The sequence below is a fragment of the Moellerella wisconsensis ATCC 35017 genome, assembly GCF_001294465.1.
GTDB classification, from domain to species: Bacteria; Pseudomonadota; Gammaproteobacteria; order Enterobacterales; family Enterobacteriaceae; genus Moellerella; species Moellerella wisconsensis.
On record NZ_LGAA01000026.1, the window covers coordinates 171,263 to 228,933 of the forward strand.

General features: G+C 39.6%; 49 protein-coding genes, 1 pseudogene and 1 other annotated feature (1 of these 51 cut by a window edge). Of the genes and pseudogenes, 32 read left to right on the top strand and 18 right to left on the bottom strand.

The window, feature by feature from the left end:
• The 4 genes from cydD to infA form a co-directional block, all read left to right on the top strand.
• Positions 1–536, top strand: partial view of a heme ABC transporter permease/ATP-binding protein CydD gene (cydD, locus tag M992_RS12750; RefSeq protein WP_053908948.1) — the 3' end only. The gene continues 1,252 nt to the left of window position 1, outside the view; 536 of the gene's 1,788 nt are visible here — the last part of the coding sequence; its start codon lies off the left edge, out of view; it ends in the stop codon at positions 534–536.
• A gap of 2 nt (positions 537–538) precedes the next feature.
• Positions 539–2,275 carry a heme ABC transporter ATP-binding protein/permease CydC gene (gene cydC / locus M992_RS12755; protein ID WP_053908949.1) on the top strand — a complete coding sequence of 579 codons (1,737 nt, stop codon included), beginning with the start codon at positions 539–541 and terminating at the stop codon, positions 2,273–2,275.
• Positions 2,276–2,289: 14 nt separating this feature from the next.
• A complete protein-coding gene (gene aat / locus M992_RS12760) occupies positions 2,290–2,976 on the top strand; it encodes a leucyl/phenylalanyl-tRNA--protein transferase (RefSeq protein ID WP_053908950.1) in 687 nt (228 codons plus the stop codon).
• 154 nt (positions 2,977–3,130) lie between these two features.
• The gene (gene infA, locus M992_RS12765) at positions 3,131–3,349 is read left to right on the top strand and encodes a translation initiation factor IF-1 (protein WP_006813614.1); all 219 of its coding nucleotides are present in this window, start codon (positions 3,131–3,133) and stop codon (positions 3,347–3,349) included.
• Between the two features lie 115 nt (positions 3,350–3,464).
• On the opposite strand, the gene clpA is transcribed toward infA, so the two are convergent.
• Both clpA and clpS read right to left on the bottom strand, forming a co-directional pair.
• Positions 3,465–5,753 carry an ATP-dependent Clp protease ATP-binding subunit ClpA gene (gene clpA, locus M992_RS12770; protein ID WP_053908951.1) on the bottom strand — a complete coding sequence of 763 codons (2,289 nt, stop codon included), beginning with the start codon at positions 5,751–5,753 and terminating at the stop codon, positions 3,465–3,467.
• Between the two features lie 29 nt (positions 5,754–5,782).
• Positions 5,783–6,103, bottom strand: coding sequence for an ATP-dependent Clp protease adapter ClpS (clpS, locus tag M992_RS12775; protein WP_053908952.1), 321 nt, complete (start codon positions 6,101–6,103; stop codon positions 5,783–5,785).
• Positions 6,104–6,486: 383 nt separating this feature from the next.
• Here clpS and cspD point away from each other — a divergent pair, with 383 nt between their 5' ends.
• On the top strand, positions 6,487–6,732 hold the full coding sequence (cspD, locus tag M992_RS12780; protein ID WP_053908953.1) for a cold shock-like protein CspD: 246 nt from the start codon (positions 6,487–6,489) through the stop codon (positions 6,730–6,732).
• Positions 6,733–6,993: 261 nt separating this feature from the next.
• On the opposite strand, the gene macB is transcribed toward cspD, so the two are convergent.
• The 3 genes from macB to M992_RS12795 form a co-directional block, all read right to left on the bottom strand.
• Positions 6,994–8,937 carry a macrolide ABC transporter ATP-binding protein/permease MacB gene (gene macB, locus M992_RS12785; protein WP_053908954.1) on the bottom strand — a complete coding sequence of 648 codons (1,944 nt, stop codon included), beginning with the start codon at positions 8,935–8,937 and terminating at the stop codon, positions 6,994–6,996.
• A 2-nt stretch (positions 8,938–8,939) separates the two neighbouring features.
• Positions 8,940–10,043, bottom strand: a complete 1,104-nt coding sequence (macA, locus tag M992_RS12790) for a macrolide transporter subunit MacA (protein ID WP_053908955.1) — start codon at positions 10,041–10,043, stop codon at positions 8,940–8,942.
• 113 nt (positions 10,044–10,156) lie between these two features.
• On the bottom strand, positions 10,157–11,821 hold the full coding sequence (locus tag M992_RS12795) for an ATP-dependent nuclease (RefSeq protein WP_053908956.1): 1,665 nt from the start codon (positions 11,819–11,821) through the stop codon (positions 10,157–10,159).
• 453 nt (positions 11,822–12,274) lie between these two features.
• Here M992_RS12795 and M992_RS12800 point away from each other — a divergent pair, with 453 nt between their 5' ends.
• From M992_RS12800 to artM, 6 genes are all read left to right on the top strand, one after another.
• The gene (locus M992_RS12800) at positions 12,275–13,174 is read left to right on the top strand and encodes a LysO family transporter (protein WP_053908957.1); all 900 of its coding nucleotides are present in this window, start codon (positions 12,275–12,277) and stop codon (positions 13,172–13,174) included.
• 60 nt (positions 13,175–13,234) lie between these two features.
• The gene (locus M992_RS12805; protein ID WP_053908958.1) at positions 13,235–14,713 is read left to right on the top strand and encodes a DUF2867 domain-containing protein; all 1,479 of its coding nucleotides are present in this window, start codon (positions 13,235–13,237) and stop codon (positions 14,711–14,713) included.
• Between the two features lie 98 nt (positions 14,714–14,811).
• Positions 14,812–15,540 carry an arginine ABC transporter ATP-binding protein ArtP gene (gene artP / locus M992_RS12810; RefSeq protein WP_047256684.1) on the top strand — a complete coding sequence of 243 codons (729 nt, stop codon included), beginning with the start codon at positions 14,812–14,814 and terminating at the stop codon, positions 15,538–15,540.
• An 18-nt stretch (positions 15,541–15,558) separates the two neighbouring features.
• Positions 15,559–16,299, top strand: a complete 741-nt coding sequence (gene artJ, locus M992_RS12815; RefSeq protein WP_053908959.1) for an arginine ABC transporter substrate-binding protein — start codon at positions 15,559–15,561, stop codon at positions 16,297–16,299.
• A 15-nt stretch (positions 16,300–16,314) separates the two neighbouring features.
• Positions 16,315–17,055, top strand: coding sequence for an arginine ABC transporter permease ArtQ (gene artQ, locus M992_RS12820; RefSeq protein WP_053908960.1), 741 nt, complete (start codon positions 16,315–16,317; stop codon positions 17,053–17,055).
• Positions 17,052–17,720, top strand: coding sequence for an arginine ABC transporter permease ArtM (gene artM / locus M992_RS12825; RefSeq protein WP_053908961.1), 669 nt, complete (start codon positions 17,052–17,054; stop codon positions 17,718–17,720). The genes artQ and artM overlap by 4 nt, the downstream gene beginning before the upstream one ends.
• Before the next feature lie 1,089 nt (positions 17,721–18,809).
• Here artM and M992_RS12830 read toward each other — a convergent pair.
• Both M992_RS12830 and M992_RS12835 read right to left on the bottom strand, forming a co-directional pair.
• Positions 18,810–19,310 (bottom strand): YbjN domain-containing protein, encoded by a 501-nt coding sequence (locus M992_RS12830; protein WP_053908962.1) that lies wholly within the window; start codon positions 19,308–19,310, stop codon positions 18,810–18,812.
• A 140-nt stretch (positions 19,311–19,450) separates the two neighbouring features.
• The gene (locus M992_RS12835; protein WP_053908963.1) at positions 19,451–19,756 is read right to left on the bottom strand and encodes a YbjC family protein; all 306 of its coding nucleotides are present in this window, start codon (positions 19,754–19,756) and stop codon (positions 19,451–19,453) included.
• A gap of 341 nt (positions 19,757–20,097) precedes the next feature.
• Between M992_RS12835 and M992_RS12840 the strand changes: the two genes are divergently transcribed.
• Positions 20,098–20,361, top strand: coding sequence for a GrxA family glutaredoxin (locus M992_RS12840; protein ID WP_047256678.1), 264 nt, complete (start codon positions 20,098–20,100; stop codon positions 20,359–20,361).
• 432 nt (positions 20,362–20,793) lie between these two features.
• Here M992_RS12840 and M992_RS12845 read toward each other — a convergent pair whose 3' ends face one another.
• Positions 20,794–21,213 carry a secondary thiamine-phosphate synthase enzyme YjbQ gene (locus M992_RS12845; protein WP_053909094.1) on the bottom strand — a complete coding sequence of 140 codons (420 nt, stop codon included), beginning with the start codon at positions 21,211–21,213 and terminating at the stop codon, positions 20,794–20,796.
• Between the two features lie 199 nt (positions 21,214–21,412).
• Between M992_RS12845 and ybjG the strand changes: the two genes are divergently transcribed.
• The 3 genes from ybjG to M992_RS12860 all read left to right on the top strand — a co-directional run bounded on the left by ybjG (position 21,413) and on the right by M992_RS12860 (position 25,882).
• The gene (ybjG, locus tag M992_RS12850) at positions 21,413–22,021 is read left to right on the top strand and encodes an undecaprenyl-diphosphate phosphatase (protein WP_053908964.1); all 609 of its coding nucleotides are present in this window, start codon (positions 21,413–21,415) and stop codon (positions 22,019–22,021) included.
• An 898-nt stretch (positions 22,022–22,919) separates the two neighbouring features.
• Positions 22,920–24,221 carry an HAAAP family serine/threonine permease gene (locus tag M992_RS12855; RefSeq protein ID WP_053908965.1) on the top strand — a complete coding sequence of 434 codons (1,302 nt, stop codon included), beginning with the start codon at positions 22,920–22,922 and terminating at the stop codon, positions 24,219–24,221.
• Between the two features lie 293 nt (positions 24,222–24,514).
• Positions 24,515–25,882 (top strand): L-serine ammonia-lyase, encoded by a 1,368-nt coding sequence (locus M992_RS12860; protein ID WP_053908966.1) that lies wholly within the window; start codon positions 24,515–24,517, stop codon positions 25,880–25,882.
• Positions 25,883–25,977: 95 nt separating this feature from the next.
• On the opposite strand, the gene M992_RS12865 is transcribed toward M992_RS12860, so the two are convergent.
• Both M992_RS12865 and M992_RS12870 read right to left on the bottom strand, forming a co-directional pair.
• Positions 25,978–27,561, bottom strand: a complete 1,584-nt coding sequence (locus M992_RS12865; RefSeq protein ID WP_053908967.1) for a coiled-coil domain-containing protein — start codon at positions 27,559–27,561, stop codon at positions 25,978–25,980.
• Between the two features lie 301 nt (positions 27,562–27,862).
• Positions 27,863–29,068, bottom strand: coding sequence for a serine hydrolase (locus M992_RS12870; protein ID WP_053908968.1), 1,206 nt, complete (start codon positions 29,066–29,068; stop codon positions 27,863–27,865).
• A 300-nt stretch (positions 29,069–29,368) separates the two neighbouring features.
• Here M992_RS12870 and M992_RS12875 point away from each other — a divergent pair, with 300 nt between their 5' ends.
• Positions 29,369–29,992: a glutathione S-transferase family protein gene (locus M992_RS12875; protein WP_053908969.1), complete on the top strand. Its 624-nt coding sequence runs from the start codon at positions 29,369–29,371 to the stop codon at positions 29,990–29,992.
• A gap of 1 nt (position 29,993) precedes the next feature.
• On the opposite strand, the gene M992_RS12880 is transcribed toward M992_RS12875, so the two are convergent.
• Positions 29,994–30,818: an SDR family oxidoreductase gene (locus M992_RS12880; RefSeq protein WP_053908970.1), complete on the bottom strand. Its 825-nt coding sequence runs from the start codon at positions 30,816–30,818 to the stop codon at positions 29,994–29,996.
• Between the two features lie 304 nt (positions 30,819–31,122).
• Positions 31,123–31,246, top strand: a sequence feature (His leader region).
• Positions 31,247–31,286: 40 nt separating this feature from the next.
• Here M992_RS12880 and hisG point away from each other — a divergent pair.
• The 10 genes from hisG to M992_RS12930 all read left to right on the top strand — a co-directional run bounded on the left by hisG (position 31,287) and on the right by M992_RS12930 (position 39,486).
• Positions 31,287–32,186 carry an ATP phosphoribosyltransferase gene (gene hisG / locus M992_RS12885; RefSeq protein ID WP_047256842.1) on the top strand — a complete coding sequence of 300 codons (900 nt, stop codon included), beginning with the start codon at positions 31,287–31,289 and terminating at the stop codon, positions 32,184–32,186.
• Between the two features lie 4 nt (positions 32,187–32,190).
• The gene (hisD, locus tag M992_RS12890) at positions 32,191–33,504 is read left to right on the top strand and encodes a histidinol dehydrogenase (RefSeq protein WP_053908971.1); all 1,314 of its coding nucleotides are present in this window, start codon (positions 32,191–32,193) and stop codon (positions 33,502–33,504) included.
• A 3-nt stretch (positions 33,505–33,507) separates the two neighbouring features.
• Positions 33,508–34,605 (top strand): histidinol-phosphate transaminase, encoded by a 1,098-nt coding sequence (gene hisC / locus M992_RS12895; protein ID WP_053908972.1) that lies wholly within the window; start codon positions 33,508–33,510, stop codon positions 34,603–34,605.
• A complete protein-coding gene (hisB, locus tag M992_RS12900; protein WP_053908973.1) occupies positions 34,602–35,669 on the top strand; it encodes a bifunctional histidinol-phosphatase/imidazoleglycerol-phosphate dehydratase HisB in 1,068 nt (355 codons plus the stop codon). Before hisC ends, hisB begins: the two co-directional genes overlap by 4 nt.
• Complete coding sequence (gene hisH, locus M992_RS12905; protein ID WP_053908974.1) at positions 35,669–36,277, top strand: imidazole glycerol phosphate synthase subunit HisH; 609 nt, start codon at positions 35,669–35,671, stop codon at positions 36,275–36,277. Before hisB ends, hisH begins: the two co-directional genes overlap by 1 nt.
• 5 nt (positions 36,278–36,282) lie before the next feature.
• A complete protein-coding gene (gene hisA, locus M992_RS12910) occupies positions 36,283–37,020 on the top strand; it encodes a 1-(5-phosphoribosyl)-5-[(5-phosphoribosylamino)methylideneamino]imidazole-4-carboxamide isomerase (protein ID WP_053908975.1) in 738 nt (245 codons plus the stop codon).
• Entirely contained in the window at positions 37,002–37,778 is a 777-nt protein-coding gene (hisF, locus tag M992_RS12915; RefSeq protein WP_053908976.1) for an imidazole glycerol phosphate synthase subunit HisF, read from the top strand. Before hisA ends, hisF begins: the two co-directional genes overlap by 19 nt.
• Complete coding sequence (hisIE, locus tag M992_RS12920) at positions 37,772–38,380, top strand: bifunctional phosphoribosyl-AMP cyclohydrolase/phosphoribosyl-ATP diphosphatase HisIE (protein WP_053908977.1); 609 nt, start codon at positions 37,772–37,774, stop codon at positions 38,378–38,380. The genes hisF and hisIE overlap by 7 nt, the downstream gene beginning before the upstream one ends.
• Positions 38,381–38,541: 161 nt before the next feature.
• Positions 38,542–39,039: a YbaK/prolyl-tRNA synthetase associated domain-containing protein gene (locus M992_RS12925; RefSeq protein ID WP_053908978.1), complete on the top strand. Its 498-nt coding sequence runs from the start codon at positions 38,542–38,544 to the stop codon at positions 39,037–39,039.
• Positions 39,040–39,243: 204 nt separating this feature from the next.
• The gene (locus M992_RS12930) at positions 39,244–39,486 is read left to right on the top strand and encodes an ElaB/YgaM/YqjD family protein (protein WP_053908979.1); all 243 of its coding nucleotides are present in this window, start codon (positions 39,244–39,246) and stop codon (positions 39,484–39,486) included.
• Positions 39,487–39,716: 230 nt separating this feature from the next.
• Here M992_RS12930 and gndA read toward each other — a convergent pair whose 3' ends face one another.
• Complete coding sequence (gene gndA / locus M992_RS12935) at positions 39,717–41,123, bottom strand: NADP-dependent phosphogluconate dehydrogenase (RefSeq protein WP_053908980.1); 1,407 nt, start codon at positions 41,121–41,123, stop codon at positions 39,717–39,719.
• A 240-nt stretch (positions 41,124–41,363) separates the two neighbouring features.
• Between gndA and M992_RS12940 the strand changes: the two genes are divergently transcribed.
• Positions 41,364–42,944 carry a TerC family protein gene (locus M992_RS12940; protein WP_053908981.1) on the top strand — a complete coding sequence of 527 codons (1,581 nt, stop codon included), beginning with the start codon at positions 41,364–41,366 and terminating at the stop codon, positions 42,942–42,944.
• 223 nt (positions 42,945–43,167) lie between these two features.
• Here M992_RS12940 and asmA read toward each other — a convergent pair whose 3' ends face one another.
• From asmA to apbC, 6 genes are all read right to left on the bottom strand, one after another.
• A complete protein-coding gene (gene asmA / locus M992_RS12945; RefSeq protein ID WP_053908982.1) occupies positions 43,168–45,057 on the bottom strand; it encodes an outer membrane assembly protein AsmA in 1,890 nt (629 codons plus the stop codon).
• A gap of 441 nt (positions 45,058–45,498) precedes the next feature.
• Positions 45,499–46,080 (bottom strand): dCTP deaminase, encoded by a 582-nt coding sequence (gene dcd / locus M992_RS12950; protein ID WP_053908983.1) that lies wholly within the window; start codon positions 46,078–46,080, stop codon positions 45,499–45,501.
• 47 nt (positions 46,081–46,127) lie between these two features.
• Positions 46,128–46,769, bottom strand: a complete 642-nt coding sequence (udk, locus tag M992_RS12955; RefSeq protein WP_053908984.1) for a uridine kinase — start codon at positions 46,767–46,769, stop codon at positions 46,128–46,130.
• A 261-nt stretch (positions 46,770–47,030) separates the two neighbouring features.
• Positions 47,031–47,987 (bottom strand): zinc metalloprotease HtpX, encoded by a 957-nt coding sequence (gene htpX / locus M992_RS12960; protein ID WP_053908985.1) that lies wholly within the window; start codon positions 47,985–47,987, stop codon positions 47,031–47,033.
• Between the two features lie 25 nt (positions 47,988–48,012).
• Positions 48,013–48,576: a LemA family protein gene (locus M992_RS12965; RefSeq protein ID WP_053908986.1), complete on the bottom strand. Its 564-nt coding sequence runs from the start codon at positions 48,574–48,576 to the stop codon at positions 48,013–48,015.
• A gap of 289 nt (positions 48,577–48,865) precedes the next feature.
• Positions 48,866–49,978, bottom strand: coding sequence for an iron-sulfur cluster carrier protein ApbC (apbC, locus tag M992_RS12970; RefSeq protein ID WP_053908987.1), 1,113 nt, complete (start codon positions 49,976–49,978; stop codon positions 48,866–48,868).
• 222 nt (positions 49,979–50,200) lie between these two features.
• Between apbC and metG the strand changes: the two genes are divergently transcribed.
• From metG to M992_RS12995, 5 genes and pseudogenes are all read left to right on the top strand, one after another.
• A complete protein-coding gene (gene metG / locus M992_RS12975) occupies positions 50,201–52,228 on the top strand; it encodes a methionine--tRNA ligase (protein ID WP_053908988.1) in 2,028 nt (675 codons plus the stop codon).
• A gap of 222 nt (positions 52,229–52,450) precedes the next feature.
• Complete coding sequence (locus M992_RS12980) at positions 52,451–52,942, top strand: CidA/LrgA family protein (RefSeq protein WP_047256823.1); 492 nt, start codon at positions 52,451–52,453, stop codon at positions 52,940–52,942.
• Positions 52,936–53,631: a CidB/LrgB family autolysis modulator gene (locus tag M992_RS12985; RefSeq protein ID WP_053908989.1), complete on the top strand. Its 696-nt coding sequence runs from the start codon at positions 52,936–52,938 to the stop codon at positions 53,629–53,631. Before M992_RS12980 ends, M992_RS12985 begins: the two co-directional genes overlap by 7 nt.
• A gap of 209 nt (positions 53,632–53,840) precedes the next feature.
• Entirely contained in the window at positions 53,841–54,728 is an 888-nt protein-coding gene (gene cdd / locus M992_RS12990) for a cytidine deaminase (RefSeq protein WP_053908990.1), read from the top strand.
• A gap of 650 nt (positions 54,729–55,378) precedes the next feature.
• Positions 55,379–57,077: pseudogene (locus M992_RS12995) on the top strand (NAD-dependent malic enzyme).
• Positions 57,078–57,671 lie beyond the last annotated feature (594 nt).

The window sequence follows — 57,671 nt, forward strand, 5'->3', positions numbered from 1 at the left end:
CTGAACTGAGTTCGCTGGACCCGAGTGAATGGCGTAAACTCATCTGTTGGGTCGGGCAAAACCCGCATCTACCTGAACACACTATTCTCGAAAATATCCTTCTCGGTAAACCTGATGCCAGTGAAGATGAGGTTCAAACAGCGATAGATTTAGCTTATGTTTCAGAGTTTATTAACTTACTTCCCGATGGAATTCATACCCAGATTGGTGACTACGCAGCTCGACTTTCGGTCGGTCAAGCACAGCGAATCGCGGTTGCTCGCGCCCTGCTCTCACCCTCAAAATTATTATTGCTGGATGAACCTGCGGCCAGTTTAGATGCTCATAGTGAACAACGCGTAATGCAAGCGCTCAATCGCGCAGCTGAGCGCCAAACTACCTTGATGGTCACTCATTTGCTCGAAGAAACTCTCAATTATGATCAGATTTGGGTCATGTCACAGGGAAAAATCATTCAGCAAGGAAATTATTCTGAACTCAGTCAATCCGCGGGGCCATTTGCCCGTTTATTGGCACACCGCAGTGAGGAGCTTTAGTGATGCGTGTATTATTACCGTTTTTGGCATTATATCGCCGCCACTGGTTTTTAATAAGTTTAGGTATGGTCTTAGCCATCATTACCTTATTAGCAAGTATTGGTTTATTATCACTTTCTGGCTGGTTTTTGGCGGGCACAGCGATCGCTGGTTTTCCCGGAATTTACTTTTTTAACTATATGTTACCGGCGGCAGGTGTACGTGGCACCGCAATTTTCCGCACCGCTGGACGTTATGCTGAACGTCTTGTCAGTCATGACGCAACCTTTAAAGTTCTTTCTCATCTGCGTGTCTTCGCATTTAGTAAAGTCTTACCTTTATCTCCGGGCGGCATCGCGCGCTTCCGCCAAGGTGAGCTATTAAATCGATTAGTCGCCGATATTGAAACCTTAGATCATCTGTATTTACGCGTATTATCACCGCTGTTCTCTGCTTTTGTAGTGATTATCGTCCTCACTGTCGGCCTAAGTTTTATTGATTTACGACTCGCGTGGACTCTCGGCGGCATTATGATGGTGCTACTGTTTGCCCTGCCCTTTATTTTTTATCGCGCAGGCAAAAACATTGGTCAAGATTTAACCCAGTTACGGGGGCAATATCGCTCGCAGCTCACTCGCGCATTGCAAGGTCAAGCTGAATTAACTGTCTTTGGTGCATCGGAACGCTTTCGCCAAAATCTAGCAACAATAGAAACCGATTGGCAGCAACGCCAACAGCAGCAAGCTAATTTAACGGGCGTATCACAGGCCCTAATCTTGTTTTTTTCCGGCGTAACCGCAACGCTACTTTTATGGCTGGCAGCAGATAATATCGGCGGTGATCATCAGCCAGGCGCCTTAATTGCACTATTTGTGTTCTGCTCACTTGCTGCCTTTGAAGCATTAGGTCCTGTTGCAGTTGCCTTCCAGCATATGGGACAAGTAATTGCTTCGGCAACGCGAGTTTCACAATTGATCGATGCTAAGCCTGAAGTCACATTTGCCACGACAGGCCCCGCTTCAGAGGTATCAATAAGTATCAATATCGACAATATCAACTTTACCTATCCCGAACAGCCGTTACCGGTAATAAAAGGTGTTTCGTTATCTTTACAACCCGGTGAGCATGTTGCCCTATTAGGTAAAACAGGCTGCGGGAAATCCACCTTATTACAATTAATGACCCGAGCATGGGATGTCGATAGTGGTACTATTTCACTAAATAATCATGCCATCAGTGATTATGATGAACAAACACTGCGCGCAATGATGTCAATTGTTCCGCAACGTGTGCATGTGTTTAGTGATACACTGCGCAAAAATTTATTAATCGCCCAACAAAATGCTACTGATGAACAGCTAAAAGAGGTGTTACAAAAAACAGGGCTGGGAAATTTACTCGATAATAAACAAGGGTTAAATGCGTGGATGGGCGAAGGTGGCCGCCAATTATCCGGTGGGGAGCAACGTCGTTTAGGCATAGCACGCGCTTTACTGCATAACGCACCACTATTTCTACTCGATGAGCCTACCGAAGGCCTAGATGCAGGAACAGAACAGCAAATATTACAGCTACTCAAGCAAATTTGTGCCGATAAGAGTTTAATTATTATTACTCACCGACTGCATGGATTAGAGCATATGGACTGTATTTGTGTCATGGATGATGGCGAAATAATTGAACGAGGTTCGCATCAACAATTGCTGAGCCAACAAGGACGCTATTTTGAATTCCACCAGCGTTATGCTCAACACTCGTGAGTTTAAGGTAAGCCATGTTCAAGCTCGATGATGATAACGTGCAATTCCCCCCCATTGAGCTCGCGATGCGTGAGCCTAATGGCTTATTAGCTATGGGCGGAGATTTATCACCCGAGCGGCTAAAAGCCAGCTATTATCAAGGAATATTTCCGTGGTTCAGCCCTAATGAACTACCGTTATGGTGGTCACCAGACCCCCGAGCTGTATTATTGCCGAATGAGCTGCATATTAGCCGTTCGATGAAAAAATTAATTAAACAGCGACCGTTTACTATCAGCCTAAATAAAGCGTTCGATGAAGTGATAGATGCCTGTGCAATACGTACAGAGGGTACGTGGATTGTTCCTGAAGTTCGTGCAGGATATAAAGCCCTCCACCGGCAAGGAATTGCACATTCTGTCGAAGTTTGGCAACAGGATAAATTGGTTGGCGGGCTGTATGGGGTCAACGTTGGTAGCATATTCTGCGGCGAATCTATGTTTAGCCGTACGAGTAATGCATCTAAGTATGCATTTATCTCATTCTATTTTCATTTTTTAGGCTATAATGGACAGCTGTTTGATTGTCAGGTGCTAAATCACCATACGGCGTCTCTGGGCGCAAAAGAAATTTCACGAAAGAATTTCTCTCAGATGCTTTACCATTGGCGTGACAAACAAATAAATAGCGCCTGTTGGTCTCCACAATTAATTGATTTATAGTCAATATTTATAATTAAGGATATTGACTAAGGTAGAATGTTGCCATTTCAGCGGAATAAAAATCGCTTTAAAATGCGACATTCCTTTACATATTGAGGGTTTTTGGGCATTATCTTGCCCGTTGAAAATCATGGTTATACACTTAGAGGATTAGATGGCCAAAGAAGACAATATTGAAATGCAAGGCACTGTTTTAGATACACTGCCAAATACAATGTTCCGTGTTGAACTGGAAAATGGTCACGTTGTTACTGCCCACATTTCTGGTAAAATGCGTAAAAACTACATTCGCATCCTGACAGGTGACAAGGTTACCGTAGAATTAACCCCATATGACCTGACTAAAGGCCGTATCATCTTCCGTAGCCGCTGATTTTCTCCTTTTAGGCAATGCCTAATGATCACCACAGGTGAGGCATCTGCTATTCACCTGTGGTGTTGCCTAGAATTGTTGCCTAAAACAGTCGATTAACAGCGTAAGCTTTCGGCTAGAAAACAGCGCCTTCCGGATCCGATTTATATACACTACTGAAATGGTAAGTCAGTTTGCTGGTATCTTCGTCCAAATCAATACTGACCGATCCGCCATTAACCAATGAGCCAAACAGTAGCTCATTTGCTAGTGGTTTTTTCAGGCTATCTTGAATAACTCGCGCCATAGGGCGTGCTCCCATTGCTTTGTCATAGCCCTTAGCGCATAACCAGCGCTTAGCTGCTTGACTCACTTCCAGAGAAACGCCTTTCTCATCCAGCTGGGCTTGCAACTCGACAATAAATTTATCCACGACCTGAGAAATAATTTCCGTAGATAATGAATTAAACCAAATAATGCCATCCAGTCGGTTACGGAATTCTGGCGTGAACGTACGTTTAATTTCAGCCATCGCATCGGTAGAATTATCTTGATCGGCAAAACCAATAGCACGGCGATGGGTTTCTTGCACCCCTGCATTAGTGGTCATAGCGATAATTACATTACGAAAATCTGCTTTACGCCCGTTATTATCGGTTAATGTCCCATGATCCATCACTTGCAACAAGATGTTAAAGACATCGGGATGAGCTTTTTCAATCTCGTCCAGCAAGACAACCGAATGCGGGTGCTTAATTACAGCATCGGTCAATAATCCGCCTTGATCATAGCCTACATAGCCTGGTGGCGCCCCAATTAAGCGACTTACCGTATGTCTTTCCATATATTCAGACATATCAAAGCGTAATAGCTTAATATCCAAGGCTTTAGCTAGTTGAAGCGTTACTTCTGTTTTACCGACCCCTGTAGGACCTGCAAACAAGAATGATCCCACCGGCTTATTTTCTTGCCCTAACCCAGCACGACTCATTTTTATCGCTTCAGTCAATGCGTTAATCGCTTCATCTTGACCAAAAACCAGCATTTTTAAACGAGCGTCCAGTGTTTTTAATCGGTCTTTATCGCTCGAAGAGACTGTTTTCTCTGGAATACGAGCAATACGAGCAACCACAGATTCAATTTCAGGTACGCCAATAGTTTTTTTACGCCGACTTACTGGAATTAAACGAGTACGTGCTCCAGCTTCATCAATCACATCAATGGCTTTATCAGGCAGATGACGATCGGTGAGATATTTGACTGATAAATCAACCGCAGCTTTAATCGCTTTAGCGGTATAACGTACATCATGATGCTGTTCGTACTTAGTCCGTAATCCATTAATAATCTGTACGGTTTCTGCTACCGTTGGCTCAACAACATCAATCTTCTGGAAACGACGTGCAAGTGCTCTATCTTTCTCAAAAATACTACTAAATTCCTGATAAGTTGTAGAACCAATCACTCGAATACGCCCACTAGATAACAACGGCTTAATCAGATTTGCCGCATCAACTTGTCCACCTGATGCTGCACCGGCACCAATAATCGTGTGAATTTCATCGATAAATAGCACACTTTTGCTGTCTTTCTCTAGCATTTTTAATAATGCTTTAAAGCGCTTTTCAAAATCACCACGATATTTAGTTCCGGCCAATAGTGAACCGATATCTAGCGAATAAATCGTACAGCCTTTCATAACCTCAGGAACATCATCTTGTTCAATACGCCAAGCCAGTCCTTCAGCAATCGCTGTTTTACCCACGCCAGACTCGCCGACTAATAACGGATTATTTTTACGCCGCCGGCACAATACTTGAATCGTTCTTTCTAATTCAGCTTGACGACCAATTAGAGGGTCTATTTTCCCCTCCTGTGCTAACTGATTTAAGTTGGTGGTAAAATTCTCCATCCGATCATCAGCACTAGTTTGCTCTTCGTTAGGTGCCTGAGCACCGAAAATATCCTGGCCATCAGAACTATCGTCTTCATCACCTTTCACTGTACCGTGAGAAATGAAATTAACAATATCTAAACGACTCACATCATGTTTACGTAACAGATAAGCCGCCTGCGACTCCTGTTCGCTAAAGATAGCGACTAAGACATTCGCCCCTGTAACGTCCTCTTTACCAGAAGATTGAACATGAAACACGGCCCGCTGAAGTACGCGTTGAAAGCTGAGTGTTGGCTGAGTTTCACGATTATCATTTTCAGGCAATAAAGGCGTTGTTTGTGAAATAAAATGTTCCAGCTCTTGGCGGAGCACGGATAAATCAAGCTTACAAGCCTCTAACGCTTCACGCGCAGATGTATTGCTCAGTAACGCCAGCAAAAGGTGCTCCACAGTCATAAATTCATGTCTGTTATCTCTTGCTTTAGCAAAAGCGACGTTAAGACTAAGCTCTAATTCTTGATTGAGCATAAGCACCTCCAAAGGTAGTAGTATTCAGATTAGACCTTCTCTATTGTGCAAAGCAGCGGATATTCGTGTTCACGGGCATAGGTATTGACTTGTGCTACTTTGGTTTCTGCAACTTCAGCAGTAAAAATCCCACAAATGCCTTTTCCCTTAAAATGAATATCTAACATTATCTGTGTAGCGTGTTCTTCATCAAAAGAGAAGTATTTTTGTAATACCTCAACCACAAAATCCATCGGTGTATAGTCATCATTATTCAAGATAACTTTATACATTGAAGGTGGTTGTAAAACCTGTTCAGTCTCGTCTTTATAAATAATATCCGTTTTAAACGAATTCAAAAAATCATTCATTGCTATCTTGCTCAGTATTCAGTTTATCTGCTTAAGCATAGCCTTTCTTGTTGATGATTCCTATTAAAAGACAATCATAACGGCCAACATAACTGTGTATCATGGTTATTTAGCCTTCAGCTATAACTAGACTATATTATTTAGCATTTAATTTTATTTAAATCAATTAGTTACCATATGCATTTAACTCATAAAATGCTGAATATCGTTAGCTACATCAAAATTTAGTCATTTAAAGATAAAAGCGCTATTTCATCACTTGACGTCAGCACCAATTGCTCTACAGTATATTTTGTGAACAGATATGTGGGTAATTTCACTTATTCTTTGCATGATGTTTACGCTAAACGTTAATCAACAAATCTGATGACGAAGGACGATGTATGGAGACAGGTACAGTTAAATGGTTTAATAACGCAAAAGGTTTTGGTTTTATCTGCCCAACGGACGGCGGCGATGATATTTTTGCTCACTATTCCAGTATTCAAATGGATGGCTATCGTACCCTGAAAGCAGGTCAGCAAGTTAACTTCAGCGTAAACCAAGGGCCTAAAGGTAATCATGCCAGCCTTATTATTCCACTCGATAATGAGCCGTTAAAGACTAAAATGGACAATGATCAGAAATAGCTCGGTTCAGTGATAGTATAAAACTTAAAAAATACCCCAGAAAAAGCTACCTGGGGTATTTTTTAGCTTTAGGAATAAAACAGACTAATCTATAACCTTTGCTAATTTTTAAAAATATTCCTGTGTATGTGCTGTATATCCCGTACTTTACTATTTATGCCTTGCTGTACATGTTTTTACGCTGAGAGTACAGATTATATGAATACAGCTTACTTAATAATGCAGCTTAACTGTAAGCTCACAATATATAGATGCCCCAACTTATTCCCGCGCCAGCGCATCAATAGGGTTAAGTTTCGCTGCGTTACGTGCAGGCAGAAAACCAAAAATAATTCCAATTGCTGTAGAGCAAATAAAAGCCGTAATCAGCGCCATAGGATCAAATGTTAATTGCCAGCTTGGTAATGCTAATTGCGCCAATAATGCAATGCCATAAGAGAGCCCAATACCTAATACTCCGCCAATTAAGCAAACTAATACCGCTTCAATTAAGAATTGCTGCATAACATCACTGGCTCGTGCGCCGACCGCCATTCTAATACCAATTTCACGCGTACGCTCAGTAACTGACACCAGCATAATATTCATAACCCCAATACCACCAACAACTAATGAAATAACCGCCACCAGCGTTAAAAATAATTGCATCGTACGGGTGGTTTTTTCTGCGGTCTTAATAAAGGTATCAATGTTATAAGTGAAAATATCTTTTTTACCATGACGTAAGGTTAATATGCGTATCAATTGTTGCTCAGCACTTTTAACATCATAACCATCTTTTACTCTGACCACGATATTATCGATATAAGGACGATTAGTAATTCGGCTTCTGAATGTAGTGTCCGGCAACCAAACTTCTAATGAATTAGCAGCCCCAAATATGCTTTTCTTTTCTGCCAATACGCCAATAATTGTCGCCGGCATATTGCCAATTAATAAGGTTTCACCCACCACATTCTTTTGATGTGCAAAAAATCGGCGCTTAACATTAGCATCAATAATAACCACCTGAGCCTGTCTCTTCATCATATCTGGCGTAAAATTCATTCCTTCAGAGAACTTTTCTGCGTATACCGCAAAGAAATTACGGCTAATACCTTGAATTCGCCCAGATGCATCTAAATTACCGTGGCGTAATCTCGCTGCCCCCTCAGTAACACCAGAGACCGCTTGTACATAAGGCTGTTGTTCCAAAGCGAGTACATCTGCGGGCTTTAGCGCCTGTTTATTTTCAGGATCATCACTGCCAAAATCTTCCCCGGGGAAAACAGAAATAGTGTTAGTTCCTATGGCTTTTATATCGTTCAGCACCATCCCTTTGGCTGCATCACCAATCACCATAATCGAAACCACGGAGGCGATGCCAATAATAATTCCTAGCATGGTCAATAAGGAACGCATTTTATTAACCACCATGGCACGCCAAGCCATCAATAATGCTTCATTAAATCGGCCGAATATTTGGCTTATGGTCGTTTTATTTTGAATCGGGGTGGGTAAAATAACATGATGATCTGTTGGTGCATGTCCGGGATCATTAATGATTTCACCGTCTTTGATTTCAATAATCCGCTGAGTCTGCGCCGCGATTTTAGGATCATGGGTCACAATAATCACGGTATATCCCTGCGCGCAAAGATCTTTCAGTATTTTCATTACTTCTTCACCCGACTGGCTATCCAATGCCCCTGTCGGTTCATCTGCTAAAATGACTTGTCCACCGTTCATTAGCGCTCTAGCAATACTCACACGCTGCTGCTGTCCGCCAGATAATTGCCCCGGCCGATACGCAATTCGGCTTTCTAAACCTAATTTATTAAGCAGGCTAATCGCTCTCTGGCGACGTTGATCTTTGGCTGTACCGGCATAAATCGCGGGGATCTCAACATTCTGCTCAGCCGATAAATGACTGAGCAAATGATAACGCTGAAAAATAAAGCCAAAGTGTTCACGCCGTAATGCCGCTAATTGATCGCTATCTAATGCCGCGGTATTCTGTCCATTAACCCAATATTCCCCTATCGTTGGCTTATCGAGACAACCAAGAATATTCATTAACGTTGATTTACCCGAGCCTGATTGACCAATGATAGCAATCATTTCTCCGGCATTAATACTCAATGAAATATCTTTCAGTACCGTAATCGTTGAGTCACCCGCAGGATAACAACGGGTTATGCCTTTTAGCTCCAGTAACCCAGCCATAATTATCCCTCTACACCACTGCTAGTAATAACGTTATCCCCTTCATTTAAGCCAGAGGTAATTTCAATCACTACATCATTACGCGCACCGACAGTAACTTGTTGCTCAACCGCGTGCCCTTCTTTAAGAACATTTACCTTAAAAGTCTGCTCGTCAATTTGTTCACCTAAGGCAGATAATGGCAATAACAGCACATTATCACGGCTGTCTAAGGCTATTTTTACTTGCGCTGTCATTTGTAATTTTAATAGCTGTTGAGGATTGGGAACTTCAAACTGAGCATAGTAAAAAATAGCATCATTAATTTTTTCGGGAGTTGGCAAAATATCTTTTAATTGGCCAGTAAATATTTTTTCTGGCGCACCCAGAACAGTAAATGACACCTTTTGTCCCGGTTGTAAGTAAATCACATCAGCTTCAGAAACTTCGGCCTTGACCAGCATGGTATTTAAATCGGCTAAGGTTAAAATCGTTGGTGCTTCTTGAGCCGCAATTACCGTTTGTCCTTGTAACGTTTTAATATGCGTAACAATACCTTCGATTGGTGCAGTGATATTGGTATATTCCAGATTAGTTTTAGCCGTATTTAATGTCGCTTGGTAGCGTTTAATTTGAGCTAAATAAGTATCAACTCGTGCCTTTTTAACCTCAACATCCGTTTGAGCTTCATCAAGTTCTTGGCGAGAGACAGCCTGTGCTTGTGCTAAATTAAGTCGGCGCTGATAAGTGGTTTTCGCCAATTTGAGTTCAGCTTTAGCTAATGCCAAATTTGCTTCTAATTCATGGATATTTTCTTGCGCTTCCGTCACATCATTTTTAGCTTTTTGTGGATCAATAACCGCAAGCAATTGCCCTTGTTTAACTTTATCACCTTCTTTAACATACAACTTTTGTAATTGCCCACTTACCTGAGCACCCACATCCACTTTACTAACGGCATCTAACTTTCCAGTCGCCATCACTTGTTTATCAAGAGAACCTCGCGTTACCTCTACCGTTTGATAATGGATATCCGTTGATGTTTTTGACCAAAAATAATGGCCAGTAATGGCTAATACCAAAACAATTAAAACAATTATTGTTTTTTTATAGTAAAAGATTTTCATTAATACTCATTCCATTAATGGGGAAAAATAGAATCACCCACGGTGAAGTGACCCTTTAGAGATTTTAACGAGCGAGGATAATCGATATAGCCTATTGAGGCAGTAAATAATTCCTACGCTTTTCCTCGTGCCAACCATGCTACACGAGAAAACATATTTTTTAATACAACAGGAATTGAATCAGATCCTTTTTCAGCGGCTCGATTTACCACTGCAATCGCCAGATCAGGTTTAGACGCCCGCTGAATAGCTTTGATAATTACTCGACGAATAGATAATTTGGCATTATCCGGAATACCAGCAACATCATGATAAACTTGGCTGAAACCTTCTCGATATAAAAAATGCTCCATATCTGGCGCTGATAATTTAGTTAGCCTGTCCCGTTCTTGATCGCCCATTTTTTCAGCAAAACTTTTCACGGTAGCCGCATATTTTTTACCCGCCTCATCACCGTCGACCAACGTATGCCATTCGATCCCCATTTTAGTCGCAAATTTCAACAATGGATTCAAACCACTTTGAGCAAATTCAATAACTTTAATGCCTTCTGTATCAAAATAATAATTACATTGTTTAGCCAATTCATTCATTAACCAAATTTCGGTTTCACCTTCAACTAATAACCATGTCCGAGCAAACAAGGCTGAAGGGCGATTAAAGCGAATATGAAATGAAATACGCCGTAATTCAGTCGCCGTAAACTCATTGTCACGTAAACGATAGGCCGAAACTTTATTTGAATCTCTCACTAATCGACACAAGTTTTCAATGGGTACTTGCGATAATAACTCTCCAGAATTGGTTGTGGTTATCCGTTGTAATGAGAATAAATTTAGCAATCCCCAAGCTATCGACAACATAATAGGATGTAAGCGAGTTTCAGGATCTTCAACAATAATTAGTGGCCGCGCATGTTTATCTAACGTTATATTGCCTTTAGACTGCAACATAGAAGAGAACATCCCTAAGATAATCAGCCGAATATTACGTTGATTCGGTTTAGCAATAATCCGGTTAATATTGCTCAGTGCATTCCAACCTCGGCGCTTAGGTTCAATATGCTCAACCTGACGCAATTCCCGAGTAAAGATATAACTTCCCTGCTCTGCAAAATAGTGCCCCAATAGCTGCTGCATGGCATCTATCCCCTCATTAAGCTCATCATCAGATAAGTTTTGGGGATTATTAACCAACTCTTTGGTCAATTGCTGCATTTTTTCGTTATAGTTTTCGCGGCGTATTTCCGGACCTTTAGTAATGACGTCGGATTTTAAATCTGGTAAAAAACGCGCATCTCGTAAACGCAATACCGGATAAAGTCGAATAATTTCATTTATATATTTATTAGGATTATCGAGAGATAACTTATTCCCGCCACTGTTCAAAAAATTACGTTTAACGCTAATATTATTATCATCATCCAGCTCTGCACTGACCTGATAAAAAATACGTTTTAAATCATCACCATTATCCACCCAGACCGATGAAAGATTATGAAAACGATATGATTGATGACGACCAGGACGAGTTTCGCAGAATTTAAGGATAATGTGTAAATTACGAAAACGAGAAGCATCATCTCCAGCAGGATGATGAAAATCTGAGAGACTAAATTGATACGATTGTTTTTCTGGTGATAACAAAATAGTTAATGCATCCAATAAACTCGATTTACCCCACGCATTTTCACCAATCAGCACGGTATTATTATTTAATGACAAGGAGAGCCGGTTAATTCCTCGAAAACCATAGATTTCCACTCGTTCCAGATACATATATTCCCTCTTCTTATTTTTGTTTAGAATTGGCGTCTATCTGGCCTACATGATCACAATACTAAAAAGACGTCAAACCTAGACTTGGTAATTCATCGGCACTTGGCGAAGCCGGTACTAAGTGACATTCCGTAAATTAAATCAATATATTACTCCAGTAATACCATAATATTTGTCTCTTAACCTATCCAAAATATATTAAAACGTTACTTATTGAACAATTTACTTGTTACAGAATAAATAAACCGATTTAATCAGAAGCAGAGATAGCTAGGTTGAGCATCGTGAGAGAGTGTTATAAAATAGTTAATCTGTTTTTTTTAGTTATTTGAGCTATTTTTAATCATCAGCGCCTAATAATTAAATCAACCACCCAATAATTGAATATTATCGTTCGGCTGTCGTAAATGACGCCCAAACAACGTGAAGTATAACGGCTAATAAGGATGCACCATGTACTCAGGATTACTTATCATTCTATTACCGTTGGCGGTAGGCTATTGTTTATCAATTAAAAATCAAAAACGGCTTGAATTTATTCATCGACTTCTTAATTCGATGGTTTATGTTATTTTATTTTTAATGGGGATCACGCTTTCCCTATTAGAAAATTTAAGTGAGCATTTAGTTTCTATTTTAATTTATGCCGTTACCTTTTTTATCTGTATTTTTACTCTTAATCTCGCCGCATTATTATTGCTTGATAAAATGGATCCTTGGAAAGTACCTCGGCATAAACAGGCTAAACCACCTTCTAGAATTAAAATGATTTTTGAATCATTGCAATTATGTGGCGTATTACTGCTGGGCTTTTTACTCGGGCTAAGTGGCTGGGAATTTTTATCTTACGCCGATAAAGGCAGCCAAGTTGCGCTGATGCTATTGTTATTTTTGGTCGGAGTTCAACTGCGTAATAGCGGCATGAGTATTCGCCAAATTTTAATTAATCGGCGCGGTACCATTATTGCTTTGATAATGGCCATAAGCGCACTCGCTGGCGGGATTATTGCCGCATGGTTACTCGATTTACCCACCAAATTGGGCTTAGCTATGGCATCAGGATTCGGTTGGTATTCATTAACCGGAATTGTGATGACTGATGCTTATGGCCCTGTCATTGGCAGTGCTGCATTTTTCAATGACTTATTCCGTGAACTAGCGGCCATTATGTTGATCCCAATTATGGTTAATCGCTTCCGTTCAACCGCATTAGGTATTTGTGGCTCAACATCGATGGATTTCACCTTACCCGTATTACAACGCAGTGGCGGTGTCGCTATTGTTCCAGCCGCTATTGTACACGGCTTTGTGCTCAGTTTAGTGACTCCCATTCTAATGGCATTCTTTACATAACCAAAATTTCGGTCACAATGCTCATCCTGCGGGTTTAGTCTTAATAAATAGTGAGGATTGATGGATAACAGACAACGTATTTTAGTCTTGGGCGCCAGTGGCTATATTGGACAAAATCTAGTCCCTGAGCTGATTAAGCAAGGCCACCAAGTAACAGCTGGTGCGCGACGAGTCGACTGGATGCTGTCTCAAGGATGGACTGACACTCGTTGCCTGTATGTCGACCTCCATGCGCCAGAGACCCTTATCGACATCATGAAAGAGATTGATATTGTCTATTTTCTGGTGCACAGCATGGCAGATCAGGTCAATCTAATTGAGCACGAACGTGCCGCAGCATTAAATGTGCAACAGGCACTGAATAATTCCAATGTAAAACAAGTTATCTATTTAAGTGCCTTGCAACATGGGCATGCTTATTCTCCACATTTAGTCGCTCGACGCCTGACAGGCGAAATATTGCGCGAAAGCAATGTCCCAGTAACTGAAGTTCGCGCTGCAATTATTGTCGGCTCCGGCTCTGCGGCTTTCGAAATTATGCGTGATATGGTTTATAACTTAGCCATACTTACGCCACCACGCTGGGTTCGCTCTAAATCAGCGCCTATAGCATTGCAAAATATCCTTTACTATCTTACCGAACTGATTTCTCACCCTACAGCAGAAGACCGTATTTTTGATGCTGGTGGCCCAGAATATCTCAGTTATCAAGAATTATTTAAACGCTTTATCAAAATTAGTGGTAAGCGTCGTCTACTGATCCCAATCCCAATTCCGGTGAGTATGATTTCAACTCATTTTATAAGTCTGGTCACCTCTGTTTCTCCATCGATAGCTAAAGAGTTGATTCAAGGACTACAGCATGATTTGCCTGCCAACGATGCTGAATTAAGAAAATTGATCCCGCAACAACTCCTCTCTTTTGATGAAGCAACGCGGATGACCTTGGCGATAGAAGCTGAAGCGATTGATACCGCAGATTGGGGATACCATCCTGAAGTTAAAAAACGCTGGCGTCCGGGTTATGGTTTTTATCCCAAGCAAGCAGGATTTACCATAGGCACGATAGCTACAAGCCAATCCTTGTGGGAGGTTATCCAGCAAATCGGTGGAAAAGAAGGTTATTTTTACGCTAATTCATTATGGAAAATTCGTGCGGTTATGGATGATATGATGCTAAATAAAGTAAAATATGGCCGCCCTGATCGCCCAGAATTACAAGTTGGCGATATGATTGACGGCTGGCGAGTTATTAATATCGACCCAGAAAAACAGTTAACCTTACTTTTTGGTATGAAAGCACCGGGGCTTGGTAGGCTCACTTTTACTATCCATGACAGCGGTGAACGTCGCTCTCTTGATGTGCGCGCATGGTGGCATCCTGCTGGTTTTGGTGGATTACTTTATTGGTTTGCAATGATGCCTGCTCATCTATTCATATTTAAAGGCATGGCAAAGCGTATCAGTGAACTCGCTTTTACCCGTGACAAGCAGAAAAAACAGAATAGTTTATCGACTGAACATGTTGATAATGCTTAATTTAAGCAGAATAATTAACTTTTTATGCATGAAACATTGCATAATTATTCCCATGAGATTACTATCTCTACTAGATTATAGCCATTCAGAATATTAGCATGAGTATTCAATTAAAAAACATAAACTGTTTCTATGGTGCTCATCAGGCACTGTTTGATATCAACCTAGAATGTGCCGCAGGTGAGACCATGATTTTACTCGGTCCTAGTGGCGCAGGAAAAAGTTCTTTGCTACGGGTACTCAATTTACTTGAAATGCCCCGCTCCGGTGAGCTTAATATTGCGGATCAACATTTTGATTTTACAGCTAAACCTGATGCCAAAGCTATTCGCATGTTACGTCAAAATGTCGGCATGGTTTTTCAGCAATATAATTTGTGGCCGCATTTGACGGTAATGGATAATTTAATTGAAGCACCTTGCAGAGTATTAAAAATATCTCGCCAGGAAGCCCGGGCCAAAGCAGAAAAATTGCTCAGCCGCTTACGTTTATCACCGTTTTCTGAACGTTTCCCACTGCATCTCTCCGGTGGACAACAACAACGAGTCGCGATTGCTCGAGCGTTAATGATGGAGCCTAAGGTCCTGTTATTTGATGAACCTACGGCGGCACTAGATCCAGAAATCACAGCTCAAGTTGTTGATATAATACGAGAATTATCAGAGACAGGCATTACACAAGTGATCGTCACTCATGAAGTGGAAATTGCCCGTAAAGCCGCCAGTAAAGTGGTTTATATGGAAAATGGTCACATTATAGAGCAAGGAGATGCTAGCCACTTCACAGCACCTCATACTGAAGCGTTTGCAAACTATTTATCACATTAATCGATACAGGAATTAGCGATGAAAAAAATATTATTAGCAGCGCTACTTGGCGCCATGACGTTATCTGCAACTGCGGCAGAAAAAGAAACAATCCGCTTTGCAACAGAGGCGACGTATGCGCCGTTTGAAATGTTTGATGCCAACAATCAAATCGTCGGCTTTGATGTTGATTTAGCGAATGCAATGTGTGACAAAATTAATGCCACTTGCACCTTTACTCATCAATCCTTTGATAGCTTAATTCCTAGCTTAAAATTCCGTCGCTTTGACGCATTAATGGCCGGTATTGATATTACGCCAGATCGTCAAAAACAAGTCGATTTTACCGACACTTATTATGCAAACTCCGCTGAGTTCATCGCGGTTAAAGATAAAATAACGTCACCGGCTCAGTTAAAAGGCAAAAAAATTGGAGTTCAAAACGGTACAACGCACCAAAAATATATCATGGAACAGCTAAAAGATATGAGTACCGTGCCTTATGATAACTATCAAGCAGCTATTTTAGATCTGCAAAGTGGACGTATTGACGCAGTTTTCGGTGATACAGCCGTGGCTGATGAATGGTTAAAAGCAAAAGGTAATGAAAATCTCGCCGTGGTGGGTGATAAAGTCACGGATCCTGAATACTTCGGTATCGGTCTCGGTATTGCGGTACGTAAAGGCAACAAAGACTTGCAAGACAAGCTGAATAAAGCAATGTCAGAAGTCAAAGCGGACGGTACCTATGACGTCATCTATAAAAAATGGTTTGAATAATAGTCGACGAGTTTAATGAGTAATTTTCTATTTTTAATCAGCGCCGCCGGTTTAACCGTCGGCCTTGCTATTTCTGCACTGATACTTGGTCTGATCCTTGCCATGCTCTTTATGGCATGGGAATCGGTTAGATTCAAATCAATTGCATTTTTAGGCACTTGCTGGGTCACCCTGATCCGTGGTTTGCCGGAGCTATTGGTAGTGCTGTTCGTTTACTACGGCACATTACAAATGGTAATGCTGTTGGGTGACGGAATTGAGTTAAATCTCGGCTTCTGGCAGACAACGCTGCAAATCGACCCTAGCCTATTTTTCGCAGAAAGTGGCGAGTTTGATGTTACTCCATTTGTATGCGGGGTGATTGCCTTATCTTTATTATATGCAGCTTACGCCTCTCAAACCTTACGCGGTGCTTTAAAATCAGTTCCTTATGGTCAATGGGAAGCAGGTTTTGCTCTTGGGTTAGATAAAAAAACGATTTTCTTTCGTTATATTATGCCGCAAATGTGGCGGCATGCTTTACCGGGGTTAGGTAATCAATGGTTGGTATTATTAAAAGATACCGCATTAGTTTCATTAATCAGCGTTAATGACCTCATGCTACAAACTACCAGTATAGTGAATCGGACACACGAGCCTTTTACTTGGTATTCAATCGTGGCACTAATTTATTTAGCCATCACGCTTTTCAGTCAATTCATTCTTAAACGTATTGAGTTACATACCACACGTTTTGAGCGGGAGAGCGCTAAATGATTGATTTAATTATCTCTCTGTTACCGGGCTTACCGACCAGTCTGTCGTTAACCTTCAGTGCGCTGTTTGTTGCCTTTATATTAGCTATTGTATTTACACTGGTACTGTCATTAAAAACACCGGTAATTTCACACATTGTTCGAGTTTATATCACGCTATTTACCGGTACACCTTTATTAGTGCAGTTTTTCCTAATCTATAACGGACCGGGCCAGTTTGAATCACTAAAAAATTATCCCCAATTATGGGAAATAATTTCAACGCCTTGGATCTGTGCGATGGTCGCATTAGCGCTAAATAGTGCCGCTTATTCCACATTGCTGTTTCATGGGGCAGTAAAAGCGATTCCAGCCGGTCAATGGCAATCCTGTCAGGCTCTGGGAATGTCTAAATTACAAACCATGCGGATCATCTTACCTTATGCTTTTAAACGTGCTCTATCGTCCTATTCTAACGAAGTGGTACTGATATTTAAAAGTACCTCGCTCGCCAGTACAATTACTTTGTTAGATGTTATGGGTTATAGCCGTTTAGTCTTTGGGCAGACCTATGATGTGATGGTATTTGTGGCAGCAGGGATTATTTATTTGTGTGTCAACGCGTTACTGACCTTAATTATGCGGATAATTGAGCGCCGAGCACTGGCATTTGAATACCGAGATTGATGTGTATACAGCAATTAATATCGCAGATTAAATACCTTGTTTTCTCGGCAATAAAAAAGATGCGTGAATACATCTTTTTTATTGCCGAGAGTGTCACCAAATATAATTTAATACTTTTTAACAACCCATAGCGCTAGATATTAAATAACGGCCCTTGCTTGATCTAATAGCTGTACAGCCGACCAATACCGTTGGCTATTATTTGTGCATTATAACTGGGATCTAAAAAATAAGCAGGACACAGAGTAGCCAGATAATTGCATAACATTTGTCCAACATCTCGGCGCGGCAGATTCATCAATATTAATTCAGATACTTTATGTTTTACAGTAGTGAATCTGATTGAATCAAAAACTTAAAAATCAATATCCTGTAAACCAATTTATGTCACAGATTGACATGTACCTTTAATCACGGATTGATTAATTTTAATCCCGGTTAAACTCGTTTTAGATTGTTCGCCATACAGATAGAATCAAACAGTACAAAAAAAGATCTCGCATTTCAGTAACATTTAACACTTGGTCTATTCTTCTGCTGGTCAGTCAGCAGCCTTTCTTACACACCTTCTATAATAACCATGCGTACAGATTGAATATTGGTAGAAATAACCACTCATTATGATAATTGTAGCTGTCACTAAGATAAAATGAGCCGAATAAACTGAGGGACGTTTTTTTCTAAACGCAAAACAAAGCGCAGCATGATCCGACTATCAATTTTGCCTTCAGTGGCTAGAATTATGTTAACTCGCTCTTTCTACACTCAATATTATATGATGTGAGTCTTGCCCTACCCTAGTCATGCGATAAAAGGTTTTAACGCTGAATAATACCCAACACCAGTTTTTTCGCCGCTGTCAGAAATTATCATTTTAGCTTTGTTACGAAAAATATACTTAGGGCTAGTAATCGGAGAAAAAACTGATGGGTCTTCAAGCAGTAAACACGACTTGAAGTTGAGCCTGTTCTTGCCCAACTTATTGTTCAATATGGATATTAAGCCACTGATAAGAATGACACATACCCACTGTATATTTTTCACACCGTATATTTATTACAGCGTAAAGTAAAAGAATAAGAAGATTAATTAATGAATAATGACCGGCTGACTGTCTGAATTATCAGGTTCTTCTTCATCAATTTCTTCCATATCTTCACGATTAGAATAGAGTAAATTATTACTGTGAATTTCAAAAATAATCGATGAAATCTGATCTTCAGCTTGTTGTACAAAATGATTGAATTGATTGTATGTCATACCCGCGTCTAAAGAGAACGATTGACTAACCACTAACTTAGGCAGATTTTCATCATTTATTTCAAGAAAAACTTTGGCGGTTAAAGAACTCGCATTTATCTGACTAATATTGGCTAATAACGTGATAATAGCGGTTGGCTTTACTTCAGCTAATGCCGACAACACTAATACATTATTCAAGATATCTAATTTAGCATCAAAGATACCATCAATATTTTGCATATGCGGTAAATGAAGCGCGGAACAAGCATCACATTCAAAATAAGAAGTTTTGAGTTGGTCTAGCCACTCACGCAGCTTGGTGATGTCCGGGTAACAAATAGATTCCATGAAAATTAACCTTATTCAACTCAAAATAGCCAGTGCATAGCTTACGGAATTATGGACTAATTCGCTATGCTAAAAGCGCAAAAAACATAAAAAATCGCTAGATATGTTAGTTTATCTACTCAATATTATTTTAATTATTGCTATGGGCGTTTTTTAGAGCTTTTATTTCTTTCTTCTGTCGATTTTTTATTATCAATCCCAATAAAACTTAAACTATGAATAGCTCGCCAAACAATGTTCACAGCAGCCGGCATTAAACAACCAACCCCTACCATCACCAGCGAAACAAACGCACTCTGTGACATTAAAAACGCGGGTAAACTAACGTAATCATTCATCGCCAAAAAAACGAAAACTAAAATCAGCATCCCAATAGCTTCTAATATAAGCACTATTTTAGGCATATCAGAAAGTGAACGCATCATTTGTGGCTGTTTTTTATTCATATCATCCTCATATTTTTTGCACACTATACCTTAAAACTAACCACAAAATCACTGTTGACTGCAGTTTCAGCTAAGCATTGCAATACAATATGGGTATCTTATTGATAAAATCCTCAAAAAATATTTATAAAAATAGATGCTGTTTAATTTAGCTATAATTTTAAACAATAAGAGTAAAAGGTAAAACCTACTTTTTTTTCCATCCATTCACAGGCATAGTAGATAAATAGATCGTAACTATTGTTCAGTTTAAAATAGCGATAGAATAAAATTTGCTATCGCATAAAATAGTAGCAAGTACCTTAATCGCAAGATTATTAGAATTTCATTTAGGAGAAGTTATGTTTACAGTAATTTTTGGTCGTCCTGGTTGCCCATATTGTGTCCGCGCAAAAGAATTAGCTGAAAAACTGAAAAATGATCGTGACGATTTTGATTTTCGTTATGTTGATATTCAAGCTGAAGGTATTTCTAAAGCTGATTTATCAAAAACCGTTGGTAAACCAGTAGAAACTGTTCCTCAGATTTTTATTGATGAAAAACACATCGGCGGTTGTACTGATTTCGAAGCCTATGCTAAAGAACATTTAAACCTGTTCAATTAATAACTGATTAATATATCATTCGGGTTGCGGTGTAATTTTGACTGCAACCTAATAATTTCCTTTATTTTTACTATAACCCCTATATCCAGCCGTGTTATATCCATCTTCTGTTAGTTTATCCATTTAATCATCCCGTACTAACACAAGTATCAATCAATAAAAGATGCTACGCTTTTGGTTATATCATAAGTAATACATAAAATTTAGCTTATTGAATGAACTTTCTTGAAAGACTACAGTCTGAATAAGTGCCACTGCTTTTCTTTAATGTCCGAATATTGACGAACCCGATAGTTTACCCTCATGGTTTTCACACTATCGGGTTTTTATTTGCTCAAAATACACACGCCAATATCATTCTTGACTATCATATCACTCTTGACTACATAGCTAATCTCAATCACCTCAACCAATTAAGTTATCTAATCCTCATTACTCGCCATATAACGTAACTACAATTTTCCGAGCACCACCATTATCTCGATGTTCACATAAATATATTCCCTGCCAAATACCCAAATTAAGTTGCCCTCGACTAATTGGAATATTAAGACTACAACCTAAAATACTGGTTTTAAGATGAGCCGGCATATCATCACTGCCCTCATAATTATGGCAATAATACGCTTGATCTTCAGGAACGGCTCGATTGAAGTAACTTTCAAAATCTTGTCTTACTGTTGGGTCTGCATTTTCATTAATAGTTAATGACGCAGAAGTATGCTGGATAAAAACATTCATCATTCCGATATTAATATTTGCTAATTCAGGAAGTTGACAAATAATAGCCTCAGTGATCAAATGTACGCCTCGAGACCGAGGCTTTAATTGCAATTCTTTTTGTATCCACATAATAACTTCCCCATCATATTCACCAATAATTTGGTTATTAATCAATAATTATTGCGTCATTTTCATATAAAAAGAACAGTCTCTCTATTTTATAACATAATTATTAGATAAAGAGACTTTACCTATACCAAAAGAGCTATTACTCTCTGGCCTCTACGTTTGTGAAACAAACTGGTATTTTTTCTGTGAGGCTTATACCGTGTTAGAAGAATTCAACCTGAATTTATTCAATATGATTAATGCAACCCCCGATACTGCAGAGGGGACATTAGCATTAGCAATTTTTATTGCTAAACGTCTAATTTTAATTTTTCCGATAATTGTGGCGGCTTGCTGGCTATGGGGAGCAACTAATAATATGCCGCAGCAACGCACTTATGTGTGTAAAACTGCCATTGCCTTGATTGTTGGCCTAACCATCTCAGGTTTAATTGGGGCTATCGCTCCACATGATCGTCCTTTTATGATGGGAATTGGTACTAATTTTCTCGATCATTCACCAACACCTTCATTTCCTAGTAATCACGGTACCTTGGTCTTTACTTTTGCTTTTGCCGCATTATTTTGGCTTAGAAAATGGTTTGGCTTAATTTTATTTATTCCCGCGATCGCTATAGCTTGGTCTCGTATTTTCTTAGGAGTTCACTGGCCTCTAGATATGATAGGTGGCTTTATTCTCGCCATTATTGCCTGTGGTATCACCCAAATTCTATGGATGGTTATCGGTACATATGTATTACCTAAACTAATTAAGATTTATCGTCTAATTTTTGCACCACTCATCCGAAAAGGATGGGTTCAAGAATAAATATTCTACAATAAGTAATCTTCAATTAAATACGGATAATTAAATATCCGTATTTAATCCTTTGGTAATCCTTTGGATAACGAAAAAATAATCTGACTAATTTATATCACTGTCGCGGCCTTAGTATAAAATAGATAAATTTTACTTTTCAAAAATCAATAACAAAAAAATAACAAAATTAATTATTATATTTTCTTACAATTTTTAAACCAAATAAATCACTAGCCTAAAATCTTATACTATTCGATTATTATTAATACAATATAATTATTGAATGAATGAAATAACTTACTCCCCTGAATAGCACAATAATAACCATAGATTATAAATTCCATTATAATCATATGATTAGTTATATTTCCCAGGTTAAAAATTAAGCTTAAAATTCATTTTTTGATTTTAATCAATATTAACTACAGCATAAATCAAAGCTAACTTTAAATTTTATTAATATAATAACATTTACTTCTACTATTAAAAATAAACATCTATAAATGATAAATTTATTATTCTTTATACCAAATCAAAATATTAAATTTATATTTTCACTTCATTTTTATTAACATTTTCATAAAATATTGCTTTCTATAGACTTATATGGTTACATTCGGCTTTTGAGAGCAAGATCACGGCATTTTATTCTAAAAAACTATAGATTAGCGGCTTCGAAATCCATTATTCAAATTAATATATAAAAACAACAAAACTGATTGAAAATCAATCAACATTTTAATTATTTTCAATAAGTTTGTTAGGTGAGATAAATAACTGATACTTTATTCATTTGGTTATTTAATACTCAAATACAAATATTAATCTGTTTTATGTAAAAATTGAACGCTATACCCAATCGTTTTTTATTTTATTTTATTTTTTGGCTTTAATTTCGGAGAACATTATGGATACAACTCAAGTTGGTTCCATCAGCAGCTCAGTCGCTGAGAACAGTAAAGCTTGGCGTAAAACAGATACCGTATGGATGTTAGGTCTGTATGGTACAGCGATTGGCGCTGGCGTATTATTTCTGCCTATTAATGCGGGAATGAGTGGATTAATTCCAGTCTTATTAATGGCTGTTTTAGCTTTCCCTATGACTTTCTTTGCCCACCGTGGTATGTGCCGTTTTGTTTTATCCGGTTCAAAACCAGATGGCGATATTACAGAAGTTGTTGAAGAGCATTTTGGTCGTACGGCAGGGAACTGGATCACTCTGCTCTATTTCTTTGCTATTTATCCTATTTTGTTAGTGTATGGCGTTTCTATCACCAATAACGTAGAAAAATTTATTACCGAGCTTCTCGGATTTAATGCACCGCCACGCTGGCTATTAGCATTAATTCTGGTTGGCAGCATTATGGCTATCGTCTCTCTTGGCGAAAAATATATTGTAAAAACCATGAGTATGCTGGTGTTTCCTTTTATTGCTGTACTGCTTATATTTTCACTGTATATGATCCCACATTGGAATGGTGCAGTACTGGATACATTATCGTTCTCTGGCGTAAGTGATGCTGTAAATAGTCAAAGCATGCTGGTCACTATTTGGTTAACTATTCCAGTGATGGTTTTCGCTTTTAACCACTCGCCAATTATTTCCGCTTTTGCCGTCGCCAAACGTGAAGAATACGGTGATGAAGCAGAACAAAAATGTTCACGTATTTTAGCTTCTGCACATATTCTGATGGTCTTCACTGTGATGTTTTTCGTCTTCAGCTGTGTATTTACACTATCACCAGATGACCTAAGATTAGCTAAAGCACAGAATATTAGTATTCTCGATTATTTATCCAGTTATTTTGATAAACCATTTATTAAATTTGCCGCTTCAATTATCGCTTTCGTTGCTATAATCAAATCATTCCTTGGTCACTATTTAGGCGCACGAGAAGGATTTAATGGATTAGTTGAACGCGCATACCGAGCAAAAGGTAAAACGGTTAATGTCAGCAAACTAAACCGCGGAACAGCTATTTTTATGCTGATAACCACTTGGATTGTTGCAACATTAAACCCAAGTGTACTGGATATTATCGAAAGTCTCGGTGGTCCAATTATCGCTATCTTACTGTTCCTGATGCCGATGTATGCTATTAGCAAAGTCCCAGCAATGAAAAAATATTCAGGCAAATTAAGTAATATTTTTATTGTAATTATGGGGCTAGTCGCTATTTCAGCCGCCATTTATAAATTATTTATGTAATTTGTGGCGATCCTTACTTCTATGATGATAAATATCTATCCCGTAGCAAAGTAATACACCATGGCACCTGATAAACTTCCAATCTGCGAACCAGTAAAAAAGTAAGTTAGGTGCCAGTAATTAAAAATAAAATAATTAAATAGCTGCAGTCTCTACAACTTGAAGATAGATAGGTCTACTCTCAGGGTTGCTATTTCTCATTCTCACCTTGAGACCGTCATTTATCCCCTATCTGTGATTCCAAGTACTTTCAACATAGAAATATTGACGCCCTTAGATAGGAAGCGATAAATATGGTTAGTGTATTCGATATTTTCAAAATTGGTATTGGTCCATCTAGCTCACATACCGTTGGTCCAATGAAAGCAGGTAAGCAATTTATTGATGATTTAATAAACGAAAATTTATTAACCTCAATAGACCGAATTGCCGTCGATGTTTATGGCTCACTATCATTAACCGGTAAAGGACACGCTACAGATACAGCTATTATTATGGGATTAGCTGGTAACTTACCTGATACTGTAGATATTGATGCGATCCCTCAGTTTATTTTAACTGTCGAACAAACTGAAAAATTACCTTTAGGTGCTATCAAGCATCAAGTTGATTTCCCTCGTAATGGCGGGATGAACTTCCATTTTACTAATTTACCATTGCACGAAAATGGTATGACTATCAGTGCATTTCAGGCTGATAACTGTGTCTATAAAAAAACCTATTATTCCATTGGCGGTGGCTTTATTGTTGATGAGGCACATTTTGGTCAAAAAGAAGCCCAAGCGGTTCAAATCCCTTATCCTTATTCTTCAGCCGCTGATCTTCAACGCCAATGCCGCGAAACTGGACTTTCACTGTCTGCGTTAATGATGAAAAACGAATTAGCGCTGCATAGCAGAGAAGAAATCCAAGCGCATTTAGCCGCTGTTTGGGATGTGATGAAAAGCGGAGTGGAACGTGGTGTCAATACCGAAGGTCATTTGCCAGGTCCATTACGTGTACCTCGTCGTGCCTCTGCACTGCGTAGAATGTTAGTCACCAGCGATAGTACCAATACCGATCCTATGGCTGTTGTCGATTGGATCAATATGTTTGCACTCGCAGTTAATGAAGAAAATGCAGCCGGTGGCCGTGTCGTTACCGCACCAACTAATGGCGCATGTGGCATAATTCCAGCCGTATTATCTTATTATGATAAATTTATTCGCCCTATTAATGAAAACTCTTATACCCGTTTTCTAATGGTTGCTGGAGCTATTGGCTCTCTTTATATTATGAATGCCTCTATTTCAGGCGCAGAAGTTGGCTGCCAAGGCGAAGTTGGCGTCGCCTGTTCAATGGCGGCGGCAGGATTAACCGAATTAATGGGCGGTAGCCCGGCACAAGTATGTGTCGCCGCAGAAATTGCAATGGAACATAACTTAGGCTTAACCTGTGACCCCGTCGGCGGGCAAGTCCAAGTACCATGTATTGAGCGTAACGCCATTGCTGCAGTTCAAGCGGTCAACTCAGCACGCATGGCTCTACGCCGAGTGAGCGATCCCCGAGTCTGCTTAGATAAAGTAATAGAAACCATGTATGAGACAGGTAAAGATATGAACTCAAAATATCGTGAAACTTCTCAAGGTGGATTAGCCATTAAAATTGTCAGCTGTGATTAATTAATTGACCTAAAATCAGCCGATCCTATCTCTTTGAGAACGATCGGCTGGTTATTTTTAGCGGTAATTTTAATCTACCGAGAACTGATTAAGGCTTAAAAAATACGGCTAAATGATGATTGAATGTCCGTAATAATTGATACTGCTTCAGTTTTAATATCTTGAACGCCGGCATGTAACTGGGCTACAGCCGATTGAGACTCTTCTTTGAAGCAACTAATGCTACTAATTAATCCGCCAGCGACATCATTCGCCAGTCCCTCTATCGCTTTACCATCCACATCAACGTTTATCTCTGCGCTTGAAATATCGATTTGTTGGTTTGTCACACTATAGCTATTTCCACCTTGAATAGATCCGGTGTTAATCCCTATATTTCTTGCTCCACCTGCTGTTATCGTGCTCGCTGATTCTTCACGGCTCATGGTTTCAGTTTTTAGGCTCGATTCAATAAGTTGCTGAGGTTTAAGATCTTTTAACTCGGTGACTGTCGTTTGTCCATTCTCAGACTGATCTTTAATTACTTTAAGATTTTTTTCTAATTGACCTAATTTCTCAATATAATGCGCATTAGAAGTCTTAATCGATTGTAGCTCAAGCGTGGTCTTTCCATGCTCTAATTTCTCTCTTTCCAAAGATACTTTAAGATCATTACGCTTGTTTCTAATATCTTGTAATTCGTTTTTAATCTCGGCGGCTTGTTTTTCTTTTTCTTTTAACTCTTCTGATTTATAACATAATTCATTTTTCAAACGCTCTACTTTTTCAGTTAATTTATCATTAACTAACTTATTATCTTGTTCAATTTTTTGCTCATTAATATCTAATTTAAAGCTAATATTTTCTAACTCATCTTTTAATTTCTTGATTTCATTTTTTTTACCACTTAATTCTTCTCTTAATTTTTTAGCTTCATTTCGCTCACTTAAAAACTTTTTATTAATGAGATCAATTTCATTACCTTTAATTTGTAGGCCGGTTTCTAATTTTAAAATATCACCAGCTTTATTTTCCAATTCTTTTTTTAATGAAATTAATTCTATTTCTTTATTCCTACATTCTAATTTAACTTGGCTTAATTGCTTTCTGGTTTTATCTAAATCTTTAGTAATAAAATCTAATTTAGATTGTGTCGAGGCTGAATCTTCTTTTTGCAGTGAAAATTGATATTCTTTTTCTTGAATAATATTTTCCAACTTTTTGATTTGTTTGTTTTTATTTTCTATTTCTGTCAGCTCAGCATCGAGGATAAACTGAATTTCTTTATACTCTTTCATGCCCGTTTGTAAGTCTCTATAGGCCATACCACCTTGTAAAAAAGAGTCTTTATCATTGACCGCACCTTTTTCATTAATTGCTGAACCAGCTTCTAAAATTTCATTATTAAGACCACGATTATGACTTAACCCCCCTTCTACGTCTCCTTGGTTTACCCCAATATTATGAACATTTCCACCAAGCATAATTGATTTATTTACATTTTCATTGACTGAGTTCCCTCCTTTAATTTCACCAGCACCACTCCCGACATCAGTAGCATCACCACCAGACATAACGCCAGTATTACTGCCAGAATTCGTTACAGAACCGCCTTGGACTTTATTACCGCCAATAGTATCCTGTGGTTGTCTCTTTTTTAATTCATTAATTCTGTCTTGTAATTTACTGTTCGCTGACATAATACAATCCTTGTATTGTTTTTTTTAAGAGGTTTTATGGTTTAATAAACGTTAATTTATATAACATATTTAATTATTACATAAAATATTTATTCCAAATTAACGATTAGGAAATGATATTATATCAATTAGCAAATAATACAATTGAAGTTTGTCTGCAATTATTTGATAACAACATTAATAGGGTAATATAATAAATAGCTCGCTAATTATTATATACAAATAAAAAAGCCCTTTATATTAGATATTGATATAAAAGGCTTTAATATAAATAATACTAAAATAAATTAATAACTATTCATTAACTAAAGATAGAATTCCACCAGCCACTCACGGTCTTAACGACATAATCCCAAATTTTACTCAAGAAACCACCTTCTTCGACAGCTTCTTTAACCACTAATGGTCTTTGTTCAACGATTTGATCATTCAACATAAAATTGACCGTTCCCACTACTTGATTTGTAGTTAATGGGGCTTCGAGTACCGGATCTGTCAATTCAAAACTGGCTTTTAAATTATTTAATTGGCCTTTAGGTATCGTTACTGCCGCATCCTTTTCGACGCCCAATGGCACAGTAGATTGATCACCAAACCAAACTTTTTCTGTCACCAACGTATCATTTGCTTTAATTGGAGTGACTGTTTCAAAAAAACGAAAACCCCACGTTAGTAATTTTTCACTTTCAGAAAAACGAACTTTATCACTAGGAGCACCTAATACCACCGAAATAAGACGCATTGGACCTTCTGTCGCCGATGCGACAAGATTATGCCCCGCACCACTCGTATGGCCAGTTTTCACCCCATCAACATTTAAATTTTGCGACCACAATAAACGATTACGATTGTGCTGACGGATTTTATTAAAGGTAAATTCTTTCTCTTTGTGTAAGGCATATTCGTCAGGCACATCACGGAGCATCGCTTGGGTTAATATCGCCATATCGTGCGCAGTACTGTATTGTCCATCGGCATCTAGCCCATGCACTGTTTTAAAATGGGTATTTTTTAGGCCTAATGTTTTAACATAATTATTCATCAATCCAACAAAGGAATCTTGGCTACCAGCCACATAATCCGCTAAAGCAATACTGGCATCATTGCCCGACTGAATAACAATTCCTCGATTAAGATCTAACACTGAAACCCGATCTTTAGGTTTTAAAAACATTAATGATGAGCCTTTCAACACTGGATTTCCCGTTGCCCATGCATCCTCTCCAACTGTTACCATATCCTCGGGCGTGATTTTTCCCGCTTTTATCGCCTGACCAATCACATAGCTAGTCATAATTTTGGTTAAACTAGCTGGATCAAGTCGCTCATCTTGATGACTAGCCGCTAAAATTTTACCACTGTCATAATCCATCAATACATATGCTTTGGCATCAATTTGCGGAGCAACAGGAACCTCTGCAGCATAAACACAAATATTGGCAGCAAAAAAGAGACTCATCCCTGTAGTCAAACATCGGACTTTCATCGACAGTGTTGTTTTGAACATCAATTACTCCTTAACAAAATACTAAATTTAGTTTAATTCCTTATTAATATAGGACTTTTTTTCCACAGACACCATCAAGAATGAATAAAGATTGTTCCTATTATAGGTTTACACTATCTTAAGAAAGTGTTTATCACAAATACAGTGAGTTACAGTTAAGTAAAAGAGACTCAATTAGCCCAAAGAGGGTTAATTACCATCTCTGATATCTAAACCGTGTGAACACGATTTATTTAACACTTTTCTGCAACAATCAATTACTGCAATTGATTGTTTATTATTTCTTAACGGGAGGCAAAAATGCTGATTGTCTGGGGCCGTAAAAATTCATCAAATGTCAAAAAAGTGCTCTGGTGTCTAGAAGAGCTAAATCTTAGTTATGAGAGCAAAGAAGTGGGGGGGCCTTTTGGTGGTCTAGATACACCCGAATACCGTAAAATGAACCCTAATGCGACCATTCCAACGTTACAGGATGAGCGTTTTACCTTGTGGGAATCAAACTCAATTTTACGTTACCTTACTGCAAAATATGACCAATCTCACTTATTAATCTTCAACGATGCGCAAGATATGGCAGCTGCAGATAAGTGGATGGATTGGTCTGGCGCCAATTTATTTGCAGTAATTAAAGAGATGATGAATAAAATTGTTCGTGTCCCTGTCGAACAACGAGACCCCACGCAAGTCATTAAAATATATCAAAATATTGAACAGCTATTGCAAATAGCCGATGAAGCCTTAGCCCAACAAGAATACTTCTCTGGCCATAAATTTGGTATAGCCGATATCGCAATTGCTCCGCTATTTTATCCTTGGCGAGAACTTGCGACTGACAGGCCTGAATTCCCACATCTGGAACGCTGGTATCAGCAGTTACAAGCTCGCCCAGCATTCCAAAAAATAGTCATGTTACCAATTAATTGATTTAAATCGACATAGGCATTTTAGCCGGGTCTGGATATTGATATTCAAATCCCAATTGTTTACAGATCCGGCTGCCATCAATCACTTTTCCGTGAGAATTATCCGTAGCTATAAATTCCGGAGGTACTAACTGTAAATTACGGGCTGCTTGCTGATAAAATGTCGCTTTATCCGGATGCTCTGGCGCGCACAAATTATAAATATGCCCACCATTAGGTCGTTTAATTAATAACCGAATTGCATCAATAACATCATCCTGATGAACTAAATTAATTGGTTGAGCCCCTCCAGTGAGCGCTTTTTTTCCGGCTAAAAAACGTCCTGCATGGCGTTTATTGCCGACCAATCCAGCTAAACGTAGAATATCAATCGATACATTAGGTAACTGATGTAACCAACGTTCAACCTCAACTAATGCACGGGCAGATTCCGTCTCTGGCGACAATGGTGCATCCTCGTTAATTAGCCCGTTAATGCTGCCATAAACCGAGGTGGAGCTAATAAACATGATTCTAGGTACATGATAAGAAAGCGCACTATCTACCAATTGCTGAATTGCTTCAATATAATTAGACGCACCTATTTTAGAGGGGGGCAACATGATTAATAAAATATCGGTATCTTGCATTAACTGTGCTAAATCATCTGACGCACACTCGACTGCCGGTGTTAAATTAAGATAATAACACTCAATTCCGCTATTTCTAGCCGCGTCGATACCGTCTGATGTGATCTTACTACCAACCACTTGCAAGCCATCGCTGACCAGCGCATTGGCTAAAGGTAGTCCTAACCAACCTAAACCGATAATTGAAATTTTTTTCATCTTATCCTCCCCCTACTATTTATGAACCGCATATTATGAACCGCATGGCTTTTTATGAGCTACATGACTATCGCAAATTTTTATACTTTGTACCATTTTAAACTTTCATTAAGTAAAAGAAATTATAATTCCCTATAAAACAATAGAATAAAAATATTATTGGTTATTTTAAAAAAAAGGAGTTGCTTTCTAGTCGTTAAATCGGCTAGGTTTAATGCAACAGCATTATTTAATCAAAATATATTTAATGCGACCTTAATCGCTAGAAAATTAAAGAGAATATTATGAACTGCATTCAAATCAACCATCATCACCATCACCCTGACTAGTCTTTCAGGCGATGAGTGCTGGAAGACGGTTTAGCGGCCTTCCGGTGGATTGAGTGCAAAGAAAACCCTCGGAAGATTATCTTCCGAGGGTTTTTTTATTATACCAACAAATTAAATACAGACAGGCAGGGTAAATATTATGTTAGATAAATCACGTTTAAGAATTGCAATTCAAAAATCAGGTCGTTTAAGTGATGAGTCACGAGAATTATTATCGCGTTGTGGGATCAAAATTAATTTGCAGCAACAACGCCTAATTGCCTACGCAGAAAATATGCCGATTGATTTACTGCGTGTACGTGATGATGATATTCCGGGTCTAGTGATGGATGGCGTAGTTGACCTCGGTATTATTGGTGAAAATGTACTGGAAGAAGAACTACTTAATCGCCGCTCGCAGGGTGAAAACCCTCGTTACTCTACTTTACGTCGCTTAGATTTTGGCGCTTGTCGTTTATCTTTGGCTGCACCTTTAGATTTTACTTATAGTGGTCCTGAATGTTTTAACGGAGCACGTATCGCGACCTCTTACCCTCACTTATTAAAACGTTATTTTGATCAACAAGGTCTAAGTGTTAAATCGTGCTTGCTTAATGGTTCTGTCGAAGTCGCGCCACGTGCCGGCTTAGCCGATGCTATCTGCGATTTAGTCTCAACTGGCGCAACATTAGAAGCCAATGGCTTAAAAGAAGTCGAAGTCATTTATCGTTCTAAAGCCTGCTTGATCCAGCGTGATGGTGAAATGCCAGCCGAAAAACAACAACTTATTGACCGTTTAATGACCCGTATTCAAGGAGTTATTCAAGCGCGAGAATCAAAATATATTATGCTGCACGCACCGAGCGAATGCCTCGAAGAAATCATTGCACTATTACCAGGTGCCGAACGTCCGACTATTTTGCCATTAGCCGGTGACAGAAATCGGGTAGCGATGCACATGGTCAGTAGTGAAACTCTGTTCTGGGAAACTATGGAGAAACTTAAGTCTCTAGGAGCAAGCTCTATTCTGGTGTTACCGATTGAGAAAATGATGGAGTAATGGCATGCAAAAGGGTTTTAATCAATTGATTCGCTGGGCTGAATGCAGCCCCCAAGAACAGCGCGACCTATTAACGCGCCCCGCAATGGCTGCGTCAGAAACCATTGCTACCGCGGTAACTCAAATTTTAGAGTCAGTAAAATCTCGCGGTGATGATGCTCTGTATGAGTTTAGTCAACGCTTTGATAAAACAACGATTAACAATATCAAAGTGAGCGAAGATAGTATCAAGCAAGCAGCGAACCGTTTAGGGGATAAAATTAAAAATGCTATCACCCAAGCGACCGATAATATTCGCCAATTCCATTTAGCTCAGCAACCTTCGGTGATCACCGTAGAAACTCAGCCAGGTGTGGTTTGCCAACAAATTACTCGCCCAATTGATTCTGTAGGTTTATATATTCCGGGCGGCTCAGCACCATTATTATCAACGGTGATGATGCTGGGGATCCCTGCAAATATTGCCGGCTGTCGTAAGATTGTACTCTGCTCTCCCCCCCCAATTGCAGACGAAATTTTGTATGCAGCCTCGCAATGTGGTATTCGTGATATTTTTCAAATTGGTGGCGCACAAGCTATAGCAGCAATGGCTTTTGGAACGCAATCCGTTCCATCTGTCGATAAAATCTTTGGACCGGGTAATGCTTATGTTACCGAAGCCAAGCGTCAAGTCAGCCAAACAATTGACGGTGCCGCGATAGATATGCCGGCAGGGCCATCAGAAGTATTAATTATTGCCGATGAACGGGCAAATCCAGCCTTTACTGCTGCTGATTTACTGTCTCAAGCGGAACATGGGCCGGATTCACAAGTAATACTATTGACCACCGATGAACAAATGGCGCGACAAGTTATTGCTCAGACTGAACAACAGCTGGCTCAGCTTTCTCGTGCTGATATCGCCAGACAAGCGTTAGATTCGAGCCGGGTAATTATTGCTGATTCCTTAGCTCAATGTGTTGAAATCAGTAATCGCTATGGTCCAGAGCACTTGATTATCCAAACTCGCGATCCTGATGAACTTGTACCTGCTATTACTAGCGCTGGGTCGATTTTTCTTGGAGATTGGTCACCTGAATCTGCCGGTGATTATGCCTCTGGCACCAACCATGTGCTACCGACTTATGGCTATACCTCGACTTATTCAAGTTTAGGTTTAGCTGATTTCATGAAGCGCATGACGGTACAAAAGCTAACCCCACAAGGGTTATTAGGATTAGCGGGCACCATTGAGATACTGGCACAGGCGGAGCAATTGACCGCTCACAAAAATGCGGTTTCTTTACGTGTCGCCGTACTTAATGATAGCGAGGAATAAGCCATGAGTCAGAAATTTAATGCCGCCCAACTGGCCCGCAATAATGTCAAACAAATGACGCCATACCAATCTGCTCGACGTTTGGGCGGTAAAGGCGACGTTTGGCTGAACGCTAATGAATATCCGCTAGCCCCTGATTTTTCATTTAATAAAAAAGTCCTCAATCGCTATCCTGAATGCCAGCCAGCCGAAGTTATCGAAAATTATGCAAAATATAGCCGGCTTGCACCAGAACAGATACTGGTCTGTCGCGGTGCTGATGAATCAATTGAATTATTAATCCGCGCTTTTTGTGAACCAGGAAAAGATGCGGTAATGTTTTGCCCACCCACTTATGGAATGTATAGCGTCAGCGCCGAAACCTATGGTGTGACACAAAAAAAAATCCCCAGCTTGTCCAATTGGCAGCTAGACCTCGAATCTATCCGTGCTAATTTAGCCGATGTAAAACTAATTTATGTGTGTAGCCCCAATAATCCTACTGGCAATATTATTGATAATGCCGCATTAAAGCAGATTTTAGAGCTGGCAGCAGGGCGTGCGTTAGTGGTGGTTGATGAAGCCTATATTGAGTTTTGCCCTGATTACAGTGTCAGCCAATGGATGGATCAATATCCGCATCTAGTTATTTTACGTACTTTATCAAAAGCCTTTGCCCTTGCTGGATTACGCTGTGGATTTACCTTAGCCGCTCCCGAAATCATTGAAATTCTATTAAAAGTAATTGCGCCCTATCCATTATCCACACCAGTTGCTGATATTGCTGCCCAAGCATTAAGCGCCGAAGGTATCGCATTAATGCAACGCCGAGTTGCAGAAATTCGAGCCAGCCGTGAAGGATTATCCGAGGCTTTACGCCAATTAAGCGTAGTCGAGGAAGTTTATCCCAGCGAAACCAATTATATTTTGGTGCGTTTTACTGATAGTAAAAGTGTATTTCGTAACTTGTGGGAACAAGGGATTATTTTAAGAGACCAAAGCAGTCAAGCAGGATTAGCCGGTTGTCTACGCATCACTATCGGCAGTCAAACTGAAAATTTACGCGTTATCGAAGCTATCTCGGCCTTTGCTGAAAATTGCCAGATTATGGAGACACCATGAGCCAGAAAATCCTTTTTATTGATCGCGATGGAACGTTAATTAGTGAACCACCGGTTGATTTTCAAGTCGATAGACTCGATAAACTCGCTTTTGAAACTGGCGTTATTCCGGCATTACTGGCGTTACAAAAAGCCGGTTATCAGCTGGTCATGGTCACCAATCAAGATGGTTTAGGCACAGAGAGCTTTCCGCTGCAAGATTTTGAACCACCCCATAATCTCATGATGCAGGTGTTTAATTCGCAAGGAATAATCTTTGACGATGTACTCATTTGTCCACACAAGCCCGAGGATAATTGCCCCTGTCGCAAGCCTAAATTAGCCATGGTCAACGGTTATCTGGAGCAAGGCAAGCTAGATACAGCCAACAGCTATGTTATCGGGGATAGAAAAACTGATATTCAATTAGCGGAAAATATGGGTATCGATGGTATTTTATATTCAGCTGAATCAATGGATTGGGCCATAATTACCGAGATGCTAACCAAACGCGACCGTTTTGCCAGCGTCAAGCGCGTAACTAAAGAAACCGCTATCCGTGTCAATGTTTGGCTAGATCGAGAAGGTGGGAGCACTATTAATACTGGGATTGGCTTCTTTGACCATATGCTCGACCAAATCGCTACTCATGGTGGCTTCCGGTTGGATATCGATGTGCAAGGTGACTTAATTATTGATGATCACCATTCGGTCGAGGATACGGGGCTGGCATTAGGTGAAGCGCTACGTGTAGCATTAGGCGATAAACGAGGCATTGCCCGCTTTGGCTTTATGCTGCCGATGGATGAATGTTTAGCACGCTGCGCATTAGATATTTCTGGCCGTCCTCACCTTGAATATAAAGCAGAATTTAAATATCAGCGTGTTGGCGATCTTAGTACCGAAATGATCGAGCACTTTTTTAGCTCACTCTCTTATGCGATGGGATGTACTTTACATCTCAAAACTAAAGGCAAAAATGATCACCATAAAGCAGAAAGTTTGTTCAAAGTTTTTGGTCGAACATTACGCCAAGCTATCCGCGTAGAAGGCGATACGCTCCCTAGCTCTAAAGGAGTCCTATGATGAAAGTAGTCATCTTAGATACAGGCTGCGCTAATTTGGCCTCGGTAAATTATGCGGTGAAACGATTAGGCTATCAAGCAGAAGTCAGCCGCGATACCAATACCATTCTAACCGCGGATAAAATCTTTCTTCCCGGTGTGGGAACAGCAAGTGCAGCGATGCAAAATCTGCAACAGCGTAATTTGATCCCGCTGATCAAAAGCTTAACGCAGCCGGTGTTGGGGATCTGCCTCGGTATGCAATTATTAGGCATGCTCAGCGAAGAAGGCAATAATGCCCAAGATATCAGCGAAATCCCCTTGCTCGGGTTAATCGATAGCAAAGTTTCTAAGCTTGAAACTCATGGCTTACCCGTTCCGCATTCAGGATGGGATCAAGTCAAACCTTTAGCAGGCCAGTCACTGTTCAAAGGTATTGATGACGATGCTTATTTCTATTTTGTTCACAGCTACGCCATGCCAATTTCAAAATATACGCTGGCAGAAACTGAATATGGCCACCGCTTCAGCAGTGCAATTGGTATGGACAACTTTTTTGGCGTCCAATTTCACCCTGAGCGTTCAGGCGCTGCCGGAGCTCGCTTGATTAAAAACTTTCTGGAGATGTAATTGCCATGATTATTCCTGCACTCGATTTAATCGACGGTAACGTCGTTAGGCTACATCAAGGTGACTATCAACAGCAGCGAGACTACGGTAATGAGCCACTCACACGCCTACAAGATTATGAAAAGCAAGGGGCTAAATTATTACATTTAGTCGATTTAACCGGCGCTAAAGATCCACAAAAACGACAAATAAGCTTGTTAAAAACACTGTTAGCGGGTGTCTCCGTTCCGGTGCAAATCGGTGGTGGTATCCGTACTGAAGACGATGTAAAAGCCTTACTTGATGCCGGAGCTAGCCGCGTAGTTATCGGTTCTACCGCAGTGGAAGAGCCTGAAATGGTCAAATCATGGCTACAACGTTACGGCGGTAATGCGATTGTTTTAGCTCTTGATGTACGAATTAATCCACAAGGGATTAAACAAGTAGCTATCAGCGGCTGGCAAGAAAACTCTAATGCAACATTAGAGCAAATTATCGATATTTTTCGCCCGGCGGGCTTGCGTCATGTTCTGTGTACCGATATCTCAAAAGATGGCACATTAAGCGGTTCTAACGTCGAGTTATATCGTGAAATTAGTCAAAAATACCCGGATATCGCCTTTCAGGCATCGGGCGGTATCGGCGATTTAAATGATATCGCGCAACTCCCGGCTTCGGGTGCTGCGGGTGTCATTGTTGGACGCGCATTATTAGAAGGTAAATTCACCGTTTCGGAGGCTATCGCATGTTGGCAAAACGCATAATTCCTTGTTTAGATGTCCGTGACGGCCAAGTGGTCAAAGGAGTACAATTTCGGAATCACGAAATTATTGGCGATATCGTGCCATTAGCACAACGCTATGCCCAAGAAGGCGCCGATGAACTGGTTTTTTATGATATTACCGCCTCATCCGATGGCAGAGTGGTCGATAAAAGTTGGGTCGCTAAAGTCGCCGAAGTCATCGATATTCCGTTCTGTGTCGCGGGAGGAATTAAAACCGTCGAGGAAGCCGGGCAGATCCTTTCATTTGGCGCTGATAAAATATCGATTAACTCGCCAGCACTGAGCGACCCGTCACTAATCAGCCGCTTAGCCGATCGCTATGGTGTTCAATGCATTGTGGTCGGTGTTGATACTTGGTTCGATGAATCAACCGCTAACTATCAAGTTTATCAATTTACCGGCGATGAAAAACGCACCCAACAAACCCAATGGAGAACGATTGATTGGGTCAAAGAAGTCCAACAACGCGGCGCAGGCGAAATCGTATTAAATATGATGAATCAAGATGGAGTACGCCAAGGATACGATTTAGCTCAGCTCAAAAAAGTTCGAGCCGTATGTAAAGTGCCACTGATTGCTTCCGGCGGTGCTGGTGAAATGTCGCACTTTTTAGACGCCTTCACTATCGCTGGCGTTGATGGCGCATTAGCAGCTTCAGTATTTCATAAACAAATTATTAATATTGGCGAGCTCAAAAGATATCTTGCTGATCAAGGAGTGGAAATCAGATTATGTTAACAAATCAACAAATTGACCAACTAGACTGGGAAAAAGTAGACAATCTGATGCCCGTAATAGTGCAGCACGCTATCTCTGGTGATGTTTTAATGCTCGGCTATATGAATAATGACGCGCTAAAAAACACTCTAGAAAGCCAAAAAGTCACTTTTTATTCTCGGACTAAACAGCGTTTATGGACTAAAGGCGAAACTTCGGGAAATTTCCTCAATCTAGTGGATATATTTACTGATTGCGATAACGACAGTTTATTAGTTTTAGCGCAGCCTATCGGACCAACCTGCCATAATGGGACAGAAAGCTGCTTTTCTCCAGCTCAAAGCCAATGGGGTTTCCTGTATGAATTAGAAAACCTGTTGAAATCACGTAAAACGGCGTCCCCTGAAAGCTCATATACAGCCCAATTATATGCCAGTGGTACTAAGCGTATTGCGCAAAAAGTCGGAGAAGAAGGCGTAGAAACCGCATTGGCCGCGACGGTTAATGACCGAGAGGAACTGACTAATGAAGCTGCCGATTTAATCTATCACTTGCTAGTTTTACTGCAAGATCAAGACTTAGACCTATCCGCAGTTATCAACTGTTTGAAACAACGCCATTAATTACTCTGAGCTCTAATGCGGCTTATTCATCATCGTTGAATAGGCTGCTCAGGTTAATATAGTCTCTTCCTTGTGGCTGATTTTGCTCATTTATTGTATTAAATAGAGCAAACTTGGTACCATCATGCGATTGATGATTAATCAGCCAGAAGGAATTTATTTTGTTAGAAACCGATATTTTTATCCAATTAACTGAACTATTAACCCAGCATCAGGCCAAATTCCGAGTTGTCGAGCATCCCTCCGCCGGCAAATCTGTCGATGTAGCGAAAATCAGAGGTACTCAGCTGGGACAAGGGGCGAAAGGATTGGTCTGCCATGTTAAAGGCAATGGCGTACGCCAGCATATCTTGGCGGTATTACCCGCCGACAAACAAGCCGACTTACAGAAAATAGCCGCCGCTATCGGGGGGACTCGCGCCTCATTGGCCAGCCCCAAAGAAGTGTCAGAACTGACACACTGTGTTTTTGGTGCTATTCCTCCCTTCAGTTTTCACTCTGATTTGATGCTCATTGCCGATCCTTTATTATTTGAACGCTTTGATGAATTAGCCTTCAATGCTGCTAGCTTAGAGCGTTCTATTATTCTTAATACAGCAGATTATCAAAGAATTGCGAAGCCACGCATGGTTAATTTCATTCAGACAGAAACTGAATAAATAAAAGTAATACTAAAGTAAAATAATTAAATACCGCATTATGTCAGCAATTAAATAATCTTATGCTAAGCTTAATATACCCTGTTGCTGTTTTTGGGGTGATAGAGATCAGTATTGATTCATGTAATAGTTTAAATACCATTAATCTATTGTGATAAGGTTTTATCGCTTAATATTTTATTAATTAATAACTAAGGAAAGAAAATGGGATTATTTGAGAAAGCAGAAGATAAATCAAAAGAAGCTGTAGGCACTTCGCAACAAAAATTTGGTCAAGCTGTTGATTCGCCAGAACATGAAGCCAAAGGTGCAGTTAAAAAATATACCGCACAAGGTTGTGATGTTTTGCACGATAGCATGGATACAATAAAAGCTAATCCAGTTGCCACTGTGGCTGTTGCTGCGGGCATCGGGTTTGTGTTTGGTTATCTGTTAGGCAAGAAATAACCGTATTTGCTTGAGTCGATTGATTGAGTCTTGCGGTAAAATCATTTATAGCAGTAAGATTGTTAATTAATAGGCTATTATTTCTAGACTAAAGATTATGAGCCTGATAGATATCAAAAAGGGAGCTGAAAAAATCAGCCCCCTTTTTCTATTAACTGTCATTATTACCAATTCAAAGGATAAAAACTCGAGTTAATCAATCTAAATTACACAATTAATGATAACGCAAATCACTCCATCCACTCAGTGTGGAATACGCCGTCTTTATCAGTACGTTTATAAGTGTGTGCACCAAAATAGTCACGCTGAGCCTGGATAAGGTTCGCCGGCAATACCGCAGCACGGTAGCTATCATAATAAGAAATAGCCGCAGAGAATGTTGGCGTAGGAATACCATTTTGGATACCGTAACAAACCACATCACGCAGTGCCTGCTGATATTCATCAGCAATTTGCTTAAAGTATGGCGCTAACATTAAGTTAGCTAAAGCCGCGTTATCATCATAAGCGTCAGTGATTTTTTGCAGGAACTGAGCGCGAATAATACAACCTGCACGGAAAATTTTCGCAATTTCACCGTAATTTAATGTCCAGTTATACTCATCTGAAGCCGCTTTTAATTGCTGGAAGCCCTGAGCATAAGAAACGATTTTGCCTAAATACAGTGCACGACGAATTTTTTCGATAAATTCTTGCTGATTAGCAGAAATCGTTGTTACTTCTGGGCCAGTCAATACTTTAGATGCCGCTACACGCTGATCTTTTAAGAAAGACAAATAACGAGCAAAAACAGATTCAGTAATCAGTGTCAGTGGAATGCCTAAATCAAGTGCACTTTGGCTGGTCCATTTGCCGGTGCCTTTGTTGGCAGCTTCATCAAGGATTACATCAACTAAATAGTTACCTTCTGGATCTTTTTTACGGAAGATATCTGCAGTGATTTCGATGAGGTAGCTGCTCAGTTCGCCTTTATTCCATTCAGTAAAGGTATCTGCCAATTGTTCATTAGTCAGATTCAGTGAGTTTTTCAGCAATGAATAGGCTTCAGCGATAAGTTGCATATCACCGTATTCAATTCCGTTATGCACCATTTTGACATAATGACCCGCACCATCAGCACCAATGTAAGCCACACAAGGTTCACCATCTGCTTTAGCTGCAATTTCTTTTAGGATTGGAGCAACTAACTCATATGCTTCTTTTTGTCCGCCCGGCATAATTGAAGGACCTTTTAACGCCCCTTCTTCACCCCCAGACACACCCGTACCAATAAAGTTAAAACCTTGTGCTGACAATTCACGGTTACGACGGATAGTGTCTTTAAAGAAGGTATTACCGCCATCGATAAGAATATCCCCTTTATCTAAATGAGGTGTCAGAGAGGCAATTGTTTTATCGGTAGCTTCACCCGCTTTTACCATCAACAGAATACGGCGCGGTTTTTCCAGCGAATCAACAAATTCTTCAATGGTATAATTAGGAACCAGTTTTTTATCTGGATTTTCCGCAATAACTTCATCTGTTTTTTCTTTGGAGCGGTTGAAAATAGAGACGGAATAGCCACGGCTTTCAATATTTAAGGCGAGATTACGCCCCATTACTGCCATACCGACAACGCCAATCTGTTGCTTTGACATGAAAAAACTCCTGTCTGATTCTAATCAATCCAGCTAGAAAAGCTGGCATTCTGTTAACATGATCACATGTTAACTCAGTCTGAAGCTCGGTGGTAGTTATTGATGCAATCGTTATCCTAAACATAACATTTTTTATTATAAATAGGCTGAATGGGTAATTTTCTATTGAAATTTTAATCAACAATCCTCATTATTCCTCTGGCGGCATATGCCGTTATATCTAAAGGTAAAATAAACTGTATGGAATGGATCGCTGATCCGACGATTTGGGCTGGACTGGCAACCCTTATCGTTCTAGAAATCGTTCTAGGGATCGATAACCTCGTTTTTATTGCCATTCTGGCCGATAAACTTCCACAAAAAATGCGTGATAAAGCACGTATTACTGGGTTGCTGTGCGCGCTAGTAATGCGAGTGATATTGCTATTTAGCTTATCTTGGCTCATTACACTGACCCAACCACTCATTATCTTATTTGAGCATCCTTTTAGTGCCCGTGATCTTATCATGCTTATCGGTGGCTTATTTTTACTGTTTAAAGCCACAATGGAGCTAAATGAACGGCTGGAAGGGGCTGATGAACATGGTAATGGGCAACGGAAAACCTCCAATTTTTGGGCGGTAGTCGCTCAGATTGTGGTTCTCGATGCGGTATTTTCTCTCGACTCCGTAATTACGGCCGTTGGGATGGTTGACCATGTCGGGGTTATGGTTGCTGCGGTCATTATTGCAATGGCATTGATGATCCTCGCTAGCAAGCCATTAACCGCATTTGTGAATGCTCACCCGACGATTGTTATTCTGTGTTTAAGCTTCCTACTAATGATAGGTTTCAGCTTAGTGGCAGAAGGTTTTGGCTACGGGATACCTAAAGGTTATCTGTATGCCGCGATCGGTTTCTCTATCTTAATCGAAATATTAAATCAGCTCGCACAATTTAACCGCCGTAAATTTTTGGTCGGTGCACGCCCATTGCGTGAACGTACCGCTGAAGCTGTTTTACGTATTTTAAGTGGAAAACACGAATCGGCAGAACTGGATGCCCGCACCTCTGACCTTATCGCAGACAATACTGATGTCTTCGATCCGCAGGAACGTCAGATGATTGCTCGCGTACTTGGTATGGCGCAACGTAACGTTGAAAGTATCATGACCTCACGCCATGATGTTGATTATGTTGATATTAACAAACCATCGAGTGAATTACTTTTACTGTTAGAAAAAAACTCGCATTCTCGTCTAGTTGTTATTGATGGAGAGGTAAGTGATGAACCAGTGGGGGTAATTCAAGTTATTGATTTGGTGAAACAACAACTGAATGGTGAGCAACTAAATCTGAAGGCTTTGATTTCACAACCATTAATCTTCCCCGAAGGTTTATCATTATTGAAAGCCTTAGAACAGTTCCGCAAAGCTCATACTCATTTTGCTTTTGTAGTTGATGAATTTGGCTCTGTTGAAGGGGTGGTCACACTGACCGACGTAATGGAAACTATCGCGGGTAATTTGCCGGTAGGCATAGAAGAAAATGATTCTCGTCATGATATCCAGCAGCTAGAGCATGGGCGTTGGGTCGCCAATGGTTTTATGCCACTTGAAGACTTAATTGCTTATATTCCAATGACACTGGATGATAAACGGGAATATGAAACTATTGCCGGTTTATTAATGGAACATTTACAACGGGTTCCACAAGTTGGTGAACAGATCATGATTAATAATTGCCTATTTGAACCTTTAGAAGTTATTAATCACCGAATTAATAAAGTGCTGATCACACCGCAAAATACCTCTGATGATGAAGAAGAGGAATATGAATAATTAACCGACTGAATTAGATCTGTAAGCTAAGTTAAATCAGTCACCTTAAAAGTTAATTAATCTGTTCGTTTCTCGACAAAAATAGCCGCTTAAAATCAAGCGGCTATTTTTTATCTCGGCATATAAATAATTTATCTAACTCTTTAGTTCACAGCGCTGCGCTATAACCTCTAGTTGTTACTGGGTTTAGCTATAGCTGATATACAACGTGATATCAGCTGATTTAAAACGCATTTAATAAATTATTCAATTGCTGTTGTTCTTCTTTCTTCAACCAGTTACCAATAGCTTGTTTAGCTTGTGTCTTCAACTCGTCACGCACTAATCTTTCTACATTCAATTGATACTGCAAATTAACCCATGAACCATAAATTCTCAGCGGGATACTGATTGATTGTAATTGTTGAATAAAACGTAAATCGCCCCCCCAACCTTTAGTAATCTGTACCCCAAGATTAACATCCAGCGTTTCTGACGGAAGATTCAACCAACCATTACCGGTAATGACCACTAATTCAGAAGTTGCCTTCAGTGCCGAAAGATTAAAACGACCTTTATTTAATTGTCCATTCGCCGTTAATTGCTGAACTTGAGTCACATTGCCACTATCTGCCGGTGCATTAATCTTATTAGTGACGCGAGATAATGACTGCTGGATCAACACAGGAATATTCAAGCCACTCAGCTGGGCATTACGCAGCAACAGAGCTGCATTACCCTGCCAGAGGTTTTTTATCGCGTTAGCATCATAACCTGGCCCCGAGAAATCACCTTTAACGGTTAAAACACCGCTTAATTTTTTTGGTAACTCAAACGCCGCCAACAATGGAGTTAAATTTACATTCTCAAAATCCGGCTGCGCCTTAACTATGGCAGGAGTTTGGGCATAATTTAATTCAACCGGTAGCATAAAGGTTCCACCAAATGCTTCACCACTTAATTGTGATACCGTTAACGTTGGCGTCTGATTAACCGCGTTAAATATAACGTTATTAACCTCCATCCCACGATAGGTCAGCGTTTTAATAGTCGCTTGTATCTCGGCAGTAAAGTCAGCTAAGGAGGATAAATCATATTTTTCTTGTCGAGCCCCTGAAATAACTGGTTTTACTCCAACACGCGTAGCGCTGCTAGCATTTGCTGATTTTATTGCTGTATTAGGTTCGCTCTGAGTCGTGGTTGTCTGGGCATCCCCCTCTATGGCAACCCCTGTACCAAACAGTGAATCTAAATTGAGTGTAGATGAGGATAATTTTAGTTTAAAATCTGGGACATCGTCCAAGATTGCAGCCAATTGCCCATTAAGATCACTGTCATTAGCGGTTATCATCAACGTATCTAAATTTAATCTGGCTGGCGAAGTGTTCAAATATTCAACGTTAGCACTGATTTTCCCGCTAATTCCTGCTTCAGGTAAATCAACGCCAGTAAGTTGATAATCAATCTGTGAAATTTGCCCAGTAATCTGCTGTGATAATTGTGATAAATCGATCCCAGCTTTAGCATCAAAGCTAAGCTCTTGCTGGTTTTTATTCAAATTACCACTGAAAGCAATGCTCAATTGTTTATTGGCACTTTTCTTCAATAAGAGATTGATATTGCGTAGATTAAATTCATCTTTTTCTGTCTGCCAGATAATCAAACTGTTAGATATTTCAACTTTTTCAATATCTAATAACCACTGATTTGACGAGGCTTGATTAGATGTAGTTTTTATTCCGGCGGGAGCAATAGGCTCTTTACTGGCGGTAATCTGAGGTTGGCTTTCTGGTGTATGACGAACAACCGCACCATCAAGAACGATCTGCTCAACAGCTAAGCGATGTGAAATCAATGGCCATAATTCGACATCCAAGCGCATATTTTCAGCGCTAATCGCAGGTTGAGTTGCACCTTCGGCTGTTAATGATACCGGGCCGGTAATAATGCTCAAAGTTGGCCAGACATGCCAACGCATATCTCCTTGAAAAGCCAATTGATAACCACTTTTTTGAGCCACTTTTTCAACTAAATAATGGCGAAAATCATTCGGATTAACTAGCATCACTAATGCCGTCAAACCCACAACAATCACCACCAATAAAATAGCCAGTGTCGTTAATAATCGTTTCATCAATTCCCTCTCTTTTACAGTATTCACGCCATACTTGATTAACTTTACTAAATGAAATTTAGTTAAATTACGACGATACAGTAACCAGCAAAGACTGTTTTAACCCGCAATTACGATTACAGCCGATTATCTACATGCATGAAAATAATCAATCGAAATAACAACGAGCTCGATCTTATAGCCTCTATAACGCCTCATAGCAGATTGTGATTATAAATACTATCTAGCTGATGAAGCTGTTCAATTTAACGCCTTGAATCGATAGCGAATAAATTAAAGTCGTTGTATTGCAACGTGACTTATAATGAAAATAAATCGCGCAATGCTGGCCATATCCCTGAAAACTTGATGGATTATAAAAAGCATTAAACTAACTAATTATAAAATAACTCTAATAATCAGCAATATAATCGACAAAATGTCGATTATATTATTATCCATTTAGTCTTGGCTAATCCGACTACCTACTGCACCTTGCTGATTTTTATATTTCGCATCTTGGCGGCTATTATAAGGGCGATCTGCCGATCCTGAGAGCGGCTCAAAACTTAACGCTCCAATCACCATACCTGGTCTTAAAGCCAACGGCAATTTACCCGAGTTATAAAATTCTAATACAATATTTCCACACCAGCCGGGATCAATACGATGTGCCGTAACATGTACCATCAAACCTAAGCGGGCTAATGACGAGCGGCCATCAAGCCAGCCCACCAAATTATCCGGTAAAGTGACTGATTCTAATGTCACAGCCAACGCTAATTCACCTGGGTGCAAGAAAAATGCCTCACCGTCAGGTAGTACAATTTCATCACTCATTACGCGATCAAGCGCTGAATTCACTTGATCTTTAGGTCCACTAAGGTCAATAAATGCGGCTGTATGGCCACGGAAAACACGAAACTGATTGCCCAAACGAACATCTGCCGTTGCCCCGCTAATCCGTTCGATAGGCGGTCTTGGGTCAATGACTAATTTTCCATCATCAAGCCACTGTATAATGTCTCGGTCACAAAGACGCATAATTTTTCTCCCTTACGTGGATAAAAAATACCACTAATCTGGTATAACTACTGACAAAATTCGCCAATTTTCGCTTTCAAAATATCAATAGCCACACGGTTTTTTCCTCCGCGAGGCACGATAATATCGGCATATTGCTTCGATGGCTCAATAAATTGCAAAAACATCGGGCGGACCGTTTTATTATATTGCTCAATAACAGAATTCAGTGTCCGACCACGCTCATTAACATCGCGCTTAATTCGACGCATTAAACAGATATCTAACGGCGTATCGACAAAAATAGAAAAATCTAATTCTTCTCGTAAACGCTTATCTGTTAATAACAGAATACCTTCAATAATAATAACTTTTTTTGGTCTGAAATTTATAGTTTGAGGTTTGCGGGTATGTTCGACATAATCATATTGAGGGAGTTCAATGGGTTGCCCAGACTTGAGCGTTTTAATATGCTGATAGAGCAAACTATGATCCATTGAATTAGGATGATCATAATTTACTTTTAAACGTTCTTCCATCGACACATCGGATTGATCTTTATAATAACAATCTTCTGCAATCACGCCGATATTATGATCACCGACCTTTTCTCTTAATTCTCTATATAAGGTATTCGCGATAAGACTTTTGCCCGATGCAGAAGCGCCCGATATACCTACAATGGTACAGTGATGTGCTGTGTCAGTCATGATAATTGATAACCTGGTTTAATATAATGACAAAGAAATGCATAACATAAAAAATGTTATAATTGGCGGAATTATAGGAGGTTCTGGCGCGCTATTCCAGCACCATCAGGAATTGTCTTATAAAAAATGTAATTAACTCTATCAAAGAGCATCAGATAAACAATAAAATACACGCCGGTCATAGTTCTAGAGTACTAACGCTGTATTAAAATCGAAAAGAGTGATCTTGCGGGATTACACGGACGACAGATCATATTTTGATTATAATGTTTTGCGCCCTTCTAATGCTGCAATCCGATTTTCTATACTAGGGTGTGTAGAAAACACTGAATCCCCTTTATTAAAAATATAAGCCGCTTTACGGTAAGCTTGCCCGGTACTTTGATGTTCATACTGGTTTGTTTCATGCTGTCCCGATATTTTACGTAATGCACTAATCATTGCCTGATTATTCTGCGTTAATTCAACCGCAGCGGCATCTGCCATATATTCACGGGTTCGTGAGAGATAAAAATAAAGTATTTGAGTTATCCAAGGTAACAGGAAGTTTAAGAGCATTAATACAATACGTGCTTTATTCGCGGCATCATTGCGCCCTCGCCCAGAAAAGCCAATAAATAACTGACTGAATATATTGGTTACCGTCAAAATAACATTGGCTAATATTCCAACATATAGCGTTAATTTGGAATCACCGTGAATAATATGCCCAACTTCATGGGCTAATACTGCCTGTACTTCTTGTCTATTTAGGTTTTCCAGTAATCCTCGCGTTACACCAACTAACGCATTCTGTGCGGACCAGCCCGCCGCAAATGCATTGGGTTCATCGGTATCCAAAATATAAAGACGCGGAATATAGCCTAATGATGCACTCAAACTCAGCTCTTCAATAATATTACACAGTTGGCGTTCCTGAGGATTTAATTCACCGTCAGGGGATAACTGCTTGGCATTCATTCCAGCCAACATCAGCTTATGTCCCCGATAATGGATATAAATCAATCCTATAAACGTTAATCCCAAAATAATAAAAGTCGCAACAGGTGTTTGTACCAACGTGAAAAATGCCCACATATTCATTGCAAAGTCTAAATAGGGATCAGGATGGGTTGCGGTATCGGCCAATAATCCCACCAATAACATGATGACGATATAGCTTATGATAACCAGCTTAGTACGAAAATTATTTTTCCGAATAACGTCTCTGAAATCCATTTTTCTACCTGTTACTTACTTTTAATTAATCGAAATTAATGCGACGAGATTCTTCAGCTTTAATCGTCGATTCGTCTAAACGCCAATAATCTTTATCAATTTTTAATGCTGGAAACATCTTAACGATAAATAATGTCGGCATTGAAGCAATATAGGCGCGATATTTTTCTAATGAGCTGTTATAGCCGCGTTTAGCAAAAGATAATTTATTCTCTGTTGAGACAATTTCTTCTTGTAAATTGGCCATAATAGCATCAGATTTCAGCTCTGGATAAGCCTCAACTGCAACATTAATGGCGCCGCTTGATACCATTTTAGACAATTCATCTTCTGCAGCTTTAGCCTCTGATGGCGCTACCGCACTCTTAGCTTGAGTCCGCAATTCAGTAATTTTAGTAAATACTTCGGATTCATGGCTCAGGTATTTTTTAACGGTCGCTAATAAACTATCGAAGACCTTACCCCGGCGATCTAATTGTACTGAAATTTCTGTTTCACTGGAGATTACGGCTTCGCGCATAGCCACAATGCGGTTATAAAAATAGAAAACTGCAATCGCTATCACGATGATTAAAATCAAAAACTTCATAATTATCCTTAATGACTCTTAACTCAGAAAATGAAATAAGCGGATTATTTCAGCACCAGACCTATTAGTTCTATTCTACTGTATATCAACAATGAAGATATAGTAATTTAACTTAAGATATAAGTTAAAAGCTGGTAAAAATACGCGTTAAGATAAAAGCTAGATAACTTATTAAAATATCAGCCTAAAAAAATGGCTTACTATAATAAGTAAGCCATTAAAGTTTAGCCGTATAACGAACAATAAATAAGTAAAAAACTATCTTATTGTTTTATCAAGAAAAAACTATTTATACTGCGCGGAAGGAAATTTCCGTTGGGATTTTATCCCCTTCCCAGAACATCTCAGCAGAGATATTAGATGCAATTTCGCGATAAATATCGGCAAACTCACCTTCGGGGTCACGCATTACCGTTGGTTGACCGCGGTCTAAATCTTCACGTAATGAGATATGCAAAGGAATTTGACCCAGCAAACGAGTATGGTATTTTTCTGCCAGCTTTTCCGCACCGCCAGTACCGAAAATAGGTTCGACATGACCGCAGTTACCACAAATATGCGCGCTCATATTTTCAACGATCCCCAGAACAGGCACATTGACTTTTTTGAACATCACAATACCTTTCATCGCATCGACTAAGGCAATATCTTGTGGAGTTGTCACCACCAGCGCCCCTGTAACAGGAATATTTTGTGATAGCGTTAATTGAATATCACCGGTGCCTGGTGGCATATCGATAACTAAATAGTCTAAATCTGGCCATAATGTATCTTGCAGCATTTGCATTAATGCTTTGCTGGCCATAGGACCACGCCAAACCATCGCATTATCATCAGTTACTAAATAACCGATTGAATTAGTTGCAATTCCATAAGCCATAATAGGAGCCATATGCTGACCATCTGGCGATGTTGGACGTTCTAGCGTCGTCCCCAACATATTGGGAATTGATGGACCATAGATATCTGCATCAAGAATACCGACTTTCGCGCCTTCTTGTGCTAACGCTAAAGCAAGGTTTACCGCAGTACTTGATTTACCAACACCACCTTTACCCGAACTGACGGCTAAAATATTACGTACGCCATTAATTCCCGGTAAATCATTCGCACGTTTTAGCGTCGTTATTTCGTGACGAAGTTTCCACTCAACCGCTTCAGCACCGGTGATTTTACGTAACTCTGCTGTTTTAGCTTCAATGAGTGCTTGAAACGGGCCACGCCAAACAAATGGCATCACCAATTCAACATGCAGCACATTATTAAGCATGGCACAATGATGTAAAGCTTTGATGGAAATCAAATTGCGTTTCAGTGTGGGGTGTGTAAATGAGGCCAAAACACTGGAAACCTGATCGGTTAGCAGTTCTGGATTGGTCTGCTCGGGGGATTTATCGCTCATCCCGGCTCCTTTATTTTTTCTTTATTAACCAACGATTAGACATTTGCATATCATAGCAGAGAACAATAAAAATAGAGATAAGCGGATGCTGCAAAAACCACGAACGGCAAAAATAGATTTTTCAGAATAAATACCGATTAATGTTTCTCAACCCTAGCGGCAATTGATTTGTTAGGTTAACATCAAAGACCCTTTTTAACTAATGGAAGTAAGATCCTTACTATGTCTCAAGTCGCGAATAAATTACTGGTAACCTGTGCGTTACCATATGCTAACGGTTCAATCCACCTCGGTCACATTCTGGAACACATTCAGGCTGATATCTGGGTCCGTTATCACCGAATGCGCGGCAAAGAGGTTCACTTTATCTGCGCAGATGATGCTCACGGCACCCCTATCATGCTGAAAGCTCAGCAATTAGGCATTGCTCCTGAAGACATGATTGCAGCAATGAACCAAGAACATCAGCAGGATTTTGCAGGTTTTGCCATCAGTTATGATAATTACCATTCAACTCATAGTGTTGAAAGTAAACAATTATCAGAGCACATTTATGGTCTATTAAAGAAAAACGACTATATTAAAGACCGCACAATTTCACAGCTATACGATCCAGAAAAAGGCATGTTCTTACCCGATCGTTTTGTTAAAGGTACCTGCCCAAAATGTAAAGCTGAAGATCAATACGGTGATAACTGTGAAGTCTGTGGCGCCACTTATAGCCCGACAGAACTGATTAATCCACGTTCTGTAGTTTCTGGGGCGACGCCTGAAATGCGCAGTACTGAACATTTCTTCTTTGATTTACCTGCATTTAGCGAAATGCTACAAGCGTGGACACGTTCAGGCGCATTGCAAGAACAAGTCGCCAATAAAATGCAAGAATGGTTTGATTCTGGCTTGCAACAATGGGATATCACCCGCGATGCCCCATATTTCGGGTTTGAAATTCCTGATGCACCAGGTAAGTATTTCTACGTTTGGCTTGATGCCCCTATTGGTTATATGAGTTCATTTAAAAATCTGTGCGAAAAACGCCCAGGATTAGATTTTGATGAATTCTGGAATAAAGAATCTAAAACCGATCTGTACCATTTTATCGGCAAAGATATCGTCTATTTTCACAGTTTATTCTGGCCAGCCATGCTAGAAGGCAGCGGCTATCGTAAACCTACGAATTTATTCGTGCACGGTTACGTGACCGTCAATGGCGCAAAAATGTCTAAATCCCGCGGGACATTTATTACTGCACGTTCTTATTTAGATCAATTAGATGCTGATAATTTGCGTTATTACTACGCCGCTAAACTGTCATCCAGAATCGACGATATCGACTTAAATTTAGAAGATTTTGTTCAGCGTGTTAATAGCGACATTGTTAATAAAGTGGTTAATTTAGCCTCACGTAATGCCGGCTTTATTAGCAAACGCTTTGACAATAAATTGTCGGATAAATTAGCTGACCCTGCACTATATCAACAATTTGTTGCAGCAGCTGAGAGTATTGGCGAAGAATTTAATAAACGTGAATACGGTAAAGCTATCCGTGAAATCATGGCGTTAGCCGATATAGCCAACCGCTATGTTGACGAACAAGCACCTTGGGTGGTAGCAAAACAAGAAGGTCGCGATCAAGATCTACAAGATATTTGTTCGATGGGTATTAATATGTTCCGTGTATTAATGACTTACTTGAAACCTGTTTTACCGGGGCTTGCGAAACGCACTGAAGCTTTCTTAAATATCGAATTAACGTGGGATAGCATCGATAAACCCTTACTCGGTCATCAAGTTGCTCCCTTCAAAGCGTTATTTAATCGTATTGAAATGTCCAAAGTGGAAGCTATGGTTCAAGCCTCAAAAGAGAGTATTAAACCTATTAGCACTCTAACCGGTCCATTAGCGGATGACCCGATTCAAGAAACCATAAAATTTGATGATTTCGCCAAAATTGACTTACGCATAGCGCTTATCAAACAGGCTGATTTAGTTGAAGGCTCAGATAAATTGCTTAAATTACAACTAGATATTGGTGGAGAAACTCGTCAAGTATTCTCAGGTATCCGCTCAGCTTATCCAGACCCTAAAGCATTAGAAGGCCGTTTGACTGTCATGGTAGCCAACTTAGCACCACGAAAAATGCGCTTTGGTATGTCTGAAGGTATGGTGATGGCCGCGGGCCCTGGCGATAAAGATATCTTCTTATTAAGCCCAGACAGCGGTGCTCAACCAGGAATGCAAGTTAAATAAACCTATGATTTGAAGCGGCAGGTATATTTATTATCAGCCACCAACCGCCGAATAAATTAAGGTATAAAATACTAAATTTCTGAAAGAAATAAGTTAAAAATTAAATTAAAGCGGAGTTAATTTTAATTCTCCGCTTTTTTTATGGGCTTTTTTATGTGATCTATAGCGCATTTGCAAAGTTAATTGTATGATAAATGCATCTAAGATAACAGGACCACCATTATGTCACTCAAACAAGTGCTGATAATCGGCTGGCAATATTTGCGGGCATTTGCACTACTTTATCTTTGCCTCATTATCGGAAATATGATCTCCACACTGCTCCCGTTTGCGATACCTGGCAGCATTGTTGGTATGCTAATTTTATTCGCATTATTAGCACTCCAGCTTGTCCCCTCCCATTGGGTACAACCGGGATGTACTCTGCTATTAAAAAATATGACGTTATTGTTTGTCCCTATTGGCGTCGGCATCATGAATTATTATGGCCAAGTGAGCCAACAAATTGTTCCGATTTTAGTTGCTTGTTTTATAAGTACTTTTGTCGTTATGGTGGTCGTGGCATACAGCTCACATTATATTCATCGTGAGCGACCAATCACCGGAGCTAAACCTGATGAAGTTCCGTTACCTCCTGAAACCCCTGACCTTAATGAAATTACTGAAAGCCTGTTGACTGACAGCAAAAATCCACAAGAGAACAAAAAATGTTAAGTCATATCTGGTGGTCACTACCACTTACAGTTATTGTGTTTTATCTTGCGAGAGCATTGGCAATAAAAGTTAAATTACCCGTTTTAAATCCGCTATTAATTGCGATCGCGGTCATTATTCCGGTTCTCATACTAACCAATACTCCTTATGAGCACTATTTTTCCGGAAGTAAAATTCTTAATGACCTACTGCAGCCCGCGGTCGTCGCACTCGCATTTCCATTATATGAACAGCTGCACCAAATTCGCGCGCAGTGGAAATCATTATTCAGTATCTGCTTTGCCGGTAGCATTATAGCTATGTTTACCGGGACCTCTATTGCTTTATGGCTGGGAGCAACACCAGATATCGCTGCCTCAATTTTACCTAAATCAGTTACCACCCCGATAGCGATGGCAGTAGCAGATTCGATTGGGGGGATCCCTGCAGTCAGTGCAGCTTGTGTTATTTTTGTCGGTATTTTAGGTGCAATGTTTGGCCATTCATTATTTGATGCTTTACGTATTAAAACGCATGCATCGCGAGGATTAGCAATGGGAACGGCCTCCCATGCCTTAGGGACTGCCCGCTGCGCTGAAGTAGACTATGTTGAAGGTGCGTATAGCTCACTGGCATTAATGACCTGCGGAATAATTACTTCGTTATTAGCCCCGTTCATTTTCCCGGTGATTTTACATTTATTTAGTTAATCGCATTTAATCCAAGATACTTATCAAGGGATCTCGGCTTCTAGATATTAATTTTAATGCTAAATCTACCTATAACAGCTATAAATTTGAGATACATCTCTCAATTATGAAACAACAAAATCTCATTTCATAATAAAAGTGAAGTAGATCACATTTGTTTGTATGTAATATTGCCTAGAATGATTGTAACTTTTTTGGGAGGGAATATTATGCACGCACGTTTTCAGTCAGTCTGGCCGCAATTATCAGAAAAATTACAATCAGCTCTAAAACCTATTATCGATGATCCTGATTTTTCTGCCATGCTGACAGCTGAGCAAGTTCTACAGATCAAATCTGCATGCCTGTATCATGATGACGAATTAGCTTTTGCTCTATTACCTCTAGCCGCTGCTTGCGCAGTAACTCCTATTTCTCATTTTAATGTCGGTGCGATATCGCGCGGTGTTAGCGGTAATCTCTATTTTGGCGCCAACATGGAGTTTAGCCACTGTGCATTACAGCAATCAGTTCATGCTGAACAAAGTGCTATTACTCATGCGTGGCTACGAGGCGAAAAACAAATAGTCGCCATGACTGTCAACTATACTCCTTGCGGTCATTGTCGCCAGTTTATGAATGAATTGCGTGGTAACGAAAGTTTATCCATTCATTTACCGGGACGTCAGCCGGCCAAATTACATGATTACTTGCCTGATGCGTTTGGTCCTGTCGATTTGAATATCACCACATTATTAATGGATGATATTCATCATGGATATACCATTGACAGCCATGACCCCCTAGTAAAATCAGCATTAAGCGCAGCAAATCAATCGCATGCACCTTACAGCCTATCTCACAGTGGTGTCGCGTTACAGCATAAAGATGGCACTATTTTTAGTGGAAAATATGCCGAAAATGCCGCGTTTAATCCAAGTTTCCCTCCTCTGCAAGCTGCATTAGTTTTGCTGAATTTATCCGGTAAAAAATTAGAAGATATTGAACGAGCAGTATTAGTCGAAGGTAAAGATTCAATTTTATCCCAATGGGCGACCACTGAGCTGGTATTGAAAAATTTAGGCTGTCAACATATTGAATTACATCATTTAGTTTAAAAAATAATAATACTATTCAGTTGCCGTTGATGTAAAATCAAATCAGTTTGATTTTACATCAACGGCAATATTCAAAAGCCCCCTAAATTACACTGCGCTAAATTTAGTCGTCATATTGTTAAATTAATTATAAAATTAACTAATTCAATATTATCAAATAGATACGATAATTTAATTTTTATAAAATAATTAAGTCCCATAATAAAAATTAATATATTTCATCTCTATGAAATATATTGAATAATTTCAATGGAATTCATTAAATACATTTATAAGCTGAATCGTAACAAGAAAACTAATTTATATATTTATCGCCTTGCTAATATAAAATTAAACGACTTTAGTTCCTAAGTGTCGCCTATCATTAGAACTTGAACTATTTCTGGTGTATCATTAAGCCATTATACTGTTTATTTTTTTATTATTATTTGCATCATATTTCGAATTGCTGGTGCGTTGACTATTTTTTCTGCATCAGCAATTAGCGCAGCTTAATGGAGAGCATTTTTGATTTCCTGGCTGTCCTACGAAATATTGCGGCTATCACAAATTATTTACGCTTATTTATCAACATTCACTGTACATATTTTTTGTTTATCTTAGGATCTAGGTGAATTGTTGTTTTTATCCGTCCGAAGAGTGATTATTCAATGGAACTTGAACACGAAAGTAAACGCCCTCTCTACATTCCTTACGCTGGCCCTATTCTGCTCGAATTTCCTCTATTAAATAAAGGTAGCGCCTTTTCAGAAGAAGAACGTGCTAATTTCAATCTTTATGGCTTATTACCTGAACAAGTCGAGACAATAGAAGAACAAGTTGAACGTGCTTACCGCCAATTAATTGACTTCAAAACAGATATTGATAAGCATATCTATCTAAGAAATATTCAGGATACTAATGAGACCCTGTTTTATCGTCTCGTTGACGAGCATCTGACTGAAGTCATGCCGATCATCTATACACCAACGGTAGGTGAAGCATGTGAACACTTCTCAGATATTTATCGTCGCGCGCGTGGATTATTTATTTCGTATCCTAACCGCGAATATATTGATGATATGTTGCAAAATGCCACTAAACAAAATGTAAAAGTTATTGTTGTAACTGATGGCGAACGTATTCTGGGACTCGGTGACCAAGGTATCGGCGGCATGGGTATTCCTATCGGAAAACTGTCTTTATATACGGCTTGTGGTGGAATTAGCCCCGCGTATACCTTACCAGTAGTTCTCGATGTAGGAACAAATAATCCGCAACGCTTAAATGACCCTCTATACATGGGATGGCGCCATCCTCGAATTACGGCTGATGAATACAATGAATTTGTTGATGAATTTGTCCAAGCGGTAAAACGACGCTGGCCTAACGTATTGCTACAATTTGAAGATTTTGCACAAAAAAAATGCCATGCCGTTACTGACCAGATACCGTGATGAACTGTGCTGCTTTAATGATGATATTCAAGGGACAGCATCTGTTACCCTTGGTAGTCTGATTGCTGCCAGTCATGCCGCAGGACGTCAACTAAGGGATCAATGTGTCACTTTCTTAGGTGCAGGCTCCGCAGGTTGTGGTATCGCTGAGCAAATTATTGCTCAAATGAAATCTGAAGGCCTTAACGATCAAGAAGCACGTGCCCGCATCTTTATGGTTGACCGATTTGGCCTACTGACTAATAAACTGCCTAATTTATTAGATTTCCAAAGTAAATTAATCCAGCACAGTGAAAATTTAGCCGATTGGGATAATACTAACGATGCAATTTCTTTACTTGATGTGGTGCGTAATGCCAAACCAACAATTTTAATTGGTGTCTCTGGACAAGCCGGTTTATTCACAGAAGAAATCATCAAAGAGATGCATAAACACTGTGAACGTCCTATTGTTATGCCATTATCTAACCCGACCTCGCGTGTTGAAGCTCGCCCAGAAGATATTATTGCTTGGACTAATGGCCAAGCTCTGGTCGCTACTGGCAGTCCATTTAATCCCGTGGTATATAAAGAAAAAACCTATCCTATCGCACAATGTAATAATTCTTATATTTTCCCTGGTATAGGCCTAGGTGTAATAGCTTCAGGCGCTAAACGAGTCACTGATACAATGTTAATGGCGGCAAGCCGTGCGCTGGCTGAATGTTCACCATTAGCCAAAGAGGGTGAAGGTTCTCTACTCCCCTTGCTTGATAATATCCAAGAAGTTTCGCGTATAATTGCTAAACAAGTCGCTAAAGAAGCACAAATCCAAGGCGTAGCAACAGTTACTTCAGATAAAGCGCTAGATGAAGCGATTGAAAATAATTTTTGGAAACCGGAGTACCGTATCTATAAACGAACTTCATTCTAAGAAATATAGCCAATATAGTTCTTAAAAAACACGCTTATTATGGCGTGAAACTTGTCTGTTAAGAACAAAATGGAACGTTCCCCTTGTTCTGTAAAAATCCGTGGTCTTTCTAAGATTACGGATTTTTTTGTTATTTAGTTAAGCTCTTGATACTGTACTTTCATTTTCACCAAAAAGCTTATCCCTCTTTCAGCTCTCCTTTCGCTTGCACTTATCGAGAAATATTTACTCCATAATGATGTTGTCGCTGTACGTAATGTCGGCTTCCACTAGAAATTATGGTTTGAATTGTCATTGGAGTATCAATTGTTCAGTTGTTTCCCATAGCTCAGCTAGTCTCACATCTCGGTATTCTTTTTCACCCGGCAAATGGACTTATATCATATCAAGCAGGGTTATTCTGGCTCGATAACAGCTGAATGATGATGTTCAAAAAGCATTCAAAAAAATAGTTTATAAAACAAGTCAGCCTGGGTTTAAAAAACGGCCTTTATCGAACTGGAACGGATTAACTTTGATAACCGTAGACGAAACACTTTGGAGCACACCCAATAGCCCCGAAATAATGCAGTGTTCAGGCAGACAGCAAACAAA

Coding starts and splice junctions, on each gene's coding strand:
- artJ (WP_053908959.1), top strand. CDS start 15,559: ATGAAAAAAATATTATTAGCAGCGCTACTTGGCGCCATGACGTTATCT.
- M992_RS12855 (WP_053908965.1), top strand. CDS start 22,920: ATGGATACAACTCAAGTTGGTTCCATCAGCAGCTCAGTCGCTGAGAAC.
- M992_RS12795 (WP_053908956.1), bottom strand. CDS start 11,821: ATGTATCTGGAACGAGTGGAAATCTATGGTTTTCGAGGAATTAACCGG.
- M992_RS12980 (WP_047256823.1), top strand. CDS start 52,451: ATGTCACTCAAACAAGTGCTGATAATCGGCTGGCAATATTTGCGGGCA.
- dcd (WP_053908983.1), bottom strand. CDS start 46,080: ATGCGTCTTTGTGACCGAGACATTATACAGTGGCTTGATGATGGAAAA.
- artP (WP_047256684.1), top strand. CDS start 14,812: ATGAGTATTCAATTAAAAAACATAAACTGTTTCTATGGTGCTCATCAG.
- M992_RS12930 (WP_053908979.1), top strand. CDS start 39,244: ATGGGATTATTTGAGAAAGCAGAAGATAAATCAAAAGAAGCTGTAGGC.
- M992_RS12805 (WP_053908958.1), top strand. CDS start 13,235: ATGGATAACAGACAACGTATTTTAGTCTTGGGCGCCAGTGGCTATATT.
- hisIE (WP_053908977.1), top strand. CDS start 37,772: ATGTTAACAAATCAACAAATTGACCAACTAGACTGGGAAAAAGTAGAC.
- M992_RS12875 (WP_053908969.1), top strand. CDS start 29,369: ATGCTGATTGTCTGGGGCCGTAAAAATTCATCAAATGTCAAAAAAGTG.
- artQ (WP_053908960.1), top strand. CDS start 16,315: ATGAGTAATTTTCTATTTTTAATCAGCGCCGCCGGTTTAACCGTCGGC.
- M992_RS12835 (WP_053908963.1), bottom strand. CDS start 19,756: ATGAATAAAAAACAGCCACAAATGATGCGTTCACTTTCTGATATGCCT.
- clpA (WP_053908951.1), bottom strand. CDS start 5,753: ATGCTCAATCAAGAATTAGAGCTTAGTCTTAACGTCGCTTTTGCTAAA.
- gndA (WP_053908980.1), bottom strand. CDS start 41,123: ATGTCAAAGCAACAGATTGGCGTTGTCGGTATGGCAGTAATGGGGCGT.
- M992_RS12860 (WP_053908966.1), top strand. CDS start 24,515: ATGGTTAGTGTATTCGATATTTTCAAAATTGGTATTGGTCCATCTAGC.
- htpX (WP_053908985.1), bottom strand. CDS start 47,987: ATGGATTTCAGAGACGTTATTCGGAAAAATAATTTTCGTACTAAGCTG.
- hisG (WP_047256842.1), top strand. CDS start 31,287: ATGTTAGATAAATCACGTTTAAGAATTGCAATTCAAAAATCAGGTCGT.
- hisA (WP_053908975.1), top strand. CDS start 36,283: ATGATTATTCCTGCACTCGATTTAATCGACGGTAACGTCGTTAGGCTA.
- M992_RS12830 (WP_053908962.1), bottom strand. CDS start 19,310: ATGGAATCTATTTGTTACCCGGACATCACCAAGCTGCGTGAGTGGCTA.
- M992_RS12940 (WP_053908981.1), top strand. CDS start 41,364: ATGGAATGGATCGCTGATCCGACGATTTGGGCTGGACTGGCAACCCTT.
- M992_RS12845 (WP_053909094.1), bottom strand. CDS start 21,213: ATGTGGATACAAAAAGAATTGCAATTAAAGCCTCGGTCTCGAGGCGTA.
- cydC (WP_053908949.1), top strand. CDS start 539: ATGCGTGTATTATTACCGTTTTTGGCATTATATCGCCGCCACTGGTTT.
- M992_RS12865 (WP_053908967.1), bottom strand. CDS start 27,561: ATGTCAGCGAACAGTAAATTACAAGACAGAATTAATGAATTAAAAAAG.
- infA (WP_006813614.1), top strand. CDS start 3,131: ATGGCCAAAGAAGACAATATTGAAATGCAAGGCACTGTTTTAGATACA.
- M992_RS12985 (WP_053908989.1), top strand. CDS start 52,936: ATGTTAAGTCATATCTGGTGGTCACTACCACTTACAGTTATTGTGTTT.
- cdd (WP_053908990.1), top strand. CDS start 53,841: ATGCACGCACGTTTTCAGTCAGTCTGGCCGCAATTATCAGAAAAATTA.
- M992_RS12840 (WP_047256678.1), top strand. CDS start 20,098: ATGTTTACAGTAATTTTTGGTCGTCCTGGTTGCCCATATTGTGTCCGC.
- hisF (WP_053908976.1), top strand. CDS start 37,002: ATGTTGGCAAAACGCATAATTCCTTGTTTAGATGTCCGTGACGGCCAA.
- M992_RS12965 (WP_053908986.1), bottom strand. CDS start 48,576: ATGAAGTTTTTGATTTTAATCATCGTGATAGCGATTGCAGTTTTCTAT.
- hisB (WP_053908973.1), top strand. CDS start 34,602: ATGAGCCAGAAAATCCTTTTTATTGATCGCGATGGAACGTTAATTAGT.
- asmA (WP_053908982.1), bottom strand. CDS start 45,057: ATGAAACGATTATTAACGACACTGGCTATTTTATTGGTGGTGATTGTT.
- metG (WP_053908988.1), top strand. CDS start 50,201: ATGTCTCAAGTCGCGAATAAATTACTGGTAACCTGTGCGTTACCATAT.
- hisC (WP_053908972.1), top strand. CDS start 33,508: ATGAGTCAGAAATTTAATGCCGCCCAACTGGCCCGCAATAATGTCAAA.
- M992_RS12870 (WP_053908968.1), bottom strand. CDS start 29,068: ATGTTCAAAACAACACTGTCGATGAAAGTCCGATGTTTGACTACAGGG.
- artM (WP_053908961.1), top strand. CDS start 17,052: ATGATTGATTTAATTATCTCTCTGTTACCGGGCTTACCGACCAGTCTG.
- aat (WP_053908950.1), top strand. CDS start 2,290: ATGTTCAAGCTCGATGATGATAACGTGCAATTCCCCCCCATTGAGCTC.
- macB (WP_053908954.1), bottom strand. CDS start 8,937: ATGGCTGGGTTACTGGAGCTAAAAGGCATAACCCGTTGTTATCCTGCG.
- cspD (WP_053908953.1), top strand. CDS start 6,487: ATGGAGACAGGTACAGTTAAATGGTTTAATAACGCAAAAGGTTTTGGT.
- udk (WP_053908984.1), bottom strand. CDS start 46,769: ATGACTGACACAGCACATCACTGTACCATTGTAGGTATATCGGGCGCT.
- M992_RS12880 (WP_053908970.1), bottom strand. CDS start 30,818: ATGAAAAAAATTTCAATTATCGGTTTAGGTTGGTTAGGACTACCTTTA.
- macA (WP_053908955.1), bottom strand. CDS start 10,043: ATGAAAATCTTTTACTATAAAAAAACAATAATTGTTTTAATTGTTTTG.
- hisD (WP_053908971.1), top strand. CDS start 32,191: ATGCAAAAGGGTTTTAATCAATTGATTCGCTGGGCTGAATGCAGCCCC.
- apbC (WP_053908987.1), bottom strand. CDS start 49,978: ATGAGCGATAAATCCCCCGAGCAGACCAATCCAGAACTGCTAACCGAT.
- clpS (WP_053908952.1), bottom strand. CDS start 6,103: ATGAATGATTTTTTGAATTCGTTTAAAACGGATATTATTTATAAAGAC.
- hisH (WP_053908974.1), top strand. CDS start 35,669: ATGAAAGTAGTCATCTTAGATACAGGCTGCGCTAATTTGGCCTCGGTA.
- M992_RS12800 (WP_053908957.1), top strand. CDS start 12,275: ATGTACTCAGGATTACTTATCATTCTATTACCGTTGGCGGTAGGCTAT.